55 protein-coding genes (2 of these 55 only partly in view) are annotated in these 56,003 nt (G+C 67.0%); 19 read left to right on the forward strand and 36 right to left on the reverse strand.

The annotated features are described in order from the left end of the window. The 9 genes from CFB82_RS09680 to CFB82_RS09720 all read right to left on the reverse strand — a co-directional run. A protein-coding gene (locus CFB82_RS09680) for a microcin C ABC transporter permease YejB (protein WP_089445696.1) crosses the window boundary here: on the reverse strand, positions 1–616 show its 5' portion. Its footprint begins 437 nt before the window's first position; the window shows 616 of its 1,053 coding nt (coding positions 1–616); it begins with the start codon at positions 614–616; the stop codon falls past the left edge of the window. A gap of 13 nt (positions 617–629) precedes the next feature. Next, entirely contained in the window at positions 630–2,552 is a 1,923-nt protein-coding gene (locus CFB82_RS09685) for an extracellular solute-binding protein (protein WP_089484006.1), read from the reverse strand. A gap of 238 nt (positions 2,553–2,790) precedes the next feature. After that, the gene (locus CFB82_RS09690) at positions 2,791–5,592 is read right to left on the reverse strand and encodes a TonB-dependent receptor (protein WP_089484007.1); all 2,802 of its coding nucleotides are present in this window, start codon (positions 5,590–5,592) and stop codon (positions 2,791–2,793) included. Positions 5,593–5,927: 335 nt separating this feature from the next. After that, a complete protein-coding gene (locus tag CFB82_RS09695; RefSeq protein ID WP_089484008.1) occupies positions 5,928–6,503 on the reverse strand; it encodes a helix-turn-helix domain-containing protein in 576 nt (191 codons plus the stop codon). Between the two features lie 303 nt (positions 6,504–6,806). Further along, positions 6,807–7,997: a tetratricopeptide repeat protein gene (locus CFB82_RS09700; RefSeq protein ID WP_089484009.1), complete on the reverse strand. Its 1,191-nt coding sequence runs from the start codon at positions 7,995–7,997 to the stop codon at positions 6,807–6,809. Between the two features lie 16 nt (positions 7,998–8,013). Next, positions 8,014–8,445: an ExbD/TolR family protein gene (locus tag CFB82_RS09705; RefSeq protein ID WP_069248029.1), complete on the reverse strand. Its 432-nt coding sequence runs from the start codon at positions 8,443–8,445 to the stop codon at positions 8,014–8,016. 127 nt (positions 8,446–8,572) lie between these two features. Continuing rightward, positions 8,573–8,995 carry an ExbD/TolR family protein gene (locus tag CFB82_RS09710; RefSeq protein ID WP_011352158.1) on the reverse strand — a complete coding sequence of 141 codons (423 nt, stop codon included), beginning with the start codon at positions 8,993–8,995 and terminating at the stop codon, positions 8,573–8,575. A 20-nt stretch (positions 8,996–9,015) separates the two neighbouring features. Beyond that, positions 9,016–9,933, reverse strand: coding sequence for a MotA/TolQ/ExbB proton channel family protein (locus CFB82_RS09715; RefSeq protein WP_089484010.1), 918 nt, complete (start codon positions 9,931–9,933; stop codon positions 9,016–9,018). Positions 9,934–10,019: 86 nt separating this feature from the next. Beyond that, complete coding sequence (locus tag CFB82_RS09720; RefSeq protein WP_089484059.1) at positions 10,020–10,718, reverse strand: energy transducer TonB; 699 nt, start codon at positions 10,716–10,718, stop codon at positions 10,020–10,022. On the opposite strand from CFB82_RS09720, the gene CFB82_RS42050 reads away from it, so the two are divergent. Beyond that, a complete protein-coding gene (locus CFB82_RS42050; RefSeq protein ID WP_143750892.1) occupies positions 10,717–10,959 on the forward strand; it encodes a hypothetical protein in 243 nt (80 codons plus the stop codon). The genes CFB82_RS09720 and CFB82_RS42050 overlap by 2 nt on opposite strands. A gap of 587 nt (positions 10,960–11,546) precedes the next feature. Here CFB82_RS42050 and CFB82_RS09725 read toward each other — a convergent pair. Next, positions 11,547–12,032 carry an aminoacyl-tRNA deacylase gene (locus tag CFB82_RS09725; protein WP_031401741.1) on the reverse strand — a complete coding sequence of 162 codons (486 nt, stop codon included), beginning with the start codon at positions 12,030–12,032 and terminating at the stop codon, positions 11,547–11,549. 137 nt (positions 12,033–12,169) lie between these two features. Continuing rightward, a complete protein-coding gene (locus CFB82_RS09730) occupies positions 12,170–13,147 on the reverse strand; it encodes a cysteine synthase A (RefSeq protein WP_089484060.1) in 978 nt (325 codons plus the stop codon). Positions 13,148–13,292: 145 nt separating this feature from the next. Here CFB82_RS09730 and CFB82_RS09735 point away from each other — a divergent pair, with 145 nt between their 5' ends. Beyond that, complete coding sequence (locus CFB82_RS09735) at positions 13,293–13,781, forward strand: adenosine-specific kinase (RefSeq protein WP_089484011.1); 489 nt, start codon at positions 13,293–13,295, stop codon at positions 13,779–13,781. 222 nt (positions 13,782–14,003) lie between these two features. Then, on the forward strand, positions 14,004–14,297 hold the full coding sequence (locus CFB82_RS09740) for a YciI-like protein (RefSeq protein WP_069248031.1): 294 nt from the start codon (positions 14,004–14,006) through the stop codon (positions 14,295–14,297). Positions 14,298–14,304: 7 nt separating this feature from the next. On the opposite strand, the gene corA is transcribed toward CFB82_RS09740, so the two are convergent. After that, positions 14,305–15,282, reverse strand: coding sequence for a magnesium/cobalt transporter CorA (corA, locus tag CFB82_RS09745; protein WP_089484012.1), 978 nt, complete (start codon positions 15,280–15,282; stop codon positions 14,305–14,307). A gap of 177 nt (positions 15,283–15,459) precedes the next feature. Between corA and cydX the strand changes: the two genes are divergently transcribed. Both cydX and CFB82_RS09755 read left to right on the forward strand, forming a co-directional pair. Then, positions 15,460–15,606, forward strand: a complete 147-nt coding sequence (gene cydX, locus CFB82_RS09750; RefSeq protein ID WP_089484013.1) for a cytochrome bd-I oxidase subunit CydX — start codon at positions 15,460–15,462, stop codon at positions 15,604–15,606. Continuing rightward, positions 15,603–16,220 (forward strand): AAA family ATPase, encoded by a 618-nt coding sequence (locus tag CFB82_RS09755; protein WP_089484014.1) that lies wholly within the window; start codon positions 15,603–15,605, stop codon positions 16,218–16,220. Before cydX ends, CFB82_RS09755 begins: the two co-directional genes overlap by 4 nt. A 96-nt stretch (positions 16,221–16,316) precedes the next feature. Here the strand turns inward: CFB82_RS09755 and CFB82_RS09760 are convergent, their stop codons facing one another. Together CFB82_RS09760 and CFB82_RS09765 are read right to left on the reverse strand one after the other, a co-directional pair. Next, on the reverse strand, positions 16,317–17,417 hold the full coding sequence (locus CFB82_RS09760) for a saccharopine dehydrogenase family protein (RefSeq protein ID WP_039357959.1): 1,101 nt from the start codon (positions 17,415–17,417) through the stop codon (positions 16,317–16,319). Positions 17,418–17,927: 510 nt separating this feature from the next. Then, complete coding sequence (locus CFB82_RS09765) at positions 17,928–18,392, reverse strand: Lrp/AsnC family transcriptional regulator (RefSeq protein WP_006481526.1); 465 nt, start codon at positions 18,390–18,392, stop codon at positions 17,928–17,930. Positions 18,393–18,647: 255 nt separating this feature from the next. Between CFB82_RS09765 and CFB82_RS09770 the strand changes: the two genes are divergently transcribed. Both CFB82_RS09770 and CFB82_RS09775 read left to right on the forward strand, forming a co-directional pair. After that, a complete protein-coding gene (locus CFB82_RS09770; RefSeq protein ID WP_089484015.1) occupies positions 18,648–19,193 on the forward strand; it encodes a Spy/CpxP family protein refolding chaperone in 546 nt (181 codons plus the stop codon). Between the two features lie 130 nt (positions 19,194–19,323). Then, positions 19,324–19,755: a PGDYG domain-containing protein gene (locus tag CFB82_RS09775; RefSeq protein WP_069248035.1), complete on the forward strand. Its 432-nt coding sequence runs from the start codon at positions 19,324–19,326 to the stop codon at positions 19,753–19,755. Positions 19,756–19,788: 33 nt separating this feature from the next. Here CFB82_RS09775 and CFB82_RS09780 read toward each other — a convergent pair whose 3' ends face one another. From CFB82_RS09780 to CFB82_RS09815, 8 genes are all read right to left on the reverse strand, one after another. Beyond that, the gene (locus CFB82_RS09780) at positions 19,789–20,151 is read right to left on the reverse strand and encodes a DUF3022 domain-containing protein (RefSeq protein WP_089484016.1); all 363 of its coding nucleotides are present in this window, start codon (positions 20,149–20,151) and stop codon (positions 19,789–19,791) included. A gap of 13 nt (positions 20,152–20,164) precedes the next feature. Beyond that, on the reverse strand, positions 20,165–20,956 hold the full coding sequence (locus CFB82_RS09785) for a YhfC family intramembrane metalloprotease (RefSeq protein ID WP_089484017.1): 792 nt from the start codon (positions 20,954–20,956) through the stop codon (positions 20,165–20,167). 54 nt (positions 20,957–21,010) lie between these two features. Then, positions 21,011–22,054: a LacI family DNA-binding transcriptional regulator gene (locus CFB82_RS09790; protein ID WP_089484018.1), complete on the reverse strand. Its 1,044-nt coding sequence runs from the start codon at positions 22,052–22,054 to the stop codon at positions 21,011–21,013. Between the two features lie 439 nt (positions 22,055–22,493). Further along, entirely contained in the window at positions 22,494–23,459 is a 966-nt protein-coding gene (locus tag CFB82_RS09795) for a 2-hydroxyacid dehydrogenase (RefSeq protein WP_089484061.1), read from the reverse strand. Between the two features lie 5 nt (positions 23,460–23,464). After that, complete coding sequence (locus CFB82_RS09800; RefSeq protein ID WP_046545793.1) at positions 23,465–24,745, reverse strand: MFS transporter; 1,281 nt, start codon at positions 24,743–24,745, stop codon at positions 23,465–23,467. Positions 24,746–24,859: 114 nt separating this feature from the next. Further along, a complete protein-coding gene (locus CFB82_RS09805) occupies positions 24,860–25,852 on the reverse strand; it encodes a sugar kinase (RefSeq protein ID WP_069248038.1) in 993 nt (330 codons plus the stop codon). Between the two features lie 28 nt (positions 25,853–25,880). Further along, positions 25,881–26,645: a sugar phosphate isomerase/epimerase family protein gene (locus CFB82_RS09810; RefSeq protein WP_089445714.1), complete on the reverse strand. Its 765-nt coding sequence runs from the start codon at positions 26,643–26,645 to the stop codon at positions 25,881–25,883. Between the two features lie 162 nt (positions 26,646–26,807). Next, on the reverse strand, positions 26,808–27,701 hold the full coding sequence (locus tag CFB82_RS09815) for a LysR family transcriptional regulator (protein WP_089445715.1): 894 nt from the start codon (positions 27,699–27,701) through the stop codon (positions 26,808–26,810). A 112-nt stretch (positions 27,702–27,813) separates the two neighbouring features. Between CFB82_RS09815 and CFB82_RS09820 the strand changes: the two genes are divergently transcribed. After that, complete coding sequence (locus CFB82_RS09820) at positions 27,814–28,881, forward strand: YeiH family protein (RefSeq protein WP_089484019.1); 1,068 nt, start codon at positions 27,814–27,816, stop codon at positions 28,879–28,881. A 103-nt stretch (positions 28,882–28,984) separates the two neighbouring features. After that, positions 28,985–30,718, forward strand: coding sequence for a ClcB-like voltage-gated chloride channel protein (locus CFB82_RS09830; RefSeq protein WP_218829064.1), 1,734 nt, complete (start codon positions 28,985–28,987; stop codon positions 30,716–30,718). 58 nt (positions 30,719–30,776) lie between these two features. Here the strand turns inward: CFB82_RS09830 and CFB82_RS09835 are convergent, their stop codons facing one another. Then, positions 30,777–31,397, reverse strand: a complete 621-nt coding sequence (locus CFB82_RS09835) for a TetR/AcrR family transcriptional regulator (RefSeq protein ID WP_069248043.1) — start codon at positions 31,395–31,397, stop codon at positions 30,777–30,779. A 186-nt stretch (positions 31,398–31,583) separates the two neighbouring features. Here CFB82_RS09835 and CFB82_RS09840 point away from each other — a divergent pair, with 186 nt between their 5' ends. The 4 genes from CFB82_RS09840 to CFB82_RS09855 all read left to right on the forward strand — a co-directional run bounded on the left by CFB82_RS09840 (position 31,584) and on the right by CFB82_RS09855 (position 38,551). After that, positions 31,584–32,693 carry an efflux RND transporter periplasmic adaptor subunit gene (locus CFB82_RS09840; protein WP_089484020.1) on the forward strand — a complete coding sequence of 370 codons (1,110 nt, stop codon included), beginning with the start codon at positions 31,584–31,586 and terminating at the stop codon, positions 32,691–32,693. Next, positions 32,690–35,836 (forward strand): efflux RND transporter permease subunit, encoded by a 3,147-nt coding sequence (locus CFB82_RS09845; protein WP_089484021.1) that lies wholly within the window; start codon positions 32,690–32,692, stop codon positions 35,834–35,836. Before CFB82_RS09840 ends, CFB82_RS09845 begins: the two co-directional genes overlap by 4 nt. Before the next feature lie 2 nt (positions 35,837–35,838). Then, positions 35,839–37,404, forward strand: coding sequence for an efflux transporter outer membrane subunit (locus CFB82_RS09850; protein ID WP_089484022.1), 1,566 nt, complete (start codon positions 35,839–35,841; stop codon positions 37,402–37,404). A 118-nt stretch (positions 37,405–37,522) separates the two neighbouring features. Next, a complete protein-coding gene (locus CFB82_RS09855; RefSeq protein ID WP_089484023.1) occupies positions 37,523–38,551 on the forward strand; it encodes a MerR family transcriptional regulator in 1,029 nt (342 codons plus the stop codon). A gap of 75 nt (positions 38,552–38,626) precedes the next feature. On the opposite strand, the gene CFB82_RS09860 is transcribed toward CFB82_RS09855, so the two are convergent. The 5 genes from CFB82_RS09860 to CFB82_RS09880 all read right to left on the reverse strand — a co-directional run bounded on the left by CFB82_RS09860 (position 38,627) and on the right by CFB82_RS09880 (position 42,217). After that, complete coding sequence (locus CFB82_RS09860; protein ID WP_306426974.1) at positions 38,627–39,217, reverse strand: hypothetical protein; 591 nt, start codon at positions 39,215–39,217, stop codon at positions 38,627–38,629. Positions 39,218–39,284: 67 nt separating this feature from the next. Then, on the reverse strand, positions 39,285–39,506 hold the full coding sequence (locus tag CFB82_RS09865) for a helix-turn-helix domain-containing protein (RefSeq protein WP_089484025.1): 222 nt from the start codon (positions 39,504–39,506) through the stop codon (positions 39,285–39,287). 8 nt (positions 39,507–39,514) lie between these two features. Continuing rightward, entirely contained in the window at positions 39,515–40,075 is a 561-nt protein-coding gene (locus tag CFB82_RS09870) for a DUF2975 domain-containing protein (RefSeq protein WP_069248050.1), read from the reverse strand. Between the two features lie 155 nt (positions 40,076–40,230). Beyond that, the gene (locus CFB82_RS09875; RefSeq protein ID WP_089484026.1) at positions 40,231–40,755 is read right to left on the reverse strand and encodes a M949_RS01915 family surface polysaccharide biosynthesis protein; all 525 of its coding nucleotides are present in this window, start codon (positions 40,753–40,755) and stop codon (positions 40,231–40,233) included. Positions 40,756–40,834: 79 nt separating this feature from the next. Next, positions 40,835–42,217: a sigma-54 interaction domain-containing protein gene (locus tag CFB82_RS09880; protein ID WP_179255389.1), complete on the reverse strand. Its 1,383-nt coding sequence runs from the start codon at positions 42,215–42,217 to the stop codon at positions 40,835–40,837. Positions 42,218–42,466: 249 nt separating this feature from the next. On the opposite strand from CFB82_RS09880, the gene CFB82_RS09885 reads away from it, so the two are divergent. The 3 genes from CFB82_RS09885 to CFB82_RS09895 are packed head-to-tail and all read left to right on the forward strand — an operon-like array spanning position 42,467 to position 45,873. Next, positions 42,467–43,351 carry an MBL fold metallo-hydrolase gene (locus CFB82_RS09885; RefSeq protein ID WP_089484028.1) on the forward strand — a complete coding sequence of 295 codons (885 nt, stop codon included), beginning with the start codon at positions 42,467–42,469 and terminating at the stop codon, positions 43,349–43,351. 29 nt (positions 43,352–43,380) lie between these two features. Beyond that, entirely contained in the window at positions 43,381–45,048 is a 1,668-nt protein-coding gene (locus CFB82_RS09890) for a bifunctional protein tyrosine phosphatase family protein/NAD(P)/FAD-dependent oxidoreductase (protein ID WP_089484029.1), read from the forward strand. A gap of 18 nt (positions 45,049–45,066) precedes the next feature. Next, a complete protein-coding gene (locus CFB82_RS09895; RefSeq protein ID WP_089445726.1) occupies positions 45,067–45,873 on the forward strand; it encodes a sulfite exporter TauE/SafE family protein in 807 nt (268 codons plus the stop codon). A 175-nt stretch (positions 45,874–46,048) separates the two neighbouring features. Here the strand turns inward: CFB82_RS09895 and CFB82_RS09900 are convergent, their stop codons facing one another. The 4 genes from CFB82_RS09900 to CFB82_RS09915 form a co-directional block, all read right to left on the reverse strand. Beyond that, on the reverse strand, positions 46,049–46,870 hold the full coding sequence (locus CFB82_RS09900) for an ABC transporter permease subunit (RefSeq protein ID WP_089445727.1): 822 nt from the start codon (positions 46,868–46,870) through the stop codon (positions 46,049–46,051). Further along, on the reverse strand, positions 46,867–47,793 hold the full coding sequence (locus tag CFB82_RS09905; protein ID WP_069248056.1) for an ABC transporter permease subunit: 927 nt from the start codon (positions 47,791–47,793) through the stop codon (positions 46,867–46,869). Before CFB82_RS09905 ends, CFB82_RS09900 begins: the two co-directional genes overlap by 4 nt. Next, positions 47,790–48,950, reverse strand: coding sequence for an ABC transporter ATP-binding protein (locus CFB82_RS09910; RefSeq protein ID WP_069248057.1), 1,161 nt, complete (start codon positions 48,948–48,950; stop codon positions 47,790–47,792). The genes CFB82_RS09905 and CFB82_RS09910 overlap by 4 nt, the downstream gene beginning before the upstream one ends. Positions 48,951–49,036: 86 nt before the next feature. Further along, complete coding sequence (locus CFB82_RS09915; RefSeq protein WP_069248058.1) at positions 49,037–50,131, reverse strand: polyamine ABC transporter substrate-binding protein; 1,095 nt, start codon at positions 50,129–50,131, stop codon at positions 49,037–49,039. Positions 50,132–50,551: 420 nt separating this feature from the next. Between CFB82_RS09915 and CFB82_RS09920 the strand changes: the two genes are divergently transcribed. Then, positions 50,552–50,755, forward strand: coding sequence for a DUF1289 domain-containing protein (locus CFB82_RS09920; protein WP_010095552.1), 204 nt, complete (start codon positions 50,552–50,554; stop codon positions 50,753–50,755). Between the two features lie 75 nt (positions 50,756–50,830). Here the strand turns inward: CFB82_RS09920 and CFB82_RS09925 are convergent, their stop codons facing one another. The 3 genes from CFB82_RS09925 to CFB82_RS09935 all read right to left on the reverse strand — a co-directional run bounded on the left by CFB82_RS09925 (position 50,831) and on the right by CFB82_RS09935 (position 54,287). Beyond that, entirely contained in the window at positions 50,831–51,472 is a 642-nt protein-coding gene (locus CFB82_RS09925) for an OmpW/AlkL family protein (protein ID WP_089484030.1), read from the reverse strand. A 65-nt stretch (positions 51,473–51,537) separates the two neighbouring features. After that, positions 51,538–52,728 carry an NAD(P)H-dependent flavin oxidoreductase gene (locus CFB82_RS09930; protein WP_089484031.1) on the reverse strand — a complete coding sequence of 397 codons (1,191 nt, stop codon included), beginning with the start codon at positions 52,726–52,728 and terminating at the stop codon, positions 51,538–51,540. 122 nt (positions 52,729–52,850) lie between these two features. Continuing rightward, complete coding sequence (locus CFB82_RS09935) at positions 52,851–54,287, reverse strand: aldehyde dehydrogenase family protein (protein WP_089484032.1); 1,437 nt, start codon at positions 54,285–54,287, stop codon at positions 52,851–52,853. Positions 54,288–54,411: 124 nt separating this feature from the next. Here CFB82_RS09935 and CFB82_RS09940 point away from each other — a divergent pair, with 124 nt between their 5' ends. Both CFB82_RS09940 and CFB82_RS09945 read left to right on the forward strand, forming a co-directional pair. After that, positions 54,412–55,173, forward strand: coding sequence for a hypothetical protein (locus CFB82_RS09940; protein WP_089484033.1), 762 nt, complete (start codon positions 54,412–54,414; stop codon positions 55,171–55,173). 314 nt (positions 55,174–55,487) lie between these two features. Further along, a complete protein-coding gene (locus CFB82_RS09945; RefSeq protein WP_069248063.1) occupies positions 55,488–55,853 on the forward strand; it encodes a hypothetical protein in 366 nt (121 codons plus the stop codon). Between the two features lie 128 nt (positions 55,854–55,981). Here CFB82_RS09945 and CFB82_RS09950 read toward each other — a convergent pair whose 3' ends face one another. Beyond that, on the reverse strand, positions 55,982–56,003 hold the end of the coding sequence (locus CFB82_RS09950; protein WP_089484034.1) for a DUF2501 domain-containing protein. It continues 458 nt past the right edge of the window; the window shows 22 of its 480 coding nt (coding positions 459–480); its start codon lies off the right edge, out of view; it ends in the stop codon at positions 55,982–55,984.

Here is a 56,003-nt window from a genome sequence, read left to right on the forward strand (position 1 = left end):
GCGCCTTGCCGATCAGCGTCAGGTCGTCGAAGTTGTCGGACGTGAGCCCGCGCATCGGGAACACCTGCCAGAACGTGCCGCCGCCGAACAGCATCAGCAGCAGCACGCCGAGCACGAAGCCCGGCACCGCGTAGCCGGCCAGCACCAGCACGCTCGTCACGGTGTCGAACCGCGACCCGTTGCGCACCGCCTTCGCGATGCCGAGCGGCACCGACACCAGGTACGTGAGGATCACCGTCCACATCCCGAGCGTGATCGACACCGGCAGCTTCGAGCGGATCACCGCCCACACGCTGCGATGCGCGAAATAGGACTGGCCGAGGTCGAACGTCGCATAGCTTTTCAGCATCAGCACGTAGCGTTCGAGCGGCGGCCTGTCGAAGCCGAACTGCTTGCGGATCTGCTCGATCTGCTGCGGATCGACGCCCTGGCTGCCGTGGTAGCCGCCGCCTCCGCCGCCCGCCTCCCCGCCGCGTGCGCTGCCGTGGCGCAACTGCGCGAGCACCTGTTCGACCGGGCCGCCCGGCACGAACTGCGTGACCGCGAACGTGATCGTCACCACCCCGATCAGCGTCGGGATCATCAGCAGCAATCGCCTGAGTATGTATGCCAGCATCGTCGTTCCTCCGTCAGGCGGCCGGCGCGGGTTTCGCCGCCGGTTGCTTCACGTACCAGTAGTCGATGATCCAGTCCTCGTATTGATAGGAGTCCGGCACGATCGCCGGGTGGCCGAGCGTCGCCTTGTACGCGATCCGCGCATTCGGCAGGTAGTACTGCGGGATCAGCGCGTACAGGTTGATCAGCACGCGGTCGAGCGCGTGCGTGGCCGTCTCGAGATCGTCGAGCGTGTCGGCCGCGAGCGCTGCACGGATCAGCGCATCGACCGCCTTCGACTTCACGCCCGGATAGTTCTCGGAGCCCGGCTGCGACGCGGCCGCACTGCCGAAGCGGCGCGTCAGCTCCGCCCCCGGAATCGTCACGGGCAGGTAGATGTACGTCGTCATGTCGTACTCGAAATTGTCGAGACGCTTCAGGTAGACCGCGCTGTCGATCTCGTGCAGGTAGGCTTGAATGCCAAGCATCGCGAGTGCCTGCGTGTACGGCAGGATCAGGCGGTCCATGCCGGGCTGGTCGTCGATGATCTCGATCGTCATCGGCGTGCCGTTCGCGTCGCGCAGCGCGCCGTCGCGGTAATGCCAGCCGGCCTGCGCGAGCAGGTCGCGCGCTTCCTTCAGGTTCGCGCGCAGCGAGTTCGGCGGCAGCGTCGACGGCTGCCGGACCATCGGGCCGAACACCTCGGGCGGCAGCATCGAACGGAACGGTTCGAGCAGCGCGAGCTCCTTCGCGCTCGGCATGCCGGATGCCGCGAACGGGCTCGCCTCCCAGAAGCTGTTGGTGCGGCGATACTGCCCGTAGAACATCATCCGGCTCATCCAGTCGAAGTCGAACGCCAGCGCGAGCGCATGCCGCACCCGCACGTCCTGGAACATCGGCTTGCGCATGTTCATCAGGAAGCCCTGCATCTGCGCGGGGCCGTCGGGAAACTCGCCGCGCTTCAGCATGCCGTTGCGAAAATTCTTGCCGACGTACTTGCGCGCCCACTGCGTCGCGCTGTATTCCATGCGCGCGTCGATGTCGCCGGCCTTGAACGCTTCGAGCGCCGTGTACTGATCCAGGTACAGCTTGAACGACACGTGCGCGAAGCGGAACATGCCGCGTCGCGACGGCAGGTTCACTGCCCAGTAGTGCGGGTCGCGCACGTAGCTGATCTGCTTGTCGTTCTTGCGCTGGTCGATCAGGTACGGGCCGCTCGCGATCGGCGGCACGTTCGCGATCTGGTCGAACGGCGGTCGCGTGCCGTCCGCGCGCTGCCCCCATTTCGGCGAGAACACCGGCAGGTCGCCCGCGATCAGCGCGGCGTCGCGCTCCGCGTGCTTGAACTCGAAGCGCACCGTGTGGCCGTCGACCACCACCGCGCGCTTGATGATCGCGAACTGCGCGTTGTACAGCGGCGACGCCTGCGGGCTCGTCAGCGTGTCGAACGAATATTTGACGTCGGCCGCGGTGATCGGGTCGCCGTTCGAGAAGCGTGCGGCCGGGTTGATGCGAAACGTCGCCGACAGCCCGTCGGGCGCGATGTCGACGTCGTCGGCGATCAGCGCGTATTCGGATGCGAGCTCGTCCCAGCTGCGCTGCATCAGCGTGTCGAACATCAGGTTCTTGATGTCCGGTGCGGGCGAGCCGCGCACGAGGAACGGGTTCAACGAATCGTAGCTCTGCGCTTCGTCGTAGTTTTCGAACTGGAGCGTGCCGCTGTCCGGCGCATCCGCATTCGCGTAATCGAAATGCGTGAAGCCCGGCGGATACTTCGGATGGTCGTATTGCGAGATCGCCGGCACCGCGAGCGCGGCCTGCGGCAAGACGCCGCCCGACACGAGCCACACGGCGCACGCGAGCAGCGCGGCACGCGTGGCGGTACGCATCCGCCCGTGCGTGTGCGTCAGGTACGAGTGGCGCGGCACGCGTGCCCGTCGCCCATTCAACAGTCTCATGGTCAGTCTGTCCGGAAGCGCGCGGGTGTGAAGCCTGCACGCAATCGATGCCCGTGCCGGACGCCGCATACGGCCGCGTCCCGCAGATGGTTCGTGCTGGTCACGATCGGATGAACTGCACCGCCGCGCGTCCCGGTTGCGGGCCGTCGTGGCGCCAGGCGAAAAGAGGCCGCCCCAAAAAGGGGGTAGTGGACGTGGAGCGGCCTGTCCAAAGCCTGTCAGTGCATCGCGATCGCCGTCAGAACTTGTACGTCGCGCCGACCTGCGCGAACCGGCCGATGTACGAGTACACCGACGTGTCGTACCCGCTCTGGCTCAGCGTGCCGTTCGCGAAGATCGGGTCGTACGGCGGCGTGCGGTTGAAGAGGTTGTCGATGCCGCCGTAGATCGTCCAGTTCTTGAAGCCCGTGTACGTCACCATCAGGTTGAACTGGCTGTACGAACCGACCTTGCTCGGCTCGGGCATCAGGTTCTGCGCGTACGGGCCCGTGAACTGCCACGTCAGCGCCGCATCGAACTTCCGGTAGTTCCAGTCCAGCGTCGTGTTGCCGCGCCAGCGCGGGAAGCTGCCGCCGAACGGCTGCGTGATCGTGAAGTTGTTGCCCGCGCCGTTGATCGGCGCGGCGCCCGGGAAGCCGATCTTGTAGCTGTTGACGTAAGCCCAGTCGCCCGACAGCGTAATCGTGCCCCAGCCCTTCAGCGGCAGGCCCTGGCGGAACGTGCCTTCGAAGCCGTTCGTGTCGAGGTAGCCGAGGTTCTGGTACGGAATCACCTTGTACAGCAGCTGGCCGGTGGTCGGGTCGGTCACGACCTGCGATGGCTTGCCCTGGCCGATCACGTTGTCGATGCGGATCTTGTACCAGTCGAAGCCGAGGTCGGTGTAACGGCTCGGCGAGACCTGGAAGCCGATATTGAGGTTGCGCGTGCGTTCCGGCGCGAGGTTCGGGTTGCCGACGGTGATCGACGTGTAGTTCTGGCCGGTGGCCGGATCGACCTGGATGCCGAGCGTCTGCGACTTGCTGTCCTCGACGAAGGTCGGCGCGCGGAAGCCGCGGTTGTACGACGTATACAACGTGAGCGCCTTGATCGGCTGGTACCGCAACGCGAAGCGCGGCGAGAAAGCGCCGCCCACGTCGGTGTAGTGATCGTAGCGGCCTGCCTGGCTGAACGTCAGGTTCTCGATGATCGGTATGTTGATCTGGTAATAGATGGCCGCGACGTTGCGCTGGCCATCCACCGTCTCGAGGTCCGGCGTGATGACGGCCCCGCTCAGGTACTCGGAACCCGGCGTCAGCGTTTCGCTCTGGTGCGTGAACTGCGCGCCGAAGCCGATGCCGACGTCGCCGGCCGGCAGATGGAACAGGTTCGGCGTCGACAGCGTCGCATCGATCGTGTCGAGCTTCGAGATGCCGAGGTTGTTCGCTTCCTGATAGAGACCGTTGAACGCGTTCGGCGTCGCGGCCGGGTTCGCGAAATTCAGCGTGCCGTTCTGGTAGATGTTGTTCAGCGCATTCACGTTCAGCTGGTTCGTGAACACGTTCGATACCGTGCTCTGCGAATGGCTGACCGACGTCGCCCAGTCCCAGTCGCCGTACGGCAGCGTAAACGACCCCTTGATGCCGGCGGCCGCCCGCCAGTAGTTGGCCCAGGTCTTTTGCGCGACCGTGTTCGGAAACGCGTAGGTGAGCGGCGTGGCCGCGCCCGTCGTGTTGTACGGGTTGCTGGCCGGTACCGTGTAGTTGAACGGCGACAGCAGCTTCGTCTGCGGATTCCAGACGAGCGCCGGGTTCTGCGAGTTGCCGATCACGTTGTTCCACAGGCCGTCGTTGGTCGTGGTCGTGTTGTAGCTCTCGAGGAAATCCGCGAACGCGGTCGTCTTGTCGTCGATCTTGAAGTCACCATGGAGCTTCGCGTTCAGGCGCTCGGTCATCGGCAGGATCGACGTGCTTTCCGCCGTGTTGTACCCGCAGATGGTGCCCGGCAACCCGGCCGACAGCGAATTCGACGCGGCCGGATGAACCGAGCCGCCGAACGGGCAGCCGCCGGTCAGCGCCTGCGCACTGCCGTCGGGCATGTTCCAGTACGACGGCGCGAGCAGCGAGAAGCCGCCCGGCTTGCCCGTGAAGTCCTGGTTGCGCGTGGAATCACGGTCGGCCAGCGTGAAGCCGTTCGACTTGTAGTAGCTGAGCGCGGCCGTCACGTTGAAGCGGTCGGCGTTCAGGTCGCCGAAGCCACCGAGCACGCCGAATTTCATCGTGCCGTCGCCGTTGCCGGCGTTGATCGCGCTGCCGAGGCTGCCGTCGAGCTGCAGGCCGCGGAAATTGTGTTTCGTGATGATGTTGACGACACCGCCGATCGCGTCCGAACCGTACTGCGACACGGCGCCCGTCTTCACGATTTCGATCCGCTCGATGTCGTTGAGCGGGATCGTGTTGAGGTCGAAGAACGAATCGACACTGTTCGAGAAGAATGCATACGGCGCGACGCGCTGGCCGTCCACCAACACGAGCGTGTACTTCTCCGAGAGGCCGCGCAGTGCAATGCCGGCCGCGCCGGCCGCGAAGTTGCCCGATTGCCCTTCGCCCCAGCTATTTGCCGAGTTGGCTGACGCATCGCGCAGGAAGTCGGCGACGGTCACCGCGCCGCTGGCCTGGATTTCCTTCGGCGTGATCGTCTGCACCTGCTGGAAACCCGTCTTGTCGGCTTGCCGGATCAGCGAGCCCGTCACTTCGAACCGCTTGATCTGCGCGACCTTGCCCTGCCCGCTCGCGGCGGGTGCGGCCGGCGTCGCGTCGGCTGCCGCGCCGGCCGATGCATCGGGCGCCGCGGGCGCTTCAGTGCCCGTGGTAGCGGCGGCCCCCGCCGTGCCGCCCGCCTGCGCGACCGTCACGGGCGCGCCGATCGCGACCGCATCGGCGATCGCAACGGCGCCCGGCACCGGCTGGCTCTGGGCGAACGCCGGCGGCGCCAGTACGGCCGTCAACGCGAGTTCCGCCCAGACTATCCTCTTGATGGCCAACGCCAACACTCTCTGCTTCATCTTGTTCCCTCTCGCTCGCAGTAAGACCCCACCTGCTGTGCGCCGGAACCTTGTGAATTCCTTGCGCGTCCTGGGTGCCCGTGTACCGGAACCCGCGATTGCCACGCTTTCGACTGCCACGACTCGAACGGATCGGCCTCGGGTCACCGCACCATCCAGCGTCACCGTCTTTTTCTATTTTGATTCGACATGCTAAACACCTACATTGAGCGCATTGCCTGCTTCTTCCCGATTCGACGTCCAGTTGGTTCTATACGACACGAACGTGCGCGTGCGCCGTACTGCACACCCTCTGCCGTCGATCGGGTACTTCTCCTTCCTGCCGGCCGCGTTCGCTAGAACAGCCTCGGCGTGCCGACCCAGACGATCACCGCCTCTTCGTCGGCCGTGTTGCGCCACGCATGCGGCATCGTCGATTCGTAATGCGCGGTATCGCCCTCGTTCAGCGTGAACGTGCAATCCTCCAGCGTCAGCGCCAACTGCCCGCGCAATACGTAGACGAACTCCTCGCCGGCATGCGTCGTCATCTCGGACGGCAATTGCCCCGCCGGCATCCGGACGAGAATCGCGTCGAGCTTGCGGCTGTCCACCGGGTTCGTCAGCCTGGCGAACCGGCTGGCCGAGTTCGTGAACTGGAAATACCGCAGCGCGTTGCCGCGACATACCGAGCGTGCTTCCGTCGGCGTGTCGATGAAGTACTGCATCGTCACGCCCAGCGCCTTCGCGATCCGCACCAGCGACGTGATCGACGGCGTCGCCCGCCCGCGCTCGACCTGCGACAGGAACGGCTTCGAAATGCCGGCGATCGTCGACGTTTCGTCGAGCGTGAGTTTCAGGCGCTGGCGCAGCGCCCGGATCTTGTTGCCGAGCGACACGGCGACGAGCACCGACTCATCAGGGGGCAAAACCATGGAAAGACGGTCCCTCGCAGTCGAAATCGGTTTGATGTCGTCAAGCCTCGACCGATGCCGTGACACGACCGGCCCGGCACGATCCCCCGCTGCACGCTGTCGCGACGTGCATGCCACGCGCGGTGCGGCAGCGCACTCGCGTCGCGCGGTCGCGCAGCATTCGCCCATTTCATTCGGTTTACTAATTAACAAGGTTGCCCCTTTCCTTTGGCTGGCCTGCCCGTCGTGCATCGGTGCGATCGCGGCGGCACACCGCTTGCCGACCGCGCCCGCGTTGCGCGCGGCCGTGCAACTTCCGTTGCGTTACCGGGAGGCGACCACCGTCCAGAGCCGCGCGAGGTCACCGGAACCGTCGGTGCCCTTGACCGTGCGCAGCACCTGGACTGCACGCGCTTTCTGGCCGGCCACGTAATACGCCTCGCCGAGCCGCAGCCGCGCCGCATCGGGATGTTCGAGACCGCCCTTCGCGATCGCCTGCTCCATCATCGGCAGCCCCTGCTGCGCATGGCCCTCGAAGACGAGGTTCATGCCCGCGTCGATCGGCGCTGCCGGCGTCGTGGCGTCTCCGCCCGATTGCGCGCGCTTCGCCGCGAGCGCCTGCAGCCGCTTCTCGCGATCCGCCTGCGCGTCCTTGCCGAGTACGCCGGATGCGAACCCCTGGTCGATCACCTGCTTGCCCTCGGCGGGCGACCCCGCCACCAGCGCGAGCTGCGTCATTTCCATGTACGCATTGGCGGTCGACAGCGAGCCCGTTGCGCGGCGCAACCGGTAGATGTCGAGGTCGAGCGACGGCAGATAACCGGGGTTGCCGCGAATGGCCGTGACCATTTCGTCCCAGTACGCGGGGCTCGGGTGGTAGGCCACCAGCAGCCCGAGCGCAGCGCGATATGCGTTGCCGTCCTTCACTTTCTGCGCGCAGGTCGCCAGCATCTGCAACTGCCCTTCATCCGGTGCGTGTCCGCCGTTCGCCTGCGCGTCGGTGCTCGCTTTCAACTGGCTCACGAGCGGTGCGCAATCGTTCGACAGGTAGTAAGACTGCGTGAGCAGCGTGCGCATTTCCGGATCCGAGCCACCCGCCTTCAGGTAGCGCTGCGCGACGCGGATCGCCAGCGGGTAGTTCTTCTGCTGGAAGTAGATGCCGGCCAGCGCCGCCGTGGTCCGCTGCTCGTTGTCGCCCGAGAGCCGCCCCGAGTTCAGCACGCTCTCGTACGCCTGCGCGGCCGTGGCCGAGTCGCCGGCCGCCATCGCTGCCGCGCCGCGCATTTCTTCCACCATGGTCGTTTCGTACGGCGTCCGGTTCGGCACGGCGGCCGCCTGGGCGATCTTGCCCAGCGCGTCGCGATACTTGTGCGCCCGGTACAGCTCCTGTGCAGCCGCCAACGGCTTCGCCACGTCCGGCCGCAGCACGTCCGCCGGCAGCGCCGGGCGGCCGAGCAGGGCCGCCGCGCCGAGCGTCGTCACCGCCATCATCCGTTTCCATCGTCGCTGGTTCATCGGCTCGTCCGTGTCGTCATTGCATGAACTGTTCGTTACCGATCAGGCCGATCTTGGTCGCGCCCACGCGTTGCGCGGAGGCGAGCACGGCGGCCACGTCCTTGTACGGCACCAGCTTGTTGGGGCGCAGATGGATCTCCGCCTGCACGGGTTCCGCCGCCACCTGGGTCAGTTTCGACTCGAGCGCCGCACGGTCCGGCACCGGTGCGCCATTCCACGTCGTCGTGCCGTCGAAATCGATGTCGATCTGCACGATTTCCGGCGGCGCGGCCGGCGGCGGCGGATTACCGACCGGCAGGTCCATCTTCACCGAATGCATCTGAATCGGGATCGTGATGATCAGCATGATCAGCAACACCAGCATCACGTCGATCAGCGGCGTGGTGTTGATATCGACCATCACTTCCGGTTCGGCATTGCTCCCGCCCGAAGGCACATTCATTCCCATCGTCGACTCCTGTCGGCCAGCGTTAGCGCTTTAGCGCTTACGTGGATCCCATGCTTCGCGGTCGACCGGCGTCAGCGCTTCAACGCTTGTCGCCAGCCCCTTGCTCCACCACGATTCCGCCGTGCGACTATCCCCCGCGCGCCGGCGGTTCCGTAATGAACGACAGCTTCGCGATCCCCGCGCGCTCGCACATCGTGACCACCCGGCCGATGAACTCGTAGCGCGTGTTCTGATCGCCCCGCACGTGGACGCTCGGCTGCGGCTGCTGCTGCGACACGCCCTTCAGTTTCGCGAGCAGCGTCTGTGCATCCACCAACTGCTCGCCCCAGAAGAAATCGCCGTCGCGGTTCACCGCGATCTCGATGCTCTTCGGCGTCGTCTGCAGCGGCTGCACCGTCTCCTTCGGCAACTGAAGCTGGATCGTGTGCGTCACGACCGGAATCGTGATCAGGAAGATGATCAGCAACACCAGCATCACGTCGACGAGCGGCGTCGTGTTGATGTTGGCGATCACCTCGTCGCTATCGTCCTGCCCGACGTTCATGGCCATCGCGCGTCTCCGTCAGCCGATCAGTTCGCGAGCGACGCAGCGGCCGGCGACGATGACGACGCGCGTACCGGTCGCCGATTGCCGGCCAGCAGCACCGTGTGCAGCTGCGCGCCGAAGTTGCGCACCCGCTCCATCACCGACTTGTTGCGCCGGACCAGGAAGTTGTAGCCGAGCACCGCCGGCACCGCGACGGCGAGGCCGATCGCGGTCATGATGAGCGCCTCGCCCACCGGGCCCGCGACCTTGTCGATCGACGCCTGCCCGGCGATGCCGATGGCCGTCAGCGCGTGATAAATCCCCCAGACCGTGCCGAACAGCCCGACGAACGGCGCGGTGGAGCCCACCGTGGCCAGGAAGGCGAGCCCGTCCTGCATCCGGTTCGACACGTTCGTGATCGAGCGCTCGACCGAGACGTCGATCCACGTGTTGCGGTCCACCGCTTCCAGCAGCGCGTCTTCATGATGCTCGCCGGCCTCGATCGCCGTTTCGGCGATGAACCGGAACGGCGATGCCTCGTCGAGCAGCTTGGCGCCCTCGGCCAGCGACGGCGCGGTCCAGAGCTGCGCATCCGCCAGCTTCGCGCGGCGATTGGCGCGCAACTGCTCCAGGAACTTCGTGATCATGATGTACCAGCTGCCCATCGACATGATCACCAGCAGGATCAGCACGAACCGGGCGACGAAGTCGCCGTTCTTCCATAGCGCGCCGAGCCCGTACGGATTCTCGACCGCTTCCGTCGCGGCCGGTGCAGGCGGCGGAGCCGGCTCGGCAGCGGCCGGAGCCGGGGCCGGTGCGGCCGACGGCGCCGCGGCCTGCGTCAACGTGCCGGCCGCACCGCTTGCCTGCGCGTGGGCGAGCTGCGGTGCAACGAACCCGTCGATTGCGGCGACGGACATCAGGATGCTTGCCGCCAGCGCGGCCAGTGAACGCTTCGTCATACCCCACTCCAGTTATTTCGGTGAACTTAATACATCAGTTCGAGATGGTTTTCGCCGGCCCGGTTTGCGCCGGGCCGCCCACTGCATCAATTCAGATTGAACGAGAACGGAACCTGGACCCGTACCGACTGGCCCTGCGCGACGCACTTGAAGCGCTTCACGGTGTTGAAGGCAGCACGATCGAGGATCGGATCAGCCGACTGCGCCACGCGCTCGTTCGTGATGTTCCCTTCCGCATCCACGACGAATTCGATCGTCACGTCGCCCGTGATGTTGTTTTCCTGCGCTTCTTTCGGATACTGGATCGACGCGCGAAGCGTGTCCGAATTCGGGCAGACGACACCCACGTCATGGCTGACGGGCTTGGCCGGCGCGGGAGGCGCCACGACCGGCGCCTGCACGGCCGGCGCGGACGGTACCGGGGCCGACTGGTGCGTGATCGTCGCCTGCGGCGGCGCCTGCACCGGCACTTCCGGCGGCGGGATGAACGGCGGCGGCGGCGGCGCGAATTTCGGCGGGGGGAGCTTGACCACGGGCATCGGCGGTGGCGGCGGCGGCTTGACCGGTTCGATGATGCGGGTTTCGATCGGGTGCTGGATCACCTGCACGACTTTCGTCGCGAGGCCGTTGAGCAGCGCGTAGATCAACACGGCATGCAGCACCAGCACGATTCCGATGCCGCCGAACCGGCGTACCGGATTCTGTTGCTTCTTGCCGAACTCTCGCGGACGGCCCAGCGTAGCCAGTCCGCTGTTCGACGTAACCAGACGTTCTTCGACTTTCATGCCCACCATCCATCCCCCAAGCGATTCGCCCAGTTTCGGATCGCTGCCGGCGGCGAAGCCAGGTCGGCATCGCCACCGCAACTACCCGAACATTTCATTTCAAATTCAATTAGCAATCCGAATTGAAAGAATCACATTCGAATTCCAATTCATTCTTTTTCACGGAATCGTTCCGGCCGGCGCGACCCGGCTTTACAACCGGAAAACCACGCGCCTGCACGTTCAGGCAATTGTCAGCTGAGCGGGCGGCACCTCGTATTTCGTCTGACGATTGGTCATTCGTTACGCGGTGATGTCAATGGCGCCGTTCACTTGGGTGCAGAAGATAGCAAGGAAAAAATTTTGACGTCAAACTTTATTTGATGCCCGAATACAAAGTTTGGAGGGTTTATTCAAATAATATTCCGGTAAGCACAAATGAAACATTTATTATAAAAACGGTAATTGAACTGTATGGATATATGCGGAAACGGATACTAATTTGTTCCGACATACATATCGGCATATTTCCTGCCCCGCATCGAAACCAGCCGCCATGGAAGCGGCCGGGATGGTGCGTGCCCTTCCCTCGTCAACGTCCGCATCGGTGACGCGATGCGCTGCTCGGCCACATCACGCCAGCCGACACTGCTTCCTCGAAACATCCGACGCATCACTGATATCCGAACGGTTAATTCGGAATGCGATTCAACATTCAAGTCGATATTTCCATAAGAAAATCCATCACAATAACTTCGCATACCGAATTAACTATGCAACGACACAACCCCTGCCCGGACACTCGACCCTGTCACCCGGGCATCGACCAGCACCCTTGCGCCGCGCGCGTCAGGAGTGCATGCCCTGCATCTTGTGCGAGAAATGCGCGCGCTCGGCCGTCTCCATCAGCATCAGGAATTCGTCCTGCATCATGTGGATCAGTGCTTCGTGGTCGCCGGCTTCAAAATAGACTTCCGGCTGCTGCGCGAGACGTTCCTCGAGAAACGTCTTCATGCCGTACGCCATGCACACCGGCGGCAACGCGCCCATGTCGCAATCCTTGAACAGCTCGCGCAGCTCGACCTCCCGGGCAAGCACGAGATGGCGTCCCGTCTTCACCCAGAGATCCGACAGGCGCACGGCGTGCGTGGTCGGCAATACGGCGGCGACGTAGCCTTCGTCGTCTTCGAGGAGCACGGTTTTCGCGAGGCGATCGCCGGGAATATGCGCGGCGGCGGCCGTCTCCATGCTCGTATGGCTATAGGGGTGGTACACCACTTCGTACCGCGATGACTTCTGACGCAGGCAATCCTGCAGGGTGGCTGACACAGGCATGGCACACCTCGTCTGGGCGAAACGGGCGAACGGCGTTCGCTCCGGATTCGTTCAGCATAGGTCGCATTCCGGCGGATGGAAAACCTCGCCTCGCCCGCCGTTGCACGGACTCGACTCCCGCGTTCGGTCCCCCGGGTTTAGCCCCCTGGGTCCAGTCCCTTTTCGCGCAGCCATTCCCGATTGAACAGCCGCGTGCGATAGATGTCGCCACGGTCGCACAGCAAGGTCACGATCGTGTGCCCCGGGCCCATCCGTCGGGCCAGCCAGACCGCCGCCGCGACGTTGATGCCGCTCGATCCGCCCACGTACAGCCCCTCCTCGCGCAGTAACCGGTAGACCATCGTCACGCACTGCTGATCGTCGATCCGCACGGCGTCGTCGATCGGCGTGTCCGCAAAGTTCATCGTGACGCGCGTCGATCCGATGCCTTCGGTGATCGAACTGCCCTCCGCGGCGAGGTCGCCCGTTTTCACGTAACCGTAGAGCCCGCTGCCGTGCGGGTCGGCCAGCACGATCCGGACGTTCGGATTCTGCTCCTTCAGGTAACGGCTCACGCCTGCCAGCGTGCCGCCCGTCCCGGTCGAGCATACGAATGCATCGATCGTGCCCGCCGTATCGCGCCAGATCTCGGGCCCGGTCGTCTCGTAGTGCGCCTGGCGATTGACGACGTTGTCGAACTGATTGGCCCACACCGCGTTGTCGAGCTCGTCCGCGAGCCGCCCGGCAATCTTCTGATAGTTGTTCGGGTCACGGTAGGGCGCCGCCGGCACCGGGCGCACCTCGGCGCCGAGCGTGCGCAGGATCGCCATCTTGTCCGGCGATTGCGTGTCGGGAATCACGATCACGCAGCGATAGCCGCGCGCCGCGCAGATATGCGCCAGACCGATACCGGTGTTGCCCGCGGTGCCCTCGACCACGGTGCCGCCGGGCGTCAGCACGCCGCGCCGCTCGGCGTCGCGGATGATGTAGAGTGCCGCGCGGTCCTTCACCGACCCGCCCGGATTCATGAATTCCGCCTTGCCCAGGATCTCGCAGCCCGTCTCGGCGCTGAGCTTCGTCAAGCGAATCAGCGGCGTGCGCCCCACGCAGTCGACGAAGCCTTGTCGCACGTCCATGTCTTCCTCCGTTGCCGTCGTGCAGCGCACGCGCCACACACAACGAAGGATAGGCCGCCCTCGCGGCTTTCGTCGCCGGACGCCGCGTATTAAGCTTGAAGTGCCCATTGCGGCGCACGCGCCGCATCGCGAGACGAGGTCCGCCATGCTGCAACTGCAAACCGTTGCCGTCGACAAGCCCGAGACCGTGAACTTCATCCTCGGCCAGTCGCATTTCATCAAGTCCGTCGAGGACATCCACGAGGCACTGGTCGGCACCGTGCCCGGCATCCGCTTCGGGCTCGCATTCTGCGAGGCGTCGGGCAAGCGGCTGGTGCGCCACTCCGGCACCGATGCCGCGCTCGTCGACCTTGCATGCCGCAACGCCAGCGCGATCGGCGCCGGTCACGCGTTCATCGTGTTCCTCGGCGACGGATACTTTCCGGTCAACGTACTCAACGCGATCAAGGCGGTGCCGGAAGTCTGCCGGATCTATTGCGCGACCGCGAACCCGACCGAGGTGATCGTCGCGGAAACCGCACAAGGACGCGGGATCGTCGGCGTCGTCGACGGCTTTGGGCCGCTCGGTGTCGAAAATGACGACGACATCCGCTGGCGCAAGGACCTGCTGCGCACGATCGGCTACAAGGCGTAGGGATGCCCCCGCCCGCGGCCTGTAGACCTGGCTGCATGGAAGGCGCGTTGCGGCTGGGATTTCAGGACGGGCGACGCTCAGACCGTTAGTTGCGTTTATGACTACAGAAGCGCGCCGCCCTGCGCGTCGTGTCACCGCTGTCCGCCTGCCCTATACTGCCCGCAGCAGACTGACTGACGGCGCGCTGACGCACCGGCCGCCGCGAATCTTCCCGGAGCCGCCATGTATTACCAGTTGACCTACGAACTCGTCGACGATTACCTGTCCCGTCGCGAACCGTTCCGCGCCCAGCACCTCGCGCTTGCGCAGGCTGCGACCGAGCGCGGCGAACTCGTGCTCGCCGGCGCGCTGTCGGACCCGGCCGACCAGGCCGTGCTCGTGTTCGAAGGGGATTCGCCGGAGGCGGCCGAGTCGTTCGCGCGCGCCGATCCGTACGTGCAGAACGGCCTCGTGAAATCGTGGCGCGTGCGTCCGTGGCGGGTCGTGGTCGGCAAGCACGCGCCGCCCCGCGCGTGAAGCGAGACTACAGCCACCCTGCCCGCTTGAATCGCCACCACAGCGCGAAGTCGGCCACGACCATCACGGCGATGCAGCCGTAGAAGCCGTATTTCAGGTGCAATTCGGGCATGTTCGCGAAGTTCATCCCGTAGATGCCGGCGATCATCGTCGGGATCGCGAACAGCGCGGCGAACGAGCCGAGCCGCTTCGTCACCTCGTTCTCGGCCAGCGAGATCATCCCGAGATTGACCTGGATCGCCGTGACCACCATCTCGCGCCGCCCTTCGATCGTCTTCACGATCCGCTGCAGATGGTCGTACACGTCGCGAAAGTACGGCTCCATACCGCTGCAGATTTGCGGAATGCGCCCGCCGGTGAGCTTCGCCAGCGGCTCGATCAGCGGCGCCGTGTGCTGGTACAGCATCACGAGCCGGCGCTTCAGCGAATAGAGATCCTCGATGATCGCGCGCGAGGAAGCGGGCGTGGCCTTCGCGAAGATGCGGTCCTCGAGTTCCTCGAGTTCGGTGCCGAGTGTTTCGAGGATCGGGAAATAGCGGTCGACGACCTGGTCCATCAGCGCGTAGAACACGAATGCCGAACCTTCCTGGAGCAGATGCGGCTCGCGCTCGCAGCGCTTGCGCACGTCGCGAAAATCGTGCTCGGTATGGTTGCGGATCGACAGCACGTAGTTCGGGCCGACGAACACGTTCAGCTCGCCGACATTGAATTCATCGTCGTCGTCCAGCTCGACCGTATGCAGCACCGCGAACAGCGAATCGCCGTACTCCTCGATCTTCGGTCGCTGATGCCCCTTGCGGGCATCCTCGAGCGCCAGTTCGTGCAGCCCGAATTCCTCGCCCATCAGGTCGAGTTCCTCGGGTGTCGGATCCTTCAGCGCGACCCACACGAAGCACTCGGGCTTCGACACGTAGTCGCTGATGGCGTCGATATCGATGTCGGCCAGCTTGCGGCCGTCCTGGTATGCAGCACAGTTGATCAGCATGGTGTTCGTGACGTTGCGGTTTGCGCATCAGTTTACCGGTTTGCTGCGCGGGCGGCCCGTCTTGCGCGGCACGGCGATATTGGTCATGATCGGGCTGCGTGCGCCGCAGCATGCGCACCCGGACACTTCGCCCCCAGCCGCACGGCCGTGCGGCCCAACCGTCAAGGAGACAGACCCATGTGGTATTTCTCGTGGATACTCGGCATCGGCGTGGCGCTCGGCTTCGGCATCATCAACGCGATGTGGCTGGAAGCGGAAGTCTTCTCGCGCGGCGACAAGCGCAGCGGCGCGTCGGGCCCGCGCTCGGGAGGCAAGGCTTCGTGACGCATCTGGTGTTCTTCTGCGGTCACGCCGGCACCGGCAAGACCACGCTCGCGAAGCGGCTCATCGGGCCGCTGATGCGCGCGACCGGCGAGGCCTTCTGCCTGCTCGACAAGGACACGCTGTACGGCCGCTACAGCTCGGCCGCGATGGGCGCGCTCACCGAGAATCCGAACGACCGCGACAGCCCGCTCTACTTGAAGCACCTGCGCGATCCCGAATACCAGGGCCTGCTCGACACGGCCCGTGAAAATCTCGCGCTCGGCATCGGCGCGCTCGTGGTCGGCCCGCTGTCGCGCGAAGTGCGCGATCGCCGCATTCTCGATCGCGCGTGGCTCGGCATCGCGCCCGACGTCAAGCTGACGGTCGTCTGGGTCCACACGTCGGAAGACGTCGCGCACCAGCGGATCATCGCGCGCGGCAACCCGAACGACGCATACAAGCTCGCGCACTGGGATGAATACCGGCAGCGCCGCTTCGTGCCGACCGGCCACGAATGCGACGGTATCGTGATGTTCGACAACACCGCGCCGTCCGAAGCCGACGTCGATACCTTGCTGTACCGCATCGCGCCGCCCCCGTCGGCGGCCACGATCGTCCCGCCGCTGCCGGCCTGACCGGCGCCTCTTTTTCGTCACCCGCAAAAAACAACGCCGGAAGCGCTGCTGCGCTCCCGGCGTCGTACGGCCCTCGTGCCAGAGGCTGACGGGTGGTCAGGCCACTTCGTGCACGCGCTCCATCGTGCCGCCTTCGTACAGCTTGCCGAAGCGGTTCGACAGGAACGCCTTCAGCGACACCTTTTCCTGCGGGATGAAACCGCTCTGCGGCAGCTTCTTTTCGCGGAACAGATCCAGCACCGCGCACATCGCGCCGGCCGTCGTGATCTGGATCGCGCTCATGTGCATCCCGCACACGTCCTTCGCGAAGATCTTGCGCGTGAACACGTCCTGCACCAGCTGGCCGTCCTTCACGCCCGTCACCGTGATGAACACGAGCACGACGTCCTGCTTCGTCGACGGCACCGCGCGGCGCATGATCGACTTCAGCGTGTCGCGGTCGGTCGACAGGCGCAGGTCTTCGAGCAGGAACTGCACGAGATCGCGGTGGCCCGGATAGCGCACCGACTTGTAGTCGAGCGTCTCGACCTTGCCCGACAGCGTCTCGCACAGCGTGCCGAGGCCGCCCGACGTGTTGAACGCTTCGTATTCGGTACCGTCGAGCGAGAAGTGCTCGAGGCCTTCGAGCGGCTGCACCCACTGCTTGCGGCCGTCGCGGATCGCTTCGCACGGCTGGCAGTATTCGTTGATCAGGCCGTCGACGCTCCACGTCAGGTTGTACTTCAGCGCGTTGGTCGGATACTCGGGCAGCGCGCCGACGCGCATCTTCACGTCGCGCACTTCGCTGAAGCCGTTCACCAGTTCGTGTGCGGCGAGACCGATGAAGCCCGGCGCGAGGCCGCACTGCGGCATGAACGCACGGTCGGAGCCTTCGGCCAGTTCGCGGATCGCGTGGGTCGCGCGCACGTCTTCGGTCAGGTCGAAGTAGTGGACGCCGGCAGCCTTCGCGGCGGCGGCCACGTTGACCGCGAGGTAGTAAGGCAGCGCGTTGACGAGCGCATCGAAGCCCTTCACGGCTTCGCGAATCGCGTTTGCATCGGCCGAATCGACCCGTTGCGTCGCGATGCCTTCGCGCGACAGCTTCGCAAGCGCATCCGCATCACGGTCGAACGCGACGACTTCGTAGTCGCCCGTTTCACGCAGCATGTGAGCAATGGTGTGGCCGATCAGACCTGCGCCGACGATGGCGATTTTCATGCGCTTATCTCCTGAAGATGGGTTGGTGTTGTGAACGGCGTTGAGCCATGAACACAGTGTAGGGACGCGCAAAATCAGTTCCAAGACGAAGAATGATGCGAAACGACCGATAATTTCGACGTTCCGACGATACATTTCGTCATAACGACCAATTCGTCTAAAAATCGTGTATCGGCGTTGGCGCAAACGCGCTGCCTCGGGCTGCGCTCTCGATGACAGCCGGGAAGATCAACCATGCAGTGCAGGACGAGCGAACCACACGCGCGCCAGGTTCGGCGAGCCGGTCGATGCAGACGAGCAAGGGGATACCGCGGAGCAGTGTCGGACGACGCGGAGGAAGCGGAGGAAGCGTTATCGCCCGAGCCCGTCATGAAACGCCGTGGCGTCGAGCGCGAACACATGGCGCGTGTGATGGCGACGTGCGCAAACCACCGCATACGCCAAGGAAAGAAATCTTGCGCAGCAAATGCGCTCGCGCGATCGATCATGCGCGGGGCCGCGCGCGGCCCGTCAGCCGCCGATCGTCCCGCGATCGATCTTGCGCGACAGGATGATCGACGTCGTCGTGCGTTCGACACCTTCGAGCGTGCCGATCTGGTCGAGCAGGTCGTTGAGCCGTTCGGGCGAATCGGCGCGCAGCCAGGCGACGTAGTCGTACTCGCCGCTCACCGCGCACAGCAGCTGCACCTCGGGCATCCGGTCGAGCTTGCGCAACACGTCCTTGCCGAACTTCGGCGTGAGGATGATGCCGACGTACGCGTAAATGCTCGCGTCGAGCACGTCCTGCCCGAGCCGGACGCTGTAGCCGGCGATCACGTTGGTGCGTTCGAGCCGCGCGATGCGGGCGACGACCGTCGTGCGCGCGACGTCGAGCTGGCGCGCGAGATCCGCGACGCTGGCGCGCGCATCGGCCTGCAGCAGCGCGACCAATTGCCGGTCGAGATCGTCGAGTTGGTCGAGGCGGGGTGGACGCATGAGGCTGGGCCGGGGTACGACGCGCCGGCTGAGTGGAAGGTGACGCGATGATAGCGCCGAACGCCGGCCCACCCAAACGGCACCGCCATGATCCGGCCAGAACCTTTCAATTTCGATTCGTATCGGATGTAAGCAAGTGTCGCATTCACTGCTGCACCGCATTCAACGTGCTACTAATAGCAGGCGACGCGAGAAACGCGCTTGCGGCAGTTGCCGCCGCGCCCGCTCGCAAGACACCACCCCGGAGAGCCAACCATGAAGAAAATCTCGCTCACCCTCGCTACGCTCGTCGTTGCAGCCAGCGCGTTCGCGCAAACCCCGGCGCAGCCGCAGGCCCCCGCCCAGGCCCCCGCAACGACGGCCGCGGCATCGGCCCCGACCGCCGAGCAGCGCGCGGCGCGCCACGAAGCGCGCGTCGAGCAGCGCATCAAGTACCTGCACGACCAGTTGAAGATCACGTCGGCGCAGGAACCGCAGTGGAAGACGTTCGCCGATACGATGCGCGACAACGGCGACACGATGGGCCGCCTCTATCGCGAACGGATGGCCAAGCACGACGTGTCCGCACTCGACGACATGAAGCAGTACGCGGAACTGTCGCAGGCGAACGCCGACGGCGCGAAGAAGCTCGCCGACGCCTTCGCACCGCTCTACGAGAGCTTCCCGGCCGACCAGAAGGCGCTGGCCGACACGACGTTCCGCAGCTGGCTGCACCACGACGGCGAGCGCAAGGGCAAGACGAAGGGCAAGGAAGGCAAGGCAGCAGCCGCGCCGGCCGCCAGCGCCCCCGCGCAGCCCTGACGCCCTCCCTGCCGGCGCCGTACCGCCCGTCCGGGCCGCACGGCGCCGCGCCAGGCGACCGGCGCGTCACACGGCGCGCCGGATTCGGGATAAGCTCCCGGCTTTTACCGCTTTCCCGCCCTTCCCCGCCATGCTCGAACTCAAGCACCTCGACCTGCGTACCGATCCGCAGGCCCGTCGCGTCGTCAAGGACGAAACCGTCGCCGTTGCCTTCGCGGAGGCCGACGGCGAACTGATGAGCCTCGAAGGCCCGAACCGCTATGTGGCGGGCGACGCGCTGATCACGGGCTCGACCGGCGACCGCTGGGTCGTGTCACGCGCGCGCTTCGACGCCAAATACCTGCCCGCCGATCCGGCACGCGCACACGGTGAACCGGGCGCCTACCGGAACCGGCCGGCCGTCGTGCTCGCCCGCCGGATGGACGAGCCGTTCACGATCGCCCGCTCGGAAAACGGCGACACGCTGCGTGGCGTCGCCGGCGACTGGGTGATGCAGTACGCGCCCGGCGACTACGGTGTCGTGCAGGCGCAGCGCTTCGCGCAGGTCTACCGCGACGCGTAATGCAGCGCGCCGGCATGGCGCCGGCGCGAACGGTCACGCAAAGTCTTCGTCGAGTACGAGTTCAGTGTCGCGCTCGACGGCCTCGCCGGCCGCGTGACGCTCCTCGAGCGACCCGAGCATCGCTTCCGTATACGCATGCAGCACCGCATGGCTGCGTGCCCGCTGCATCGGCTTGAGCGCCAGGTAGCGCGCGAGCGCGGCCGGCACGATCCGGATATCGAGCGTCATCCGCTTCGGCGCCGAGCCGAAACGCATCGCGAGCCACTGCACGGACAGGAACCGCCCGCGTGCGTCGCTGTTTTCGGCGAAACGCGTCTGCTCCGGAAAGAGATCGCAGATCACGCGTGCGAGCGCGTCGAATTCCGCGCTCTGGCATTCGATCAGATAGTCATCCATCCCGTCTCTCCCGTCAGGCTGCCGATTGCGACGGCCGGCATGCCTTCATCAGCACGACGACCAGGATCGCGGCGAGCACGAAATACACGGCCTCGACCCAGCCGGCCGGCAGCACGCGCACCTGGTACAGCAACGCCGGCGCGGCCGCCAGCGCATGCAGCACGATCGCGAGCGGCAACACGCCCGCGCGGCCGGCGCGCACGCCGCGCCAGACCAGCACCGACAGTGCAAGCTGCAGCACGAATGCCGTGCAGCGTTCGAGCAGCAACAGCAGCATCGACTGCGCCGACAGCGTCGCAAGCATCACGTGCAGGCGCACGACGGTATCGCCCGGCAGGTCGGCGAGCTGCGTCTCGAGCTGGCCGCGGCTCGCGAGCCACGCGAGATACGACCACTGGCCCCATACGAGTACGCCGATGAACCATGCTTCGGCGCCACCGTGACCGATCCCGTAGCCGATTCCGCGGCTGTCGCCGGCCGGCGACGGGCCATAGCGCCGATTCAGGAAACGCATCCCGAGATAGCGGCCGACTTCCTCGAATACGGCCGTTGCGAGCGCGCTGTACGCGACGAACGCGAGCGGCTGTGTGAGCCAGCCATCCGGCGGCGTCTGGCTCAGCACGAGCCCGTGGAACGCGCGTTCGAGGATCATCGCAAACAGCGTGAAGACGGCCACGCCGACGATCGTGTCGCGGCGGTTCAGCGCCAGCGGCTTGCGCAGGAATCGGTAGAGGACGAGCGGCAGGAGCGCGATGATCAGCGTGGCGGCGATCAGCACCGCCAGCGTGACGGGAGCGACAGTCATGTATTTCCTTGTTCGGGGCAGCGCACCTGACGCGCTGCGTGCCCCGAATGATACTCAGCTTGCGGTCGACGCGCGCGCAACCAGCTCGCCCGGCAACAGCGAGACGCGTACGTCGCCCGCCGCGCCGTCGATCCGCTCGTGCACGAATTCGACGGCCTTGTAGCCGATTTCGTAGGTCGGCTGGCGGATCGTCGTGATCCCGATCAGCTCGGCCCATTCCGGATCGTCGATCGACAGCAGCGCCGCCCTCTGCTGCCAGGCGGAGCCGAAACGCGCGCGCAGGTGGCGCGCGATCGCGAGTGCGACCGGCGCGTTCGCGGCGAACAGCGCCGCGCGCACGCCGCGCCGTGCCGCGTCGTCGATGCGGGCATCGATATCGGCGAGCGCCGCCGTGACCGCGTCGGGCGCGTTCAGGTCGAGCACGACCGTCGACGGCACCGTCAGCCCGCGCGCCGCCAGTGCCGTGCGGAACGCGGCCTCGCGCAGTCGCCGCGAGCTGACGCGCTCGAACGGCTGCACGACGAAATGGATTGCGTCGAAACCGTGTTCGACCAGGTGCGCGAGTGCCGTTTCGATCGCGTCGGCGTTGTCGAGGCCGATCAGGTCGGCCTCGAAGCCTTCGACCGTGCGGTCGACGAGCACGGCCGGGATGCCGGCGCCGCGCAGCGGGCGCAGCACGTCCTCATCGGCGCCGAGCGCGTTGACGATCAACCCTTCGACACGGTAGGTCGTGAGCAGCTGCAGGAAGCGGCGCTCCATCTCGACTTCGTTCGCCGCGTGACAGATCAGCGGCATGTAGCCGAGTGCGTGGCACGCGGCCTCGACGCCCTGCAGTACTTCGACGGTATAGGGATTGGTCAGGTCGGCCGCGAGCATGCCGAGCAAGCGGTTGCGGCCGCGCTTGAGCCCGCGCGCCATCTGGTTCGGCCGGTAGTTGAGCCGCGCGATGGCCGCTTCGATCCGCTGGCGCAGATCGGTGGACAGCACGTGCGTCTCGCCGTTGAGGTAGCGCGACACACTGGTCTTGCCCGTGCCGGCCTCGCGCGCGACATCGCTGATCGTCGCCGGACGCGTCGTGGTTGGTTGCGAATCGGTCACTGTCGTGCCTCGCGACGTAGGATCCGCGCCGCTTCGTGAGCAGACGGACCTTTGTTGTTGGAAACGTAAGCCACCCGGTGGAATCTCCTGTCGGTCAGCGTTAGCGCTTTAGCGCTTACGCTGACCCCATGCTTCGCGGTCGATCAGCGTTAGCCCTTCAGCGCTTACGCTGGTCCCATGCTTCGCGGTCGATCAGCGTCTGCCCTTCAGCGCCGGCGCGTGGCACCCGCCCCGGTCACCTGCAACAGCAGTCGGCCGCACCGGACCTGGCGCGGATACCCGTCGCGGGACGCCGCCGGCAACGTTGCCGGGCCGTCGATGCGACGCGCGGGCGATCATAACGCAGCCAGCCCGCCGGCACCAAGATCATCGACTCTAACGAAGCCGGCCCCCCGCCGGACGGACATCGGCCGGTGGCCGACCCGCGACCCGCCGCGGCTCACGCGTGCGCGAGCGCATCCGGATTGACGAGATTCGTGCGCAGCGTGCCGGCCAGCGCGCCGACCAGGTTTTCCGCGGCACAGCGCGCCATCGCATGGCGCGTCTCGTGCGTCGCCGAGCCGATATGCGGCAGCGCGACGACGTTCTTCATCTGCAGCAGCGGCGAATCCGCCGCCAGCGGTTCCTTCTCGAACACGTCGAGCCCCGCGCCACGGATCGTGCCCGCACGCAGCGCGTCGATCAGCGCGGCTTCGTCGACTACCGGCCCGCGCGATGCGTTGATCAGGATCGCACCGCGCTTCATCTTCGCGAATTCGGCCGCACCGATCAGGTGGTGCGTTTCCGGCGAAAGCGGCACCTGCAGGCACACGAAATCCGACTGCGCGAGCAGTTCGTCGAGCGTGACGCGCCGCGCGCCGTACTGCGTCTCGGCTTCCGCGTGCGCGGAGCGGTTCGCGTACAGCACCTGCATCCGGAAACCGAGCGCCGCGCGGCGCGCGACCGCGCCGCCGATCCGCCCGAGCCCGACGATGCCGAGCGTCTTGCCCTGCACGTCGGTACCGTACAGGTCGGGGCCGATGCTGTGATGCCAGTTGCCGCCCTTCACCCACTCGGCCAGCTCGACCACGCGTCGCGCGGACGCGAGGATCAGCGAAAACACCGTATCGGCGGTCGACTCGGTCAGCACGTCCGGCGTATGCGCGAGCACGATCCCGCGCCGCGTGAGATCCGCGACGTCGAAGTTGTCGTAGCCGACCGAGATCGTCGACCACGCCTTCAGCCGCGGTGCGCGGTCGAGCATCTGCGGCGTGACCTTCAGGCTCGCGCCGATCGCGCCGTCCGCGTCGCCGAGCGCATCGGCGAGGGCTGCGGCGCCGTCGGCCTGCACGACGTCCGCATGCTCGCGCAGGTACGCGAGGACGTCATCGGGCAGCGGCTTGTACGCGACTATACGGGGCTTCATCTGATTCATTTTCCTTGCAGCGGCGTCGCGAGCGGATGCGTATCGCGCGCCTGGGGTTTGACGGACAGCGTGAGGATCACCGCGGCGACGAGCGCGGCGCTCATGAACGCATACGACGCGACGGGCGAGCCGGTCGCCCCGTTCAGGTAGCCGACGAAGTACGAGCCCACGAACGAACCGAGCGCGCCCATGCTGTTGATCAGCGCCATCGCGCCGCCGGCGACGTTCTTCGGCAGCAGTTCCGGCACGATCGCGAAGAACGGGCCGTACGGCGCGTACATCGCGGCGCCTGCCACGACCAGCAGCGCATACGAGATCCAGAAGTGCGACGAGCCGAGTGCGTACGATGCGGCAAACGCAGCCGCGCCGATCAGCAGGAACGGCCACACGAAACCGCGGCGGGAGCCGACCTTGTCGGACGCCCACGATGCGGCGATCATCGCGATCGTCGCGGCGAGATACGGCAGCGCGGACAGCCAGCCGGTCGCGACCATCCCGAGGTCGGAGCCGTTCTTGACGATCGACGGCAGCCACAGCACGAAGCCGTACACGCCGATGCTCCAGCAGAAATACTGTGCGCACAGCTTGATCACGGCCGGCGAGCGGAACGCTTCGCCGTAGTTGCGCACGGGCTTGATCGCTGCCTGCTCGGCCGCGAGCGCGGCGTCGAGGTCACGCTTTTCCTGCGCGTTGAGCCACGGCGAATCGGCCGGCTTGTCCTGCACGAGGAACCACCAGCACACGGCCCAGAGGACGGCCGGCACGCCTTCGGCGATGAACATGTGGCGCCAGCCGAATTCGTGCACGAGGTAGCCCGACACGATCGACATCCACAGCACGGTGACCGGGTTGCCGAGGATCAGGAACGTGTTCGCGCGCGAGCGTTCGTTCTTCGTAAACCAGTTGCTGATGTAGATCAGCATCGCCGGCATCACGGCCGCCTCGACGACGCCGAGCACGAAGCGGATCGCCATCAGCGACGGGATGTTGCTGACCACGCCCGTGAGCGCCGCGCAGGCGCCCCACAGGATGAGGCTGACGAACACGAGCTTCTTCACGCTGCGGCGTTCCGCATAGATCGCGCCGGGAATCTGGAAGAAGAAGTAGCCGAGGAAGAACAGCGCGCCGATCAGCGACGACAGGCCCTTGCTGATCCCGAGGTCCTGGTTGATGCCGGCCGCGGCCGCGAACCCGTAGTTCGCGCGGTCGAGGTAGGCGAGGCTGTACGTGATGAAGACGATCGGCATGATCGTCCACCAGCGGCGGGCAGCGAGTGTGTTGGCCATCAGAATGTCTCCTGTGTCGACCAGAGTTAGCGCTTTAGCGCTTACTCTGGTCCCGTACCTTGCCGTGCGCATGCACGACGAATTGAGTCCGCGGATTGTGCCGTGTCCGGCCTCTCATTGCGCGGTGAAGGTTTCCTCTAAGCGATCGGCGCGATTGCTGACGTTTTCGAATCGATCGAGCGCGGCGCGGGTCGGCAGCCCTTCCGAGTCGCCGATCACCTGGATCGCGAGCGCACCGATCCGGTTGCCGCGCGCCACCGCCTGCTCGATCGTCTTGCCCTCCAGCAACGCGCTGACCACGCCGACCGCGAAGCCGTCGCCGGCGCCGACCGTGTCGACGACGTTCTGCACGCGCTCGCCCGTCACCGTTCCGTCACGGCCGTCGGCCGTCCGGTAGTACGCGCCTTCCGCACCAAGCTTGATCACGACACCGCGCGCGCCCTGTGCAAGATAGAAGCCGGCGATGTCGGCCGGCGTGTCGTGCCCGGTCAGCTGCCGCCCTTCGGCGATGCCCGGCAGCACCCAGTCCGCGAGCGACGCGAGCGCGTTCAGCGTCTTCGCCATCACGTCGGCGGACGGCCACAGCGTCGGGCGCAGGTTCGGGTCGAACGAGATCGTCTTGCCGGCTGCGCGCATTTCGCGCGCGAGCCTGAACGCGAGCTCGCACGACGTCGCGGAGATCGCCGGCGCGACGCCCGTCAGGTGCAGGTGGCGCGCGCCGAGCACGTAGTCGGCCACGTAGTCGTCGCACGACAGGTGGCTCGCGGCCGAGCCCTTGCGGAAATATTCGACGGTCGGGTCGCTGCCGTCGTCGTTGCGCGACTTCAGCTGGAAGCCGGTCGGGTAACGCGGATCGACGGTCACGCACGACGCGTCGATGCCTTCGCGCGCCAGCGTGTCGAGCACGTAGCCGCCGAACGAGTCGCGGCCGACGCGGCTCATCCAGCCGACCCGGAAGCCGAGCCGCGACAAGCCGATCGCGACGTTCAGGTCGGCGCCCGCGACCCGCTTCGTGAATTGCGTCGCGTGCGCGAGATGGCCGGGCTCGGTCGCGACGAACATCGCCATCGCTTCGCCGTAGGTCACGACATCGAGTGCTGCTTTCATGAATGAACTCTCCAGGATCCTTCCACCGTCACGCGGTGGCGAGCCATGCAACGCGCCGGCATGCATCGCCCGCCAGGTCGGCCGCGTCGAACGGGAACTCGATGCCGCGCGGCGCGTGCTGCGGCAGCACCGCGAGCACGCCGGTCACGAGCGGATCGTTCGGGGCCGGCGCGGTGGCGAAACGGCGCGCGCCCTCGCCCGCGACCGCCTTGCAGTGAATGTATTCCACATGCGGCGCGAGCACTTGCGCGCAATCAAGCGGCGCTTCGCCCGGCCACTGCCAGTTGCCGATGTCGAAGGTCATCCCGAGCGCATCGGGCACGCCGGCCGCGGCCAGTGCGTCGAACAGCCCGCGGAACTGCGCGAGCGCGCCGCCGACCGGAAGCTGGCCGTTCTCGACCACCACGCGGGCCCGCGCGCCGCGCGACAGCGCGACGATGTCGGCCGCGTGCGCGTCGCCGGCGAAGCCGCCGAGCTGGAATTTCACGAAGCGCGCGCCGAGCGCGTCGGCTTCGGCGAGCGCGCTGCGCAATGCGTCCGCATCGAGCGCGCCCGTTTCCGTGTACAGGTTGGCCGGCGTCGAGAAGACCGACCACAGACCATGGCTGGCCAGTTGCGCGCCGAGCACGGCCAGCGCGCCAGGCGCGGCCGCCTCTTCCGACGCGAACAGTTCGCGCCGCACCTCGAAGCCGGTCGCACCGGACGCCGCCGCGGTCGCGATGAATGCGCTGTGGCCCTCCTGACGCACGCGGTCCATCCCGAATGCGCTCGCCACGATCACGATGTCTGTCATGTTGCCCTTTTTCACCGGAATGGAACCGGTTCCATTTGCTTGAGACGGATGGTGCGCTTCGCGTCAGACCCACGCCATAGAGGAAATCCCTAAGACGGGGCATGACGCAAACGCGCGCGCGCGACGGCGCGCATCGCGCGTTCCCGAGCCCGGTTCGGCCGCTCAGGCGAGGTCGTGCGCGAGGCTCATTTCGAGGAACTGGGCGGCGACCCGCGACGGCGCACTGCCGTGCGGCACGAGGATGGAGAAGTGACGGGTGAGCGGCTTGGGCGCGAGCGAGCGCAGGACGAGCGCGGCATCGTCGTGACGCAACGACATCGCCGAGACGAACCCGACGCCCATCCCGGCCCGCACGGCTTCCTTCACCGCCTCGACGCCCGCGATCTCGAACGCGACGCGCATCGGCGCCGCGCCTTGCGCGAACGCGCGCTCGACGAGTTGCCGCACCGCGGAGCCCGCCTCGCGCAGCACGAGCGGATGGGCGGCCAGCGCGTCGAGCGTGACCCCCGACGCATATTCCGGAGCGGCCAGCGGATGGCCAGTCGGCACGATCGCCACGATCTCGTCCTCGCGCCACGCGTGCACCGCGGTACCCGGCGGCAGTGCCTCGCCGGGCGGCCCTTCGATCATCGCGATATCGAGCGACGGCAGCGCGGCGACCACGTCGGCCGTGTTGCCGCTCATCGTCTGGATCGCCACGCGCGGCGCGCGCGGCTGGAACGCTGCGATCAGGTACGGCAACAGGTAACTCGCGGGCGTCGTGCTCGCGCCGATGCGCAGCGTACCGGCCTCGAGCCCGCGTACCGCGTCACGAAACGCACGCGCCTGCGCAAACGTGTCGCGCTGCGCCTTTGCGTACTGCGCGAGCTGTTCACCGACCGGGGTCAGGCGGATGCCGCGGCCTTCGCGCTGGTACAGCGGCTCGCCGAATTCGTCCTGCAGCAGCCGCAACTGGCCCGACACGGCCGGCTGCGACAGATGCAGCGCCACGGCGGCGTGGCTGATGTTCAGGTGCTCGGCGACGGCGGCGAACGTTATCAGTTGATCCGGGGTCATGGGGATAAATTATCGGCTTTCCCGATAGCTTACGTCACAAATCACAATTTTTCATATCGATATAACGAAATTAGGATTACAGCATCGCAACACGCTCCATCACGGTGCTTCCATGTCCACTGCTCCGAGTCCCCATCTCAGCCCCGCCGCGCCGTCGATGCGCGGCCAGTTGAACGGCGTGCTGTTCGTCGCGCTGTTCGCCGCGGCCGTCACGAGCCTGTCCCAGCTTCCCGCGATCGCGGGGCTCGGCCTGTCGCCGCTGATCGTCGGCATCGTCGCAGGCGCCTTGTACGGCAACGCGCTGCGCGACGGCATGCCGGCCAGTTGGGCAGCCGGCGTCAATTTCTCTGCGCGCAAGCTGCTGCGCATCGCGGTCGCGTTCTTCGGGTTGCGCGTGAGCCTGCAGGAAATCGCGCAGGTCGGGCTGCCGGGCCTGACGGTGTCGGTACTGGTCGTCGTCAGCACGCTCGTGATCGGCACCTGGGCCGGCATGAAGATCATGAAGCTCGACCGCGATTCCGCCCTGCTGACCGCCGCCGGCAGTGCGATCTGCGGCGCGGCCGCCGTGCTCGCATTCGAATCGACGCTGCAGTCGAAGCCGCACCAGAGCGCGATGGCCGTGGGCAGCGTCGTGCTGTTCGGCACGCTGTCGATGTTCCTGTACCCGATCGCGTATCACGCCGGGCTGCTGAACCTCGATCCGGCCGGCCTCGGCCTGTTCTTCGGCGGCACGATCCACGAGGTCGCGCAGGTGGTCGGCGCGGCGAGCGACATCAGCCCGCAGGTCGCGCACATCGCGACGATCGTCAAGATGACCCGCGTGATGCTGCTGGTGCCGGTGCTGCTGGCGCTCGGCTGGTGGCTGGCCCGCTCGGCCCGCGCCACCGCCGCCGGCGCGCACGGCAAGCGGAAGGTGGCCGTGCCCTGGTTCGTACTCGGTTTCCTCGGCTTCGTGATCGTCAATTCGCTGAACGTGCTGCCCACCGACGTCACCCACACGCTGAACGTGCTCGACACCTTCGCGCTGACGATGGCCATGACCGCACTCGGCATCGAAACCCGCGTCGCGCAGATCCGCGCAGCCGGCCCCCGGGCGCTGATGACCGGCCTGATCCTGTACGTGTGGCTGATCGCCGGCGGCTACGGGATCACCTGGGCCGTGCAGCACTGGCTTGGCTGAGTTGCCCGCCCGTGACACTTCGCGCGCCGCGCCCGACGGGAAGGTCCCGCGGGCGCGGCGCAGTGCTATGCTTCGCGTCGTTTTCCATCGCCCTCTTTCAGCCGTGCTCTCGTTCCTGCTGAAGCTGCGCACTCGCGCCCAAACGCTGTTCCGCCTGTCGGACGCCCATACGATGCTGATCTGGTCGGCCATCGTCGGCGTCGGCGGCGCCTTTGCCACGATGGCGTTCCGCGAAGGCATCGACCTGATGCAGCACCTGATCTCCGGGCAAAGCGGCAGCTTCGTGCAGATGGCCAAGCGCCTGCCGTGGTACGTGCGGTTCTGGATGCCGGCCGCGGGCGGCTTCCTCGCCGGCTGCGTGCTGCTGCTCGCGACCCGCGGCGCCAAGCAGGCCGCCAAGACCGACTACATGGAATCGGTCGCGCTCGGCAACGGCATCGTGCCGGTCCGCCAGAGCCTGTGGCGCAGCGTGTCGTCGCTGCTGACGATCGGCAGCGGCGGCTCGATCGGCCGCGAAGGCCCGATGGTGCAGCTCGCGGCGCTCGCCGCGTCGCTCGTCGGCCGCTTCGTGCACTTCGACCCGCCGCGCCTGCGCCTGCTGGTCGCCTGCGGGGCGGCCGCCGGCATCACGTCCGCGTACAACGCGCCGATCGCCGGCGCCTTCTTCGTGTCGGAGATCGTGCTCGGCGGCATCGCGATGGAAAGTCTCGGGCCGATGATCGTCTCGTCGGTCGTCGCGAACATCGTGATGCGCGAATTTGTCGGCTACCGGCCGCCGTACGAGATGCCGGTGTTTCCGGCCGTCACCGGCCCCGAAGTGCTGCTGTTCGTCGTGCTCGGCGCGCTGTGCGGCGTGCTCGCGCCGCAGTTCCTGCACCTGCTCGATGCATCGAAGAACCAGTTCAAGCGGCTGCCCGTGCCGCTGCCCGTGCGGCTCGCGCTCGGCGGCCTCGTCGTCGGCGTGATCTCGGTCTGGGTGCCGGACGTGTGGGGCAACGGCTACAGCGTGGTGAACCTCATCCTCCATTCGCCGTGGACCTGGCAGGCACTCGTCGCGGTGCTCGTGTTCAAGGTGATCGCGACCTCCGCCACCGTCGGCTCCGGCGCGATCGGCGGGGTGTTCACGCCGACGCTGTTCGTCGGCGCGGTGTTCGGCTCGCTGTTCGGGCTCGCGATGCAAGCCGTGTGGCCCGGCCATACGTCGGCGTACTTCGCGTACGCGATCGTCGGGATGGGCGCGTTCCTGACGGGCGCCACGCAGGCGCCGCTGATGGCGATCCTGATGATCTTCGAGATGACGCTCAGCTACCAGGTCGTGCTGCCGCTGCTGGTGTCGTGCGTATTCGCGTACTTCGTCGCGCGCGCGACCGGCACGACGTCGATGTACGAGATCACGCTGCATCACCACCAGGATGCCGAGGAACGCAGCCGGATCCGCACCACGCAGATGCGCGAACTGATCCAGCCCGCGCAGACGGTCGTGCCGCTCACCGCGAGCGTCGCCGACATGACGCGCGTGTTCCTCGAATATCCGGTGAAGTATCTGTACGTGACCGACGACGCCGGGCGCTTTCGCGGCGCGGTCGCGCTGAAGGACATCACGTCGGACCTGCTCGACAAGCGCGACACGGCCGACAAGACGGCCGCGCACTATGCGCACACGCCGTTTCCGCTGCTCACGCCCGACATGCCGCTCGCCACCGCGCTCGAACGCTTCATGGCGTTCCAGGGCGAACGCCTGCCGGTAATCGAAAGCGAAGCGGAGCCGACCCTCGCCGGGGTCGTCTACAAGACGTCGCTGCTCGATGCGTACCGGCGGATGACTGGCGAGCGCTGACCGGGCAACTCGCCGCCCGCCACCCACCGCCCGAGCGCGGCCCGAGGCCGGAGCCCGCTCAGTCCGGCGCGCGCCCGAGCACGACGCGCGCGAAGAACCCGGCCAGCACCGACTCGGCCACCTCAGCCGAAACATGCTGCGGATCGGCCGTGTAGTACGACTGCACGCCATCGCACAGGCACATCAGCCCGAACGCCAGCGTCTCCGCCGGCAGCAGCAGCGGCGTGCCCGCGCGCTCGGAGAAACGCCGGATGAACTCGGCCATCTGCAGGCGCTTGCCATGCAGGAACTGGTTGAAACGCACGCGGAATTTCGCGTCGCGCGCGGCCTGCAGCTTCGCCTCGCCCCACAGCAGCGAATATTCGTCGTCCTGAAACAGCGTCCGGTAATACGCGAGCGACATCGACTCCATCTGCTCGCGCGTCCCGCCCCCGTCGAAGATCGCCTGGAAATCGGCCTGCACCTCCGCGTGATTGCGCTCCAGCAATTCCAGCAGCAGGTCGGACTTGCTGCGGAAATTCGAGTAGAACGCGCCGCGCGTATAGCCGGCCGCCGCCGCGATGTCCTCGACGCTCGCGGCGACAAAACCTTTCTTCAGAAAAATACGGTGCGCGGCAATCAGCAGACGTTCGCGCGTCTGGTCCCTGCTCTGCTCGCGAGTTAAGCGCTGTGGTTTCATGGCGCGCAGTCTAGCACCCTTTACCTTTCGGATTCATCTTTGCATTCAGATACAGGTGTGTATTAGAATTCGCCACAGTTTCTGAAAGAAGGTGTCCGCACGCCCGTGCCGGCGCCGCTCGGGGCAAGCGCCCGCCGCGCTTGCCGGCTTCGTTCCGCTCTCGCTCTCACCTCATCTGGGGGTTTCGTGAATCGCTCCGGTTCCCGCGTCGCGCTGCTGGTCGGCGCCGCGCTCGTCCTCGCCGCCTGTCATCCGAAAGAATCCGCGCCGCCTGCCCCGCGCCCCGTCGTTGCGCTGCCCGCCCATGCCGACGACGCTGCCGTCGCCCGCACGCTCCCCGGCGAGATCCAGCCGCGCTACGCCACCCCGCTGTCGTTCCGCATCGCCGGCAAGATCATCGAGCGCAAGGTGCGCCTCGGCGATACGGTCAAGGTCGGCCAGGTCGTCGCGCTGCTCGATCCGTCCGACGTCGAGAAGAACGCCGCGAGCGCGCAGGCGCAACTCGATGCCGCGACGCACAGCCTCGCGTTCGCGAAGCAGCAGCTCGACCGCGATCGCGCGCAGGCGCGCGAGAACCTGATCGCGACCGCGCAGCTCGAGCAGACCGAGAACAGCTACACGTCGGCGCTCGCGCAGCGCGACCAGGCGCAGCAACAGCTCGCGCTCGCGAAGAACCAGCTCCGCTACGCGACGCTCGTCGCCGATCATGCGGGCTATATCACCGCCGAACAGGCCGACACCGGCCAGAACGTGTCGGCCGGCCAGGCCGTCTACCAGCTCGCGTGGTCCGGCGACGTCGACGTCGTCAGCGACGTGCCCGAGGCCGCGCTTGCATCGCTCACGCCGGGCCACGCGGCCACCGTCACGCTGCCGTCGCTGCCGGGCCGCCCGTTCGCCGCGAAGGTCCGCGAAATCGCACCGGCCGCCGATCCGCAAAGCCGCACGTATCGCGTGAAGCTCACGCTCGCCGCGCCCGATCCGGCGATCCGGCTCGGGATGACGGCCAGCGTCGCGTTCGACGGCGCACCGGCCGCCGTGGGCGCGCCCTCGATCACGCTGCCCGCGACCGCGTTGTTCCACGACGGCCAGCAACCGGCCGTGTGGGTCGTGCGCTCGAAGGACGACACGCTCGAGCTGCGCCGCGTCGACGTCGCGCGCTTCAACGAGCGCACGGTGACGGTGTCGCACGGGCTGCAGCCCGGTGAACGCGTCGTGCTGCAGGGCGTGCACACGGTCAGCGCGGGCGAGAAGGTCCGCGCGATCGCGCCGCTGCATCCGGAGGACTTCGCATCGTGAGCGTTTCCTACGAAGAAGGTCGCTTCAACCTGTCGGCGTGGGCGCTGCGCCACCAGGCGCTGGTCGTCTACCTGATCGCGCTCGCGACGCTCGCGGGCATTCTGGCCTACACCCGCCTCGCGCAATCCGAAGACCCCCCGTTCACGTTCCGCGTGATGGTGATCCGCACGTTCTGGCCCGGCGCGACCGCGCGGCAGGTGCAGGAACAGGTCACCGACCGGATCGGCCGCAAGCTGCAGGAAACGCCGGCCATCGACTTCCTGCGCAGCTACTCGCGCCCCGGCGAATCGCTGATCTTCTTCACGATGAAGGATTCGGCACCCGTGAAGGACGTGCCTGAAACCTGGTACCAGATCCGCAAGAAGGTCGGCGACATCGGCTATACGCTGCCGCCCGGCGTGCAGGGCCCGTTCTTCAACGACGAATTCGGCGACGTCTACACCAACATCTGGACGCTCGAAGGCGACGGCTTCACGCCCGCACAGCTCCACGATTACGCCGACCAGCTGCGCACCGTGCTGCTGCGCGTGCCGGGTGTCGGCAAGGTCGACTATTTCGGCGACCCCGGCCAGCGGATCTTCATCGAGGTCAACAACGCGCAGCTCACGCGCCTCGGCATCTCGCCGCAGCAGCTCGGGCAGGCGATCAACGCGCAGAACGACATCTCGTCGGCCGGCACGCTGACGACCGCCGACGATCGCGTGTTCGTGCGGCCGAGCGGCCAGTTCGACAACGTCGACGCGATCGCCGACACGCTGATCCGCATCAACGGCCGCACGTTCCGGCTCGGCGATCTCGCGACGGTGAAGCGCGGCTACGACGATCCGGCCGTCACGCAGATGCGCGCGGGCGGCCGTGCGGTGCTCGGCATCGGCGTCACGATGCAGCCGGGCGGCGACGTGATCCGGCTCGGCGAGGCGCTCGACGCCGAATCGAAGGACCTGCAGGCGCAACTGCCGGCCGGCCTCAAGCTGACGCTGGTATCGAGCATGCCGCACGCGGTCGCGCATTCGGTCGACGACTTCCTCGAAGCCGTCGCGGAAGCCGTCGCGATCGTGCTGGTCGTGAGCCTCGTGTCGCTCGGCCTGCGCACCGGGATGGTGGTCGTGATCTCGATTCCCGTCGTGCTCGCGGTCACCGCCCTCTTCATGTACCTGTTCGACATCGGGCTGCACAAGGTATCGCTCGGCACGCTCGTGCTCGCGCTCGGGCTGCTCGTCGACGACGCGATCATCGCGGTCGAGATGATGGCCGTAAAGCTCGAACAGGGCTATACCCGTGCACGCGCCGCCGCGTTCGCCTATACGAGCACCGCGTTCCCGATGCTGACGGGCACGCTCGTCACCGTGTCGGGCTTCCTGCCGATCGCGCTCGCGAAATCGAGCACCGGCGAATACACGCGCTCGATCTTCGAGGTGTCTGCGATCGCACTGATCGCGTCGTGGTTCGCGGCGGTCGTGCTGATCCCGCTGCTCGGCTTCCACCTGCTGCCCGAGCGCAAGCGGCAAGCGCATGAAGCGCACCTGCCCGACGACCACGAGCACGACATCTACGACACGCGCTTCTACCGGCGGCTGCGCGGCTGGATCGACTGGTGCATCGAGCGGCGCTTCGTCGTGCTGCTGATCACGGGCGCGCTCTTCGTGGTCGCGCTGATGGGCTTCACGCTCGTGCCGCAGCAGTTTTTCCCGAGCTCCGATCGCCCCGAGCTGCTGGTCGACCTGCGGCTGCCCGAAGGCGCGTCGTTCGCGGCGACGCTGCGCGAGACCGAACGACTCGAGAAGGTGATCGACAAGCGCCCCGAGATCGATCATTCGGTGAACTTCGTCGGCAGCGGCGCGCCGCGCTTCTACCTGCCGCTCGACCAGCGGCTTCAGCTGCCGAACTTCGCGCAGTTCGTGATCACCGCGAAATCGGTGAAGGACCGCGAGAAGCTCGCGACCTGGCTCGAAACCACGTTGCGCGAGCAGTTCCCGGCCGTGCGCTCGCGGCTGTCGCGGCTCGAGAACGGCCCGCCGGTCGGCTATCCGGTGCAGTTCCGCGTGAGCGGCGACAGCATCGCGACGGTGCGCTCGATCGCGGAGAAGGTCGCGGCGACGATGCGCGGCGATGCGCGCACCGTCAACGTGCAGTTCGACTGGGACGAGCCGGCCGAGCGCTCGGTGCGCTTCGAGATCGACCAGAAGAAGGCGCGCGAGCTGAACGTCACGTCGCAGGACGTGTCGAGCTTCCTCGCGATGACGCTGTCCGGCACGACCGTCACGCAGTACCGCGAGCGCGACAAGCTGATCGCGGTCGACCTGCGTGCGCCGCGGGCCGATCGTGTCGACCCGGGGAAGCTCGCCGGCCTCGCGCTGCCGACCCCGAACGGCCCCGTGCCGCTCGGCTCGCTCGGCCGCTTCAAGCCGACGCTCGAATACGGCGTCGTGTGGGAGCGCGACCGCCAGCCGACCATCACCGTGCAGTCGGACGTGCGCGCCGGCGCGCAGGGCATCGACGTCACCCATGCGGTCGACGCGAAGCTGAACACGTTGCGCGCGCAACTGCCGGTCGGCTATCAGATCAACATCGGCGGCTCGGTCGAGGAAAGCGCGAAGGCGCAGAAGTCGATCAATGCGCAGATGCCGCTGATGGCGATCGCCGTGTTCACGCTGCTGATGATCCAGCTGCAGAGCTTCTCGCGCGTGCTGATGGTCGTGCTGACCGCGCCGCTCGGGCTGATCGGCGTGGTCGCCACGCTGCTGCTGTTCGGCCAGCCGTTCGGCTTCGTCGCGATGCTCGGCGTGATCGCGATGTTCGGGATCATCATGCGCAACTCGGTGATCCTCGTCGACCAGATCGAGCAGGACATCGCGGTCGGCCACCGCCGTATCGACGCGATCATCGGCGCGACCGTGCGGCGGTTCCGCCCGATCACGCTGACGGCCGCGGCCGCCGTGCTCGCGCTGATCCCGCTGCTGCGCTCGAACTTCTTCGGGCCGATGGCGACCGCGCTGATGGGCGGCATCACGAGCGCGACCGTGCTGACGCTGTTCTACCTGCCCGCGCTGTATGCGACGTGGTTCCGCGTGAAGCGCGACGAACGCGACCCGCAGGACGGCCCGCCGCCTGGCGGCACCCCTGCCGCGCCGTCGGGAGTCTGACCATGGATCGATCGATGAACCTGAAAACTCAAGCCGTGCGGGCACTCGCGGTGGCGAGCCTCGCCGGCCCGCTCGCGGGCTGCGCCTGGTTCGCGCCGAGCGGCGAGCCGCCCGCGATGCCGTCGCCCGCGCACTATGGCGCCACGCCGCAAGCCCAGCAGACCGTGTCCGCGCAAGGCGTCACGCAGCAGTTCGAAGTCGGGGCAAAACCGGTGCCCGACTGGTGGAAACAGTACCGCTCCGACGCACTGAACGCGCTCGTCGACGAAGGGCTGCGCAACAGCCCGACGTTGAGCGCGGCATCCCACTCGCTCGATGCCGCGCGCGAACAGTTGCGCGGGCAGATCGGCAGCTCGATGCTGCCGTCGATCGACGCGGGCGGCCAGGCCACGCGCCAGCGTGCGCTCGGCGTGCCGATTCCCGCGCTCGGCGCGCCGACGCTGCTGTACGACACGTTCGTCGGGCAGCTGCAGGCGAGCTACACGATCGACCTGTTCGGCGCGTCGCGTTTCGCGAACCGCGCGCTGGCCCGCCGCGTCGACGTCAGCGCGTTCCAGCTCGAATCCGCACGGCGCGCGCTGGCCGCGAACATCGTCACCGCGTCGATCACGGTGTCGGTGCTGAATGCGCAGATCAACACGACCGAGCGGCTGGTCGCGCTCGCCAACGACCAGGCGCACGATGCCGAACGCCGTTACGCGCTCGGATCGGCCTCGCGCAGCGACGCGCTGAACGCGCGGCAAAGCGCCGACACGTTCGCGGCGAGCCTGCCCGCGCTGCGCCAGCAGCGCGACTCGGCGCGCCATGCGCTCGCGGTGCTGGTCGGCCGCACGCCCGACCGGCCGCCGGCCGATCTCACACTCGCCGACCTGCACCTGCCCGAACAGGTGCCCGTCGTCGTGCCGTCGGACCTGCTGCAAAGCCGCCCGGACATCCAGGCGGCCGACGCGGGGCTGAAGGCGGCCGCGGCCGAAGTGGGCCTCGCGACTGCGCAGATGTTCCCGCAGCTGTCGCTGTCGGCGGCGATGGGGAAAGGCGGCTTCAGCTGGCCGACGATGCTGTCGGGCGCCGGCTCGATCTGGAACATCGGCGCGTCGCTGAGCCAGCCGATCTTCCACGGCGGCGCGCTGCTCGCGCAGCGCCGCGCGGCGAAGGCGACCTACGAGGCCGCCGTCGACCAATACAAGCAGGCCGTGCTCGGCGCATTCCAGAACGTCGCCGATTCGCTCGCCGCGCTCGAGCACGATGCGGAGGCGCTCGATGCGTCGTCCCACGCCGCGTTGTCCGCGCGCGGTGCGTACGACGACGCGGCAGCCCGCGTGCGGCTCGGCGCGCTGCCGCCGTCGGCCGCGCGCGCCAGCGAGCTGCAGTATCGCAACGCACGGCTCGACGAGATCCGTGCGACCGGCGCGCGGTTCGCGGATACCGCGCGGCTTTACCAGGCGATGGGCACGCCGCCGGTCGACCAGCCCGGCCAGTCCGGCAAGACCGACAAGGCGGCCGACGCGTCCGCCACCGGCCAGCAAGCGCGCGCCGCCGGCGCCGACACCCCGCCTTCGCCGCAATAGGCCGGCCCTGCCATCGGGTGCGCGGAATCCCGCCGCGCACCCGATTTCCGATCTTCCGCTTGACCCTCACGTAGCGTAACGTTCGAGACTCCAGTGTGCGACCCGAATGGAGGAACGAATGCGACTGAAAGTGGGAGAACTGGCGAAACGCAGCGGGCTGACCGTCCGCACGCTTCATCACTATCACGCGATCGGTCTGCTGACGCCTTCGGCGCGCGCCGACAACGGCTACCGACTGTACGACCGCCACGACATCGCCCGGCTCCACCAGATCCAGGCGCTGCGTCGCTTCGGCCTGTCGCTCGCCGAAATCGGCGATCACCTGAACCAGCCCGACACCCCGCTCGTCGAGATCGTCGCGAAGCAGATCGCGCTGCTCGACCGTCAGCTTGCGCAGACCGCGCAGCTGCGCGAGCGGCTCGTGAACCTGCATGCGCAGCTCGCCGCGGGTACGGAGCCGGAGCTGGCCGATTGGCTCACCACACTGGAGTTGATGACCGTGTACGACAAATATTTTTCCGAGGAAGAACTCGCGCGCCTGCCGATGTACCAGAAGAGCCAGGCGGGCGACGCCGAATGGATCGCACTCGTCGACGAGGTGCGTGCGCTGCACGACGCGGGCGTGCCCGCCGAGGACGAACGCACCCGTGCGCTCGCCAGCCGCTGGATGGCGCTGCTCGTGCGCGACACGAACAACGATCCGCGGCTGCTGGCGAAGCTGAACCTGATGCACGAACACGAACCGGCGATGCAGTCGAAGATCGGCATTTCGACCGCGCTGCGCGACTATGTGCTGCGCGCGTCGGCGGAAACCAAGATGCGGATCTTCGAGAAGTACCTCACGCCGGACGAGATCCGCTTCATGCGGGCGCACTACGGTGAAGGCGCGATGGCATGGCCGCAACTGATGGGCGACGTGCGCGACGCGATCGAGGCGGGCGCCAGGCCGGATTCACCGGAAGGCCGTGCGCTCGCGCAGCGCTGGCTCACGCTGTTCTCCAGCTATGCCGGCAACGATCCGGCCACGCATGCGAAATTTCGCCAGGCGATGATGAACGAGCCGTCGCTGACGAAGGATTCGTGGATCGACGACACGCTGATCGGCTTCGTGCGGGAGGCGATGGCGCAGCTGGCGCCGGCGCGATGAACCCGTTGAGCGCGTTGAGCGCGTTGAGCGCATGACCGTGCGGGCGGCAGGCGGGTTTTCCGCGTGCCGCCCGTTTCACCATTGACAACCGGTATCGCGAACCGCATCCAGCGCGAGCATCGGCAGTGCGAGAAGGCCCGCGCCCGCATAAGTGTTCCGGCAATCGGCGCGATGCGCGCCCGACATGCCGTCGGCCAGCTTTGTCTCGACGGTACGGCGACGTGGCAATGTGCCGCCCGACGACGCGCCCAACGCACCGACCGCCGCCTGCGCCGGGCTGCGCACCGTGCGTTGCGGCGCGCCGATCGTATCGAGATCGCGACGCCAGTCGAGGTCGGCACGTGCGGCGGCTGCCGGTTGATCGCCGCGCCGGTCCGCGCTCGCGCCTGCAGTCGTCTCGCGTGGCCCGTCCGATGCATCCGATGAGGCACGCGCCGTCGTACGCGCATTCGCAACCGCACCGGAACGTCTCGCCGATTGCGCGACGCTGCGCCGGCCAGCGGGACCGGCTCGCCCGTTCTCGCGTGCCATCGCCACCGGCGACGGTCGCGCGGGAATCAACTCGACGTGCAGTGCGACCCGCGGCCGCTCGCGGGTTGTCGGGCCGGCCGCCGTCAATGCCCGTTGCAGCACGAACCATCCGAGCACATGAATCGATACGGACACCGCGACGGCCAGCGCGACGATACGCGGCCGCCGCCCGAGCGCATCGATACACCGCGTTCGCGCCGAGTCAGTCGGGCGCGCCGCCGTCATCGCTGAACGCGAGCAGGTCGCCCGGCTGGCAGTCGAGATAGCGGCAGATCGCATCGAGCGTCGCGAAACGAATGCCCTTGACCTTCCCTTGCTTGAGCAGCGACAGGTTCTGTTCGGTGATGCCGACGGCTGCCGCCAGATCCTTCGAGCGGACCTTGCGCATCGCGAGCATCACGTCGAGCTTGACTACGATCGTCATCGCGCGCCTCAGACGAACTGACGATGCTCGGCGTCGAGCTCGCTCGCCTGCCGGAGAATGTGCGCGATGATCGCGATACAGGCCGCGGTGAACAGCGCAACGACGTACGGCAGACCGAAACTGATGCTGACCATGCGCTGGCCGACCGGTTCGAGCATCGTCGCCCAGACAGTGAGCAACGGCTCGCATACGACGCTCAGCAGCACCCACAGGCCGATCGCACGCCCCGTCTTGCCGAGATGGCCGGCGGCTCGCACCGAGAAATAGTCGCGGCGTGCGTACGTACGGAACAGCGCGCGCAGATGACGAAGGCCGTTTGCCAGCGCGATGAGCGGCACGCTCGACAACAGGATGCCCACCGCCTTCTGCCACCACGGGAACGCGGCGACATCGACGCGCAGGTCGGTCAACACCGTATTGGAGATGCCGAATACGAAACCGGGACCCGATGCCCCGTTCAGCGACGGAAACAGCCAGCACGCAGCGTTGAGCACCATCATGCCGACGATGAACCCCAGCGTGACGGTGGCCATCTGCTGGCTGATACGGGCGATGCGATCGGAATGCATGAGGGGCCCTCGACGACAAATGAACGAGCGTCGATTGTACGTCGAAAATTATCGTAAAACGATAATTAATTGTCGTCTTGTTGTGATTTTTTATTGTGCAGCAGGCTCAACCCGCATCGCCATGCCCGTACCGCACGCGACGGCCGCGCATCCGCCTAGTCGTTGCGCACACTGATCCCGCGCCAGCGCTTCGTCATGTAACGCAGAAACGCGGGCTGCGCCTTCAGGTCCGCGTTCGGCACAGGCGCCGCGCCGCCATCGACGAACTTGCCGTTGACCGTCACGGTTTCCTCGCCGCGCAGCACGTATTTCGTGCCCGCGTCGATCAGGAAATACTTGACCTGATCGGCGCTCACATCGCCGCGGCAACCGATCTTGTACGCGAACAGGAACTGCTTGCGGCCGTTGCCGAGCAGGTCGCGCATTTCGATCGACGCAGGGACGAAGTCGAGAATCACGTCGACCGGGCATTCCTTCACGTAGTCGCGCACGGTCCAGTCGGGCCGGCCGTCGAGCGTCGCGGCGACCTTGAGCTCGACGTCGTCGCCGGACGTGGTTCTGGCGAGCGTCACCGCGTGCGCGCCGGCCGCGTCGGTCCACGTATAGTCTGCGGCGTGCGCCGGGTCGGCCAGCGCTGCGACGGCAAGCACCAGGCCATGCGAAAGGACATGTCTTTTCATCGGAAACGGGACAAGGACATCGAACGCGCCATTATCGGCAAAGCCGCTTTTCGCCGCCAGCCGCGCGCAGCATGCGCGCTCAGCCCTCGCGCGTGCCGAGCCCCAGCGCCTTCATCCGCCGGTACAACGTCCGCTCGCTCATCCCGACCCGCTCGGCGAGCGCCTTGCGCGTGCCGTCGAAACTGCGCGCGATGCGCACGAGCTCCGCGTCCGACACGCCGCGCGCATCGGCAGCCCCCTCCTGCGGCACCGCCGATGCGACAACCAACTCGGCCGGCAGATGCTCGATCCGGATCGTCCCGTCGTCCGCGAACAGGCACGCGCGTTCGAGCACGTTGCGCAGCTCGCGGATATTGCCCGGCCACGCGTACGCATCGAGACACGCGAGCGCGCGCTCGGTCAGCACGAACGGCCGGGCGCCCGCATCGCCCGCGCTGGCGCGCGAGTTCGCGATCCGCCGCAGGATCGACTCGGCCAGCAGCGCGACGTCCCCGCGCCGGTCGCGCAGCGCCGGCAACGGAATCGGAAACGCGTTGATCCGGTAGTAGAGGTCCTGCCGGAACCGGCCGTCGTCGATCATCTCGCGCAGCGGCTTGTGCGTGGCCGCGACCAGCCGGAAATCCGCGCGCAGCGCCTCGACGCCGCCCACGCGCCGGAACGTGCCCGATTCGATCAGCCGCAGCAGCTTCACCTGCATCGGCAGCGGCACGTCGCCGATCTCGTCGAGAAACAGCGTGCCGCCCTGCGCGGTCTCGACGAGGCCCGGCTTGCGCTGGTTCGCGCCCGTGAACGCGCCCTTCTCGTAACCGAACAGTTCGCTCTCGAACAGCGTCTCGGCGATCCCCGAGCAATCGACGACGACGAACGGCCCCATCGCGCGATCGCTCGCCTCGTGCAGCGCGCGGGCGAACAGCTCCTTGCCGGTGCCCGATTCGCCGAGCAGCAGCACCGGCAGCATCGACGGAGCGACGCGCTGCAATGCGCCGAGCGCCGCGTTGAACGCGTCGGCGCCGCCGACGAGCCCTTCCGCGCTCGGCTGCGCGGATGCGCTGCGCACTGTCGTCAGGCGCTCGACATAGGCGATCACGTTGCCGTCGGCATCGAAGATCGGCCGCAATTCGACGTCGACATGCTCGGGGCCGCGCGGCGTATGGTGGATGTGCAGCACGCGGTTCAGCCCGCGCGATTCGAGCGCCTGCTTCATCGGGCAATGCTCGCCCGCCTGGTCGCACGGCACGTCGTAGTGGTGCGAGACCTGGAAGCAGTGCCGGCCCACGTGCTCGACGCCCGCGACGCCGAACTGGCGCCGGTACGCATCGTTCGCCGCGAGGATGCGGTAGTCGGGATCGACGACGATCATCGGCTGCGGATCCTGCTCGAGATACGCGACGAGCGCGCGCACGTCGGGCATGGCGTCGTGGCGCGGCGCGGGGACGATCGGGATGGTGTCGTGCGGATTCATGCGGATGCTCGGTGAAGGCGCTGCCTGACGAACTGCCAGGCAGGCTGCCAATTCTGCCACGACACTGCCAATTGTGGCAGTCAACGGTGGCAGACGGCGGCCGACGACACTCGCGCATCGCTGTAGCCGCACCGAAAACCCGAGCCGAATCAAGTCCCTGGCGGATCGACCGACGCCTTGGTGCAGACTGGCACGCTTCTTGAGTTACCGATTCCGATTGCAGATGCAGAACCCGATCGAGGACACCCCGTGAGCCATGCCACCACGCTGTCGGTCGAAGGCTTTTTCGACCCGGCGACCCACACCGTCAGCTATCTGCTGCTCGACACCGCGAGCCGCGCGTGCGCGCTGATCGACAGCGTGCTCGACTACGACCCGAAATCCGGCCGCACACACACCGCGAGCGCCGACCGGCTGATCGCCCGCGTCGCCGAACTCGGCGCGGACGTGCACTGGCTGCTGGAAACCCATGTGCACGCCGACCACCTGTCGGCCGCGCCGTACCTGAAGGAACACGTCGGCGGCCGGATCGCGATCGGTTCGCACGTGCGCCGCGTGCAGCACGTGTTCGGCACGCTGTTCAACGCGGGCCCCGGCTTCGCGCAGGACGGCCGCCAGTTCGACCGGCTGCTCGACGACGGCGACACGCTCGCGCTCGGCGCACTGACGATCCGCGCGCTGCATACGCCGGGCCACACGCCAGCGTGCATGACCTACTGCGTCGACGACGCGACGCAGCGCGCGGCATTCGTCGGCGACACGCTGTTCATGCCCGACTACGGCACGGCGCGCTGCGATTTCCCGGGCGGCGACGCACGCACGCTGTACCGCTCGATCGCGCGCGTGCTCGCGCTACCGCCCGACACGCACCTGTATCTGTGCCACGACTACCAGCCGGGCGGACGCGACGTGCAGTTCGTGACGACCGTGGCCGAGCAGCGCCGCGCGAACGTGCACGTGAGGGACGGCGTGACCGAGGACGATTTCGTCGCGATGCGCACCGCGCGCGACGCCACGCTCGCGATGCCCGTACTGATGCTGCCGTCCGTGCAGGTCAACATGCGTGCCGGCCACCTGCCCGAGCCCGAAGACAACGGCGTGCGCTACCTGAAGATCCCGCTCGACGCGATCTGAGCCGCACGCCCCACCCGGAGACCCCCGACATGACCATCCGCAAGCTGACCGACACGCTGTCGGTCTCGCCGCAGATCGCGGCGGCCGACCTGCCCGCGCTTCACGCGGCCGGCATCCGCGCGATCATCTGCAACCGCCCCGACGGCGAAGGCCCCGACCAGCCGACCGTCACGGAGATCCGCGCGGCCGCCGCGCCGCTCGGCATCGACGTGCATTACCTGCCGGTCGACACGGGCAAGGTGACCGACGACCAGGCCGCGCAGTTCGGCGCACTCGTCGCATCGCTTGAAGGACCGGTGCTCGCATACTGCCGCAGCGGCATGCGTTCGGCCACGCTGTGGGCGCTGTCGCAAGCCGGCCTGCGTCCACTGAACGACATCGTCGCGACGGCCGGCGCAGCCGGCTACGACCTGCGCGCGCTCACCTCGCGGGTCGTGCAAGGCGGCAGGCAGGCGGCGCCGGCCGTCGACGCGCGGCACGACATCGTGATCGTCGGTGCGGGTGCGGCCGGCATCGCGGTCGCGTCGAGCCTGCTCGCGCGTGACGCGTCACTCGACATCGCGGTGATCGATCCGGCCGACGTCCACTACTACCAGCCCGGCTGGACGATGGTCGGCGCGGGCGTGTTCCGGCCCGAGACCACCGCACGCCGGATGACCGACGTGCTGCCGCGCGGCGTGCAGCACATCCAGGCCGCCGTCGCGGGCTTCGAGCCCGACACGCACACGGTCGTGCTCGACGGCTGCCGCCGCATCGGGTATCGCAAGCTTGTCGTGTGCCCGGGGCTCAAGCTCGACTGGCACGGAATCGAAGGCCTCGCCGACACGCTCGGCCGCAACGGCGTCACGTCGAACTACCGCTACGATCTCGCGCCGTACACGTGGGAGCTGGTCCGCGGGTTCCGCGGCGGCAACGCGCTCTTCACGCAGCCGCCGATGCCGATCAAATGCGCGGGCGCGCCGCAGAAGGCGATGTACCTGTCGTGCGACCACTGGCGGCGCGCGGGCCACCTCGAAGCCGCGAACGTCGAGTTCCTGAACGCGGGCGCCGCGCTGTTCGGCGTCGCCGACTACGTGCCCGCGCTGATGGAATACGTGAAAAGCTACGACATCGCGCTGTCGTTCGGCCACAACCTCGTGTCGATCGACGGGCCCGCGCGCCGCGCGACGTTCGCGCGCGCGCTGCCGGACGGCGGCAAGGAAACCGTCGTGCGTGCGTTCGACATGATCCACGTCGTGCCGCCGCAGAAGGCGCCCGACTTCGTGCGTTCGAGCCCGCTCGCCGACGCGGCCGGCTGGATCGACGTCGATCCGGCGACACTGCGGCACAAGCAGTATCCGGACGTCTACGCGCTCGGCGACGCCACCAACACGACCAACGCGAAAACGGCCGCGGCCGCCCGCAAGCAGGCGCCCGTCGTCGCGCACAACCTGCTCGCGTCGCTCGGCCGCGCGCACGGCGACGCCGCGTACGACGGCTACGGCTCGTGCCCGCTCACCGTCGAGCGCGGCAAGATCGTGCTCGCCGAGTTCCTGTACGGCGGCAAGGTCGCGCCGACCTTCCCCGCGTGGCTGATCGACGGCAAGCGCCCGTCGCGGCTCGCGTGGCTGCTCAAGGAACGCGTGCTGCCGCCGCTCTACTGGAAGGCGATGCTCAAGGGCCGCGAATGGCTCGCGAAGCCCGCGATCGCACGTTGACCGGAGCGCGGTGACGCCATGCTGATTTCCCTCGTACTGGGCGGTTTCGTCGGTGCCGTGCTCGGCCTGACCGGCGCCGGCGGCGGCATCCTCGCGGTGCCCGCGCTCGTCGTCGGCATGAGCTGGCCGATGCAGCAGGCCACGCCCGTCGCGCTCGTCGCGGTGGCGGGCAGCGCCGCGCTCGGCGCGCTCGAAGGGTTCCGCCGCGGGCTCGTGCGCTACCGCGCGGCGCTGCTGATGGCCGTGGCCGGCGTGCCGCTGACCACGCTCGGCGTACGGCTCGCGCACGTGCTGCCCCAACGCCTGCTGCTCGCGCTGTTCGCACTGACGATGCTGGTCGTCGCCGGCCGCCTGTTGCGGCAGGCGCTGCGGCACGCACCGGTCGACGCGGAAGCGTCGCCGTTGTGCGTCGGCCGCGTGAATCCCGATACGGGCCGGCTCGTGTGGTCCTGGCCGGTCGGCGTCGCGCTGGCGTCGACCGGCGCGATGACGGGCCTGATGACGGGGCTGCTCGGCGTCGGCGGCGGCTTCGTGATCGTGCCGATGCTGCGCAAGTTCACGAACGTGTCGATGCACGGTGTCGTCGCGACGTCGCTGATGGTGATCGCGCTCGTCGGCACCGGCGGCGTGTTCGCGACGCTCGTGTCGGGCACGCGCGCACCGCTCGACGTGACGCTGTGGTTCACCGTCGCGACCGCACTCGGCATGGCCGCCGGTCGCGGCGCGTCGCGCCACCTCGCCGCGCGGCATGTTCAGGCCGGGTTCGCGGCCGTGCTCGTGTGCGTCGCGCTCGGGCTGCTGGCGAAGGCGGCGTTCGGCGCGTAAAGCGGTGCGCAGTCGGGCGCGGGAATCGAATCCGCGTCCCGCCCGCGATGCCGGTTCATCCGTCGCAATCGCGTACTGACCGGCACCGATCCACACGCGGCGCCACCCAAACAAAACGCCCGGCCCGACTCGTCGTCGGCACCGGGCGTTTTTCACGTCGATCGCAACTTGAACGTCAGGTCGCGAACCCCGCCATCCGCTTGCGCTCCTGGCGCAGCATCACGAAGTTCGCGATCACGACGCCAGCCGTCACCGCGATGATGAACAGCGTCGCGAGCGCGTTCATCTCCGGGTTCAAGCCAAGGCGCACGCGTGAGAACACCACGAGCGGCAGCGTCGTCGAGCCGGGGCCCGACAGGAACGCCGACAGCACGAGATCGTCGATCGACAGCGTGAACGACAGCAGCCAGCCCGCGATCAGCGCCTGCGAGATCAGCGGCAGCGTGATCGTGAAGAACACCTTCAACGGCGTCGCACCGAGATCGAGCGCGGCTTCTTCCAGCGACGGGTTCAGCTCGCGCACACGCGACTGCACGATGATCGCGACGTACGAGATACACAGCATCACGTGGCCGAGCCAGATCGTGAACACGCCGCGCTCGGCCGGCCAGCCGATCCACTTCGCCAGCTCGATGAACAGCAGCAGCAGCGAGATCCCCTGGATCACCTCGGGAATCACGAGCGGCGCGTTGATCATCCCGCTGAACAGCGCGAAGCCGCGGAAGCGCCCCATCCGCGCGAGCACGAAGCCGGCCCACGTGCCGATGAACACCGACGCGAACGCGGTCAGCACGCCGATCTTCAGCGACAGCCACGCGGCCGTCAGCAGCTCGTCGTCCTCGACGAGCGCCGCATACCAGCGGAACGAGAAGCCCGACCACACGGTGACGAGCTTCGACTCGTTGAACGAATAGACGATCAGGCTGATGATCGGGATGTACAGGAACGCGAAGCCGGCAAACAGCGCCGCGAACTGCAGGTAACGATTCGGCTTCATCGGCGGCCTCCCTGCTCCTTCGCCTGGAAGTGCTGGAACATCGCCATCGGCACGAGCAGCAGCAGCACCATCGCGCAGGTCACCGCCGACGCCATCGGCCAGTCCGCGTTGTTGAAGAACTCGTTCCACATCACGCGGCCGATCATCAGCGTGTTCGCGCCGCCGAGCAGTTCGGGGATCACGTACTCGCCGACCGCCGGGATGAACACGAGCAGGCAGCCCGCGATGATCCCGTTCTTCGACAGCGGCAGCGTGATCTGCACGAACGCCTTCCACGGCTTGGCGCCGAGGTCGTACGCGGCTTCGAGCAGGCGCAGGTCCATCTTCACGAGGTGTGCATAGAGCGGCATCACGAGGAACGGCAGGTACGAATAGACCATCCCGATGTACACCGCGTAGTTGGTGCGATACAGCTCGATCGGCGTATGCGTGAGCCCGACCCACATCAGGAAGTTGTTCAGCAGCCCGTTGTTCTTCAGGATGCCGATCCACGCGTACACGCGGATCAGGAACGACGTCCAGAACGGCAGCATCACGCCCATCATCAGCAGGTTGCGGGTCGCCGGGTTCGAGCGCGCGATGTAGTACGCCATCGGATAGCCGATCAGCAGACACAGCAGCGTCGTGATCGCGGCCACCCACACCGAGTTCACGTAGGTCGCGAAATACAGGCTGTCCGTGAACAGGAACGCGTAGTGCGACAGGTTCAGCGCGACGTGCACGACGCCGTCCGCGTACGACGCGAGCTCCGTGTACGGCGGGATGCCGAGCTGCAGCTCCGCGAAGCTGATCTTCACGACCAGCACGAACGGCACGAGGAAGAACAGCACGAGCCACGTGAACGGCCCCGCGACGACCGCCGTGGCGCCCGTCAGGTTGAAGCGCCGCACCGGCCACGAGAGCATGGACTTGAACGCGGTCATGACGTCAGCACCACGCCGGCCGTCGCGCTCCAGCGCACGTAAATCTCGTCGCCGAGCGCCGGCGTCTCGAGCTCCGAAATCGCGAGACTCGACACGTTCGCGATCACCGTCTTGCCGCCGTCGAGCTTCACGTGATACAGCGAGTAGCCACCCATGTACGCGACGTTGCTGATCCGGCCGCGCGCCCAGTTGAACGCGCCTTCGGGCGGCTTGCGCGTGAGCGCGATCCGTTCGGGGCGCACCGACACCGTGACCGGCATCCCGAGCGGGCCCGAGATTCCGTGGCTCACGTACAGCCGGCTCGGCAGCTCGGGCGACTCGATGTACACGTGGTCAGGTTCGTCCTCGACGGTCACGCCTTCGAACAGGTTCGTCGAGCCGATGAATTCGGCCGAGAAGCGGCTGTTCGGATATTCGTACACTTCGTTCGGCGAGCCGATCTGCACGATCTGCCCTTCGCTCATCACCGCGAGGCGATTGGCCATCGTCATCGCTTCTTCCTGGTCGTGCGTGACCATGATGCAGGTGACACCGACCTTGTTCAGGATGTTGACGAGCTCGATCTGCGTGCGCTGGCGGATCTGCTTGTCGAGCGCGGACATCGGCTCGTCGAGCAGCAGCAGCTTCGGCCGCTTGACCAGCGAGCGCGCGAGCGCGACGCGCTGCTGCTGGCCGCCGGACAGCTGATGCGGCTTGCGCTTCGCGTACTTGCTCATCTGCACGAGTTCGAGCGCCGAAGCGACGCGCGCCTTCAGCTCGGCCTTCGGCGTGCCTTCCTGCTTGAGACCGAACGCGACGTTCGACTCGACCGACATGTGCGGGAACAGCGCATACGACTGGAACATCATGTTCACGGGCCGCTTGTACGGCGGCATCTGCGCGAGGTCCTCGCCGTCGATCAGGATCTTGCCCGACGTGACCGTCTCGAGGCCCGCGAGCATCCGCAGCAACGTCGACTTGCCGCAGCCCGAGCTGCCGAGCAGCGCGAACAGCTCGCCCTGGCGCACGGTCAGGTTGACGCTGCGCACGGCTTCGGTGTCGCCGAATTTCTTGACGACGTCGACGATCTGGACAAAGTTCTCGGCGCGCGCATCGGCGCCGGAGGAGGAAACGGAGGACGGCACGCCCGCGACCGGCGCGCCCGACTGGCTATTCATGATGTGCTGCTTCTCTCCTGCGTTGAACGAACAAAGCCCCCGGGGGCACCAGGGGCTTCATGACTGCTGATTCACTCCGGTTCGCGTCAGCGGCCCGACTTCAGCTCGGTCCACAGACGCGTCTGCAGACGCTGGATTTCAGGCGGCAGCGGCTTGAGCAGGAACAGCGTCTTCACGACGTCGGCCGGCGGATAGACGGCCGGGTCGTTCGCGACGTCGGGCCGCACGTACTTGCGGGCCTCCGCGTTGGCGCTCGGGTAGTACACCGCGTTCGTGATCGCCGCGTGCACCTTCGGATCCTCGATGTAGTTGATCCACTGCAGCGCGGCATCCTTGTTCTTCGCATCCTTCGGGATCGCCATCACGTCGAACCACACCGGCGCGCCGCCCTTCGGAATGTAGTACTCGACCTTGTACGGCTTCTTCGCCTCGATCGCGCGATGCTTCGCGATCACGACGTCGCCCGACCAGCCGAACGCGAAGCAGATGTCGCCGCCGACCAGGTCGTTGATGTAGCCCGACGAGTTGAATTGCGTGATGTACGGGCGGATCTTCTTCAGCACTTCCATCGCGGCCTTGTAGTCGGCCGGGTTCGTGCTCATCGGATCCTTGCCGATGTAGTGCAGCGTCGCCGCGAACATCTGGTCGGGCGCGTCGAGCACCGACACGCCGCAGGTCTTCAGCTTCGAGATGTTTTCCGGCTTGAACAGGATGTCCCAGTTGTCGAGCGGCACCTTGCCGAGCGCCTGCTGCGCCTTCGTCAGGTTGTATGCGAGACCGGTCGTGCCGTACGCCCAGGGCACCGAGTACTTGTTGCCCGGGTCCGCGCCGGCGACGAGCGCCATCAGTTGCGGATCGAGGTACTTGAGGTTCGGCAACTTCGACTTGTCGAGCGGCGTGAAGATGCCGGCGGCGATCTGCTTGCCCGCGTAGTTGCTGGTCGGCACGACGATGTCGTAGCCCGAGCTGCCCGTCAGCAGCTTCGCCTGCAGCGTGTCGTCGCTGTCGTAGTTGTCGTAGCGGACCTTGACGCCTGCCTGCTTCTCGAAGTTCGGGATCGTGTCCTTCGCAATGTAGTCCGACCAGTTATAGACATTGAGCTGCGTATCCTTCGCCGCTGCCGCCGATGCACCCACGCACAGCGCGAGCGCTGCGAACCGGCCCACTACTTTTGCTTTCATCCCGTTCTCCCTACGGCCGGACCGTGTGTCCGGCTGCCGTCTGCCTCGTCATGACGGCGCATTCTGGCGCGCCGCCCCTCGAAAACCCCGAAAACTACCATCATTCGCGCCCCGTCACAAAAAAATCATGCCGGTGTCGCGCAAACGGAACAGATTCCCGCTGCCGGCCAGGCTGGCCGCCCGTGAGGCGGGGCGTTCCCGGGGAATTCTATCGGGTAATCGGCGGCTGTCCACCGGGAAAAACGGGCGGCGGCGCAATCGCGTTCGCCGGCCGGGCGCGAACCGCCTGGCGGCTGCGCCCGAACCCCGCCGTACTGTCACGCCGCTGCACCGGTACGGCATGCCGGCCGCACCCGTCCGACCGTCCGGCCGCGATGCATTAAAATGGCGGCTGACGATTCAACTGCGCGAACCCTCCCGATGGCCTCCAATCTTCACGACCTCCCCGACAGCCCCTGCATCGGCGTGTGCTCGACGCTCTTCGACGAAGTCTGCAAGGGCTGCGGCCGCACGGCCGCCGAAGTGTCGAACTGGGTGTTCCTGAGCGACGACGAAAAGCGCGCGGTGTGGGAGCGCATCTCGCGCGAAGGCACCGCGATGCGCTTCCAGTATGACAAGCTGTAAATCCGCCGCGCATAAAAAAAGCGGCATGCCGACCGACATGCCGCCAACCCCAACTCTGTTCTTTTCCCGCCGCGTCTAGAACTTCATCCCGACGCCCACGCCGACGATCAGCGGATCGATGTGCAGCGTGCCGATGCCCTTGTCGCCCAGCGTCGCATCGGTGCTCATCCAGATCTTCTTCACGTCGACGTTCATGAAAATCTTCTTCGTCACCTGCACGTCCACGCCGAACTGCAGTGCGGGGCCGAAGCTGCTCTTGTTGATCGACACGCCCTGCCCGCCGACGTTGAGCCCGTTGTTGTAGAAGTACGTGTAGTTCAGGCCTGCACCCACATACGGACGCACCTTGCCGGCATGGTTGAAGTGGTACTGCAGCAGCAGCGTCGGCGGCAGCACGCCCACGCCGCCGAGATTGCCGAGGCTCGACGTCAGCTGATGCCGCGACGTGCCGAGAATCAGCTCGACGCCGAGGTAGTCGCGGATCATGTACGTGAAGTCGAGCTCGGGCACGATCGCGTTGTTCACCCCGACGTTGAGCGCGCCCAGCGTATCGCTCGCGCGTTCGTTCGGCTGGATGCTGATCGCGCGCAGCCGGACCAGGACGTCGCCCTGGTTGATGCCGTCGCCCGGCGAGGCTGCGTGCGACAGCGAAGGCATCGCGGCGAAAGCGGCTGCAACGGCGGCAGCGGTGACACAAGTTCGAATCGTTTTATGCATGGTACGGACCCCCAAAGAATGGTTTCCATTCTCCCTGTAGGGTCTTTTCTTTATCTTGATATCCGTCAAGCCAACGTAAACGTGGGACGGTTTGCCGCAGGCTCGGTCGCACGGCCCGTCAGCAGCAGGTCGAGCAAATCGCGCACGCTGCGGATCGCACGGCCGAACGGCAACGCCTCGCGGCCGCGGAAGAACAGCCCGTTCGCCACGTCGCCGCGCAGCGCGGCCGCGAGCCGCGTGTCGATGCAGAAATGGCCGAACTTCTCGATGCCGTCGCGCAAGCCGCATACGCTCAGGCATTCGAGCGCGGTCGGGCAGCGCTGCTTAAGCGCGCCGAGCTTGGTGCGGATGCGCGTTTCGTTGCGCAGGTAACGATCGAGCCACGGCGTCTTCACCGCGCGCGCGGGCAGCCCCGTCACGCTGACGAATTCGACGATGTCCTCGGGCGTCGCGTCGGCCAGCACGCGCTTGAAGTGCGGATGCGCATCGCCCTCTTCCGTCACCGCGAACGGCGTCCCGACCTGCACGCCGTTCGCGCCGGCGTCGAACGCCGCGCGCACCGTGTCGTGACTGTTGATCCCGCCCGCAACGATCAACGGGATCGTTTCGCGCGCGATCCCGAGCGACGCCATCACCTGGGCGCTCTCGTCGAGCACGCGTTCGAAGTCGAAGCGAGGGTCGTGCATGTCGTCGATCTGCGTGACGCCGAGGTGGCCGCCCGCATGCGCCGGATGCTCGATCACGATCGCGTCGGGCAGGCGCCCCTTCTTCATCCATTTCTTCAGCACGAGCGCGATCCCGCGGCTGTCCGACAGGATCGGAATCAGCGCGATGTCGTGTCCTTGCGTGAGATCGGGCAGGTCGAGCGGCAAGCCCGCGCCCATCACGATCGCGTCGGCCCCCTCGTCGCACGCGACCCGCACGTAGTCGGCATGCGCGCTCACGGCCTTCATCACGTTGACCGCGATCATCCCGCGCCCTTCGCTGTAGGTCTTCGCGAGGCGGATCTCGCGTGCGAGCGCCTCGAGGTTCGCGGCCTCGAGCGTCGCGCGATCGGGTTGCGCGCGGCAACGCGCGAGCAGATCCGCATGATGGTGGCGCAGGTCGATGCTCGCGATCGTGCCGACCGCGCCTTCGCGCGCGACGCTGCCCGCCAGCCGGTGCGCGGAGATGCCGACGCCCATGCCGCCCTGCACGACGGGCAACAAGGTGCGGCCGCGAATCGTCAGCGGCGGAAAGGAAGTGCGTACGGTCATCTGAAACCTCGTCGGAACATCGGAACCGCGATGATCGACGATCCACCGACGCGCACCTTGACGGCCGTCAATAAAAAACGGCACGCGAGCGTGCCGTTTCCGGTTCAGGCCGTGAGAAACGCTCAGGCCGGCTTCGCGGGCTTGAGCTGCATCGACTTGTACTCGAGATATTCTTCGAGCCCGTACACGCCGTTCTCGCGGCCGTGACCCGACTGCTTGTAGCCGCCGAACGGCGCGGCCATGTTCCACGTGCCGCCGTTGATGTCGACCTGCCCGGTGCGGATGCGGCGCGCGATGCTCATCGCGCGTTCGTCGCTGCCGGCCCATACCGCACCGCCGAGCCCGTACGGCGAATCGTTCGCGATCCGCACGGCGTCGTCTTCATCGCGATACGTGATGATCGACAGCACCGGCCCGAAGATTTCTTCCTGCGCGATCGTCGATTTCGGATCGACGCGGCCGAACACCGTCGGCTTCACGAAGAAGCCCTTGTCCAGCCCTTCCGGCAGGCCCGTGCCGCCCGTCACGAGTTCGGCGCCTTCGTCGATCCCGCGCTGGATGTAGTCCTGCACACGCTGCTGCTGGACGGCCGATGCCAGTGCGCCAAGGCGCGTCGCATCCTGCCGAGGATCACCGGCGACGTAGGTTTCGGCGGCCACCTTCGCGATCGCGCGCGCCTCGTCGTAGCGCGCTTCCGGCACCAGCATGCGCGTGTGCGCCGAGCAGGTCTGCCCCGCGTTCAGGAAGCACGCGTTGACCGTGCCCTTCACCGCCGTCGCGAAATCGGCATCGTCGAGGATCACCGAGGCCGACTTGCCGCCCAGCTCGAGCGCGACGCGCTTGACGCCCGCGGCCGCCAGCTCGGCCACGCGCTTGCCCGCGCGCGTCGAGCCCGTGAACGACACCATGTCGACGTCCGGATCGGTGGCCAGCACTTCACCGACCACCGGGCCGTAGCCGCACACGAGGTTGAACACGCCGGCCGGCAGCCCGGCTTCGTGAATCGCTTCGGCGAGCATGAACGCGTTCAGCGGCGCGACTTCGGACGGCTTCAGGACGACCGTGCAGCCGGCCGCGAGCGCCGGCGCGACTTTCAGCGTGACCTGGTTGAGCGGATAGTTCCACGGCGTGATCGCCGCGACGACGCCGACCGGCTCGCGCACGACGAGCGAGTTGCCGACCTGGGCCTCGAATTCGAACGATTCGGCGAGCTTCGCGTACGCCTTCCAGTTGTAGATCGGGCCGCCGACCTGGATCGCGCGCGACAGCTTGATCGGCATCCCGACTTCGCCGGTGATCGACTGCGCGAGTTCCTCGCTGCGCGCCTGCAGATGCTCGACGATCTTGCGCAGGTAGCCCGCGCGCGTCGCGGGCGGCGTGGCCGCCCACGCGTCGAAGGCTGCGCGCGCCGCGCGGATCGCGTCCTGCGCGTCGGACGCGACGCCTTCCGGAATCCGGCCGATCACGGCCTCGGTGCCCGAGTCGATCACGTCGATCGTGCCGGTGCCGGCCGGTTTGCGCCACGCGCCGTCGATATAGAACTGGTCGTAGATTTTCATCGCTTTCCGCCTCCAGGAAAGCCGACATTCTAGCGAGCGTTTCGGTCCGCCGGTGTGACGATTGACAGCCATTAGAAAGGTCTTTAGCCTCGGCGCCTCATTCATCATAAGAAAGGAGAATGCCTTGAGCATCCTGACCAAAATCGAGGGCGGCTATCTTCAGGTATTGCGCGTGATCGTGCTGTTGTTCGCGACCGCAGTCTTGATCGGCGGGGTCATATTCGGCGCGGTCGCACTCGATGCGCGCCTGTCGAAACCGCCGAAGGTCGATTCGGCCATCCAGGTCGATCCTGCATCGTTCGCGTGGGAGAACGATGCGCCCGCCAAGGCCACGCCGGCCGCCGACGGCGCCGCAGCCAAGGGCGACGATGCGTCGCCCGCGCTGCGCCTGTCGACGCGACTGTCGGGCATCGTGCAGAAGCACGGCCGGGCGGCCCTGTCGCCGGACTACGCGGTCGATCGCGACGCGTACGAGCCGTCGTTCCAGCGCGTGCTCGGCGACGACGACCATCCGGACGTCGCGTACTACGAGCAGCAGATCGCGTATCTCGACAAGGTGCTGTCGCGCACGGACGTCGCGGCCAGCGTCAAGAAGAAGGTCACCGCTCACGGCGACGAATATGCGCGCGAGCAGGCGTACACCGACGTCGTATCGGCCGTCATGCGCGACTTCTCCGAGCGCTACGACGCACGCCGGACCGCGATCGACAACGAGAAGAAGGCCGCGGAAGAAACCGCTGCCGAGAACGGCCAGACCGCGCGCTACGCGGGCGTCGCCGCGCTCGTCGCGCTGTATTCGTTCGTGTCGCTCGCGGTGCTGATCATCCTGATCCGCGTCGAGCGCAGCATCCGTTCGATCGCGCGCGCCACGCATACGACGACCTGAGTTCGCTCATCGGCAGCCCGGGCCGCACGCCGGGCTGCGGCGGGCCCGGCGACGGGCCCGCTTCACGGCGCCAGCGGCCGCTCCCCGGCCGCCTCATCCCGCGTCGTTCCTCACGCGCTCCCGCACTTTCCGTTCCCGCTGCCCCCTCGCTTCGCCGTCGGCGATCCTCGCCGGCGCAGCGTCCGTTTCACCATCGCCATGTCAGCATCCGCCCGGGTGCGCGGTCGGGCCCGCATCGTGCTATGTTTTTACTATCGGCACCGGCTCACTGCAACCGGCGCCGCCCGGAATCGACGTATTTCGTGAGCGCTGCCATGTCCGACGCACCCCATATCCTCGGCTCGCAAGATCGCCTGGAACTGCTTTGCTGGCTCACCTGCGGCAATCTCGGCGCGTTTTACCTCAACGAATCGTGGCCGGACGCCACGTTCCAGGTCCAGGCCGCGCACCGCTGGCTCGACCGCCATCATCGCCAGGCCGACTGGCTGGCCGTTGCCAAGCTCGCGGCGCTCGCGCAGGACATCGCGAAGCGGCATGCCGGGTTCGTCGATGCGTCATGGGCGCGCGACGCGGTCGAGGAAATCGTCGACACCGACGATCTCGACTATCGAGCGAAACTCGTGCAATGGGTCTACGAAGACTGCTGCAAGGCGCTCGCCGACAAGCGGCTGGCCGACTGAGTCCATGCGTGCGGGCCGCGGCATCGCGCGGCCGCCCGTCTGTTCGTCGATGCGCGCGTGGCAGTCGCGATGATCGACGGGCGCGGTACGCATCGCACCGCCCCCTGCGCCGCCACGCGCCGCGACACTTACAGCAGCGACTTCGCCTGC

Origin of the sequence: Burkholderia sp. HI2714 (assembly GCF_002223085.1) — a bacterium.
Taxonomy (GTDB): Bacteria; Pseudomonadota; Gammaproteobacteria; order Burkholderiales; family Burkholderiaceae; genus Burkholderia; species Burkholderia lata_D.

Coding starts and splice junctions, on each gene's coding strand:
- CFB82_RS09685 (WP_089484006.1), bottom strand. CDS start 2,552: ATGAGACTGTTGAATGGGCGACGGGCACGCGTGCCGCGCCACTCGTAC.
- CFB82_RS09690 (WP_089484007.1), bottom strand. CDS start 5,592: ATGAAGCAGAGAGTGTTGGCGTTGGCCATCAAGAGGATAGTCTGGGCG.
- CFB82_RS09695 (WP_089484008.1), bottom strand. CDS start 6,503: ATGGTTTTGCCCCCTGATGAGTCGGTGCTCGTCGCCGTGTCGCTCGGC.
- CFB82_RS09700 (WP_089484009.1), bottom strand. CDS start 7,997: ATGAACCAGCGACGATGGAAACGGATGATGGCGGTGACGACGCTCGGC.
- CFB82_RS09705 (WP_069248029.1), bottom strand. CDS start 8,445: ATGGGAATGAATGTGCCTTCGGGCGGGAGCAATGCCGAACCGGAAGTG.
- CFB82_RS09710 (WP_011352158.1), bottom strand. CDS start 8,995: ATGGCCATGAACGTCGGGCAGGACGATAGCGACGAGGTGATCGCCAAC.
- CFB82_RS09715 (WP_089484010.1), bottom strand. CDS start 9,933: ATGACGAAGCGTTCACTGGCCGCGCTGGCGGCAAGCATCCTGATGTCC.
- CFB82_RS42050 (WP_143750892.1), top strand. CDS start 10,717: ATGCCCACCATCCATCCCCCAAGCGATTCGCCCAGTTTCGGATCGCTG.
- CFB82_RS09720 (WP_089484059.1), bottom strand. CDS start 10,718: ATGAAAGTCGAAGAACGTCTGGTTACGTCGAACAGCGGACTGGCTACG.
- CFB82_RS09725 (WP_031401741.1), bottom strand. CDS start 12,032: ATGCCTGTGTCAGCCACCCTGCAGGATTGCCTGCGTCAGAAGTCATCG.
- CFB82_RS09730 (WP_089484060.1), bottom strand. CDS start 13,147: ATGGACGTGCGACAAGGCTTCGTCGACTGCGTGGGGCGCACGCCGCTG.
- CFB82_RS09735 (WP_089484011.1), top strand. CDS start 13,293: ATGCTGCAACTGCAAACCGTTGCCGTCGACAAGCCCGAGACCGTGAAC.
- CFB82_RS09740 (WP_069248031.1), top strand. CDS start 14,004: ATGTATTACCAGTTGACCTACGAACTCGTCGACGATTACCTGTCCCGT.
- corA (WP_089484012.1), bottom strand. CDS start 15,282: ATGCTGATCAACTGTGCTGCATACCAGGACGGCCGCAAGCTGGCCGAC.
- cydX (WP_089484013.1), top strand. CDS start 15,460: ATGTGGTATTTCTCGTGGATACTCGGCATCGGCGTGGCGCTCGGCTTC.
- CFB82_RS09760 (WP_039357959.1), bottom strand. CDS start 17,417: ATGAAAATCGCCATCGTCGGCGCAGGTCTGATCGGCCACACCATTGCT.
- CFB82_RS09765 (WP_006481526.1), bottom strand. CDS start 18,392: ATGCGTCCACCCCGCCTCGACCAACTCGACGATCTCGACCGGCAATTG.
- CFB82_RS09770 (WP_089484015.1), top strand. CDS start 18,648: ATGAAGAAAATCTCGCTCACCCTCGCTACGCTCGTCGTTGCAGCCAGC.
- CFB82_RS09775 (WP_069248035.1), top strand. CDS start 19,324: ATGCTCGAACTCAAGCACCTCGACCTGCGTACCGATCCGCAGGCCCGT.
- CFB82_RS09780 (WP_089484016.1), bottom strand. CDS start 20,151: ATGGATGACTATCTGATCGAATGCCAGAGCGCGGAATTCGACGCGCTC.
- CFB82_RS09785 (WP_089484017.1), bottom strand. CDS start 20,956: ATGACTGTCGCTCCCGTCACGCTGGCGGTGCTGATCGCCGCCACGCTG.
- CFB82_RS09795 (WP_089484061.1), bottom strand. CDS start 23,459: ATGAAGCCCCGTATAGTCGCGTACAAGCCGCTGCCCGATGACGTCCTC.
- CFB82_RS09800 (WP_046545793.1), bottom strand. CDS start 24,745: ATGGCCAACACACTCGCTGCCCGCCGCTGGTGGACGATCATGCCGATC.
- CFB82_RS09805 (WP_069248038.1), bottom strand. CDS start 25,852: ATGAAAGCAGCACTCGATGTCGTGACCTACGGCGAAGCGATGGCGATG.
- CFB82_RS09810 (WP_089445714.1), bottom strand. CDS start 26,645: ATGACAGACATCGTGATCGTGGCGAGCGCATTCGGGATGGACCGCGTG.
- CFB82_RS09815 (WP_089445715.1), bottom strand. CDS start 27,701: ATGACCCCGGATCAACTGATAACGTTCGCCGCCGTCGCCGAGCACCTG.
- CFB82_RS09820 (WP_089484019.1), top strand. CDS start 27,814: ATGTCCACTGCTCCGAGTCCCCATCTCAGCCCCGCCGCGCCGTCGATG.
- CFB82_RS09835 (WP_069248043.1), bottom strand. CDS start 31,397: ATGAAACCACAGCGCTTAACTCGCGAGCAGAGCAGGGACCAGACGCGC.
- CFB82_RS09850 (WP_089484022.1), top strand. CDS start 35,839: ATGGATCGATCGATGAACCTGAAAACTCAAGCCGTGCGGGCACTCGCG.
- CFB82_RS09855 (WP_089484023.1), top strand. CDS start 37,523: ATGCGACTGAAAGTGGGAGAACTGGCGAAACGCAGCGGGCTGACCGTC.
- CFB82_RS09865 (WP_089484025.1), bottom strand. CDS start 39,506: ATGACGATCGTAGTCAAGCTCGACGTGATGCTCGCGATGCGCAAGGTC.
- CFB82_RS09870 (WP_069248050.1), bottom strand. CDS start 40,075: ATGCATTCCGATCGCATCGCCCGTATCAGCCAGCAGATGGCCACCGTC.
- CFB82_RS09875 (WP_089484026.1), bottom strand. CDS start 40,755: ATGAAAAGACATGTCCTTTCGCATGGCCTGGTGCTTGCCGTCGCAGCG.
- CFB82_RS09880 (WP_179255389.1), bottom strand. CDS start 42,217: ATGAATCCGCACGACACCATCCCGATCGTCCCCGCGCCGCGCCACGAC.
- CFB82_RS09890 (WP_089484029.1), top strand. CDS start 43,381: ATGACCATCCGCAAGCTGACCGACACGCTGTCGGTCTCGCCGCAGATC.
- CFB82_RS09895 (WP_089445726.1), top strand. CDS start 45,067: ATGCTGATTTCCCTCGTACTGGGCGGTTTCGTCGGTGCCGTGCTCGGC.
- CFB82_RS09900 (WP_089445727.1), bottom strand. CDS start 46,870: ATGAAGCCGAATCGTTACCTGCAGTTCGCGGCGCTGTTTGCCGGCTTC.
- CFB82_RS09905 (WP_069248056.1), bottom strand. CDS start 47,793: ATGACCGCGTTCAAGTCCATGCTCTCGTGGCCGGTGCGGCGCTTCAAC.
- CFB82_RS09910 (WP_069248057.1), bottom strand. CDS start 48,950: ATGAATAGCCAGTCGGGCGCGCCGGTCGCGGGCGTGCCGTCCTCCGTT.
- CFB82_RS09915 (WP_069248058.1), bottom strand. CDS start 50,131: ATGAAAGCAAAAGTAGTGGGCCGGTTCGCAGCGCTCGCGCTGTGCGTG.
- CFB82_RS09920 (WP_010095552.1), top strand. CDS start 50,552: ATGGCCTCCAATCTTCACGACCTCCCCGACAGCCCCTGCATCGGCGTG.
- CFB82_RS09925 (WP_089484030.1), bottom strand. CDS start 51,472: ATGCATAAAACGATTCGAACTTGTGTCACCGCTGCCGCCGTTGCAGCC.
- CFB82_RS09930 (WP_089484031.1), bottom strand. CDS start 52,728: ATGACCGTACGCACTTCCTTTCCGCCGCTGACGATTCGCGGCCGCACC.
- CFB82_RS09935 (WP_089484032.1), bottom strand. CDS start 54,287: ATGAAAATCTACGACCAGTTCTATATCGACGGCGCGTGGCGCAAACCG.
- CFB82_RS09945 (WP_069248063.1), top strand. CDS start 55,488: ATGTCCGACGCACCCCATATCCTCGGCTCGCAAGATCGCCTGGAACTG.